Below are 57671 nucleotides of genomic sequence, written 5' to 3' on the forward strand. Positions count from 1 at the left end.
GGCTCCGCGGATGCGGAGGCGGCGGAGGAGCAGACCTGGCCGAGATGAAGGGGACCCCGATGGCAGCACGGGTCGTCGGAGTCGATCTCCCCATGGACAAGCGTGCGGAGATCGCTCTTACGTACATCTTCGGGATCGGTCGCACCCGGTCCCGCGAGATCCTGAACGCGACGGGCATCGCGCTCGACGTCCGCGCGCGGGATCTCGACGACGAGCAGCTCGCCAAGTTGCGCGAGCACATCGAGAACAACTACCGGGTCGAGGGTGACCTCCGCCGCGAGGTCCAGGCCGACATCCGCCGGAAGATCGAGATCGGCAGCTACCAGGGGCAGCGGCACCGTCGTCACCTGCCGCTGCGCGGGCAGCGGACCAAGACCAACGCCCGCACCCGGAAGGGGCCGAAGAAGACGGTCGCCGGCAAGAAGAAGGCCGGGAAGAAGTAAGCCTCGCTAGGAGATCACGACACTTATGCCACCCAAGGGGCGCGCCGGCACCGTCAAGAAGGTGCGGCGCAAGGAGAAGAAGAACGTAGCGGCTGGGCAAGCCCACATCAAGAGCACGTTCAACAACACGATCGTGTCGATCACCGACCCGACCGGTGCGGTGATCAGCTGGGCCTCCGCCGGCCACGTCGGGTTCAAGGGCTCGAAGAAGTCCACCCCGTTCGCCGCGCAGATGGCCGCGGAGAACGCCGCCCGCAAGGCCGCCGAGCACGGCATGAAGAAGGTCGACGTCTTCGTCAAGGGACCGGGTTCCGGGCGTGAGACGGCGATCCGCTCCCTGCAGGGCGCCGGGCTCGAGGTCGGCACCATTCAGGACGTGACCCCGCAGCCGCACAACGGCTGCCGCCCGCCGAAGCGTCGCCGGGTCTGACGCGGGAAGGGAGAGTAGAGAACCATGGCTCGTTACACCGGTCCCGTGACCCGCAAGTCCCGCCGGTTGAAGGTCGACCTCGTCGGCGGTGATCAGTCGTTCGAGCGTCGTCCGTACCCGCCGGGGCAGCACGGGCGCGGTCGGATCAAGGAAACCGAGTACCTGCAGCAGCTGCAGGAGAAGCAGAAGGCGCGTTTCACCTACGGCGTGCTGGAGAAGCAGCTCCTCGCCTACTACAAGGAGGCGCACCGGCTTCAGGGCAAGACCGGTGAGAACCTGCTGCAGCTGCTCGAGACGCGGCTGGACAACGTGGTCTACCGGGCTGGCCTGGCGCGCACGCGCCGCATGGCCCGCCAGCTGGTCAGCCACGGCCACTTCCTGGTCAACGGCCAGAAGGTGGACGTCCCCAGCTACCGGGTCACCAAGTGGGACATCATCGACGTGCGGCCGAAGTCGCTGAGCATGACGCCGTTCGTCATCGCCAAGGAGACCCTCGGCGAGCGTCCCGCCCCGGCCTGGCTGCAGGTCGTTCCGTCGAACCTGCGGATCCTGGTGCACCAGGCACCGGAGCGCGCGCAGATCGACACGCCGGTCACCGAGCAGCTCATCGTCGAGTTCTACTCGAAGAAGTGACGCGCGGCGCCGGCGGTCCGCGGACCGCCGGCGGGCGCCTCGGTGGTGGAGAAGGAGGCCACCACCGGCCCGCTGCGGCGGGCGTGCCATCCCATCGGCGTCAAATGGCGGGCGCCGTGAGGAAAGGAAAAGACCAGTGCTCATCTCCCAGCGACCCGCGCTGTCCGAAGAGACAGTGTCGGAGACCCGGTCGCGGTTCTCCATCGAACCGCTCGAGCCGGGCTTCGGATACACCCTCGGCAACTCGCTGCGCCGCACCCTGCTCTCGTCGATTCCGGGGGCGGCCGTCACCAGCCTGCGCATCGATGGTGTGCTGCACGAGTTCACCACGATCCCGGGCGTGAAGGAGGACGTCACCGACGTCATCCTGAACATCAAGGAGCTGGTGGTCAGTTCCGAAGAGGACGAGCCGGTGACGATGTACCTGCGCAAGCAGGGGCCCGGGGAGGTCACCGCGGCGGACATCGTGCCGCCGGCGGGTGTCACCGTGCACAACCCGGATCTGCACATCGCCACGCTCAACCAGAAGGGCAAGCTGGAGATCGAGCTCGTAGTCGAGCGTGGTCGTGGCTATGTCCCCGCGATGCAGAACAAGCAGGCGGGTGCGGAGATCGGCCGGATCCCGGTCGACTCGATCTACTCGCCGGTGCTGAAGGTGAGCTACAAGGTCGAGGCCACCCGTGTGGAGCAGCGCACGGACTTCGACAAGCTGATCCTCGACGTCGAGACGAAGCCGTCGATCACCCCGCGGGACGCGGTGGCGTCGGCCGGCCGGACCCTCGTCGAGCTGTTCGGGCTCGCCCGGGAGCTCAACGTGGACGCCGAGGGCGTCGAGATCGGCCCCTCGCCGGCGGAGGCGGACACGATCGCCGCCTACGCGATGCCGATCGAGGACCTCGACCTGACGGTGCGCTCCTACAACTGCTTGAAGCGGGAGGGCATTCACACCGTCGGCGAGCTGGTCTCGCGCAGCGAGGCCGACCTGCTGGACATCCGCAACTTCGGTGCGAAGTCCATCGACGAGGTCAAGATGAAGCTCGCCGGTCTGAGCCTGTCGCTGAAGGACAGCCCGCCCGGATTCGACCCCTCGGCCGCTGCCGCGGAGTACCCGGCGGAGGGCTTCTCCGACGAGGGCGAGCAGCTGGGTCCGGTCGGTGGTGTCGGGGCCGAGGCCGCCGACTACATGCCGAGCTACGAGGCGTCGTACGAGACGGGCTACGACACCGGTTTCGAGAGCTACGACGACGGCCAGGACTACGCGGAGACTGAGCAGCTGTAGCTGTGCGTGCCCGGTTTCCGGGCCGCAGTGAGAGGAGCAAGCGATGCCCACCCCGACGAAGGGACCGCGTCTCGGCGCGTCCCCGTCGCACGAGCGGCTGATCCTGGCCAACCTGGCCACCTCGCTGTTCGAGCACGGGAAGATCACCACCACCGAGGCGAAGGCCAAGCGGCTGCGCCCGCTGGCCGAGCGGCTGATCACCAAGGCCACGAAGGGCGACCTGCACAACCGTCGCCAGGTCATGAAGACCATCCGCGACAAGGACGTGGTGGCCAAGCTCTTCGAGGAGATCGGTCCGTTCTACGCCGACCGCCCCGGTGGTTACACGCGGATCATCAAGACCGCGCCGCGCAAGGGCGACAACGCCCAGATGGCGATCATCGCCCTGGTGCAGGAGAAGACCGCGACGTCCGAGGCGGAGGCCGCCCGCGGCACCAAGTTCGCCAAGGACCAGCAGGCCGAGGCCGCGCCGGACACGGCGGAGTCCGCCGAGGCTCAGGTCGAGGGGACTGCGGAGGCCGCGGAGGCCGCCGAGTCCACTGACGAGTCCGCGAGCGAGAAGAAGGATGAGTCCTGACATCGCGCGTGACAACGGTGCGAACGAGCCCGCTGCCCCGACCGGGGGTGGCGGGCTCGTTCGTCTGCGCCTGACCGTCGCCTACGACGGGACGGACTTCGCCGGCTGGGCCCGGCAGCCGGGGCTGCGCACGGTGCAGGGGCTGCTGGAGGACGCGCTGGCGAAGCAGCCGCCGGGCCGCGAGGTGCCGCGGTCGGTGGTGGTGGCCGGGCGGACCGACTCCGGGGTGCACGCCACCGAGCAGGTGGTGCACCTCGACGCGGTGCCGCTGACCCAGGAGGAGACCCGGTTGCCGGTGGACGAGCGCGGGCTGCCGGATCTGGACCGGATGCGGCACCGGTGGAACCGCATCCTGCCGGCCGATGTGCGCGTGCTGTCCGCCGAACCCGCACCTCCCGGGTTCGACGCCCGGTTCTCGGCGTTGCGGCGCCACTACCGCTACCGCGTGTCGGACGCCCCGTGGGGCGCGGATCCGCTGCGCCGCCGGGACACGTTGGCGTGGCAGCACCCCCTGGACGTGGACGCGCTCAACGCCGCATCGGCCGGTCTGGTGGGGTTGCACGACTTCGCGGCCTACTGCAAGGCGCGGGAGGGCGCGACGACGGTGCGCGAACTGCTCGAGTTCACCTGGGAGCGGGTGGAGCAGCACCTGCTGGTGGCGAAGCTCTCCGCGGACGCGTTCTGCCACTCGATGGTGCGCGGTCTGGTCGGCACGGTGCTGTTCGCGGGGGACGGGCGCCGCGGTGCGGACTGGCCGGCGCAGCTGCTCGAGTCCGAGCAGCGCACCAGCGCTGTGGCCCCGGCCCGCGGGCTCGTGCTCGTCGGTGTCGACTACCCGCCGGCCGCGGAGCTCGCCGCGCGCGCGGAGCACACCCGCGCCCGCCGCAGCCTGGGCTGAACCGGCCGCTGGCAGGCGTGACCGCTGGCAGGCGTGAGCGATGGGAGGCGGGGCCGCTGGAAGCGGCACCACTGCTGGAAGCGACCCGAGCTTTCGGGCCTGCAGCGGGCTCGGGGTGGGAACATTTTTCGAGGAATGCTCCCACCCCGAGCGTGTCGGCCCCCGCGTGTCGGGTGCGGGCGTCGCGTGCTGTGCCGAGCACGAGGGGGCGCCGAGCACGACGAGGCGCCGAGCACGACGGGGGCCGAGCCGGAGGTTCCCCTACCCGGTCCGCTACGCCAGCCCATCCGCGGAGTCCCTTGGTCGCCGTGTCGCCCGGACCGCGCCACCCGGACCGCGCCACCCGGGCGGCGCGCCGGCGCGCCTCAGTCGCCGCGGCGGATCGGACCGAGGATTTCCTGCTCCTTCGTGTTCGTCACCAGGCGGATCGGCGACCACATCATGTTGCCCAGGGCGATGACGCCGTCGTCCTGCAGCTGGGTCAACTGCTGCACCTGCTGCGGGTGCAGGCTCCAGATGCGCTGGGCCAGCTGCGCCTGGTTCAGCGGCAGCCGCTGCATCAGCACCAGGTCCGCGGTGTTCGCGACGGCACCGCTGCTGATCTGCGGGTGCAGGTACGGCAGCACGTACATCGTCGTCTGCCACGGCGCGCGCGGCGGGAACAGCTCCTGCGGAACCGCACCGCCGTCGTGGATCAGCAGCAGCGGCGTGTCCTCCGAGGCGCCGGGCAGGTCGAACGGCGTGAGCCGCCGGATCTGCATCAGCGGGACCGGTTTGCCCTCGGGGGTCTGGCCGGCGGCGCGTTCCAGCACCTTCCACGCGGCGGGGCGCCCGGTGGCGATGATGACCCAAGCGCCCGTGGCGATGGCGCGCAGCGCCAGCTGCCGCGCGAAGTACAGCCCGCCCACGGTGACCATCCGCGTGGGGTGCGGCCGGAGGATGGAAGCGGCGATCGCCTCGCCCTGCGGGCCGGAGCCGATGAGCATGCCGCCCCGGTCACCGGAGGGGCTCACCGCCTCCAGGGTTTCCGGCGGCACGAGGAACTCCGGCGCACTGCCCTGGTTGCCGGGGACGTCGATCGTCCTGCTGCGACTCATACGGCACCTCCCAGCGGCAACGTCGCCGCATATCCGGACAGCTGGTTGCCGCGCAGCGGTGTCAGCGTCATCCCCAGCCTGTTGCTGATGGTGCGCAGCCTGTCGTCGGCGGCGTCGAGCTCCTCGGGCGTGCGGGCGCTGACCCGGACGACGCCCCGCAGGGCCACCTCGTCCTCCTCGCCGGACGGCGCGATGGACAGCGTGATGGATGTGGACAGCGCCCGGATCCCGGTGAGCGCGTTGAGGCTGTGGGTGGTCTGCGCGGGCCAGCCGGTGATCGCGTAGCTGGAGTGTCCGACGCCACCCGCGGTGACGCCGCTCCAGCGCTCCTTGAGCCCGACGGAACGCTGCGAGCCGAGGACGCTGTGCAGCTCCGCCGAGGAGATCCCCGCCTGCAGCAGCTCGTCCGGGGAGAGCGGGCGCGCGGGCACGCCCTCGCCCTCGAGCGCGTTGCGCACGCGGGAGAGCGCACCGATGAGCGCGCGGTGCGCGCCGACGACGCCGCCGCCGCGTTCGCCCACGGCCTTGGCGCAGCGCTGCGGGTCGAGCCGCAGCGCCACCCACGTGGTGCGGCGCGCGGCGGCCGGCAGCGGGCCGAGCAGTTCCAGGTACGAGTCCAGCGCGGGGGAGTTCGACGGCAGCGCGGCGCTCCCCGGGTAGCAGTGCCAGATGACCTGGATCGCGTCGAGCACCACGCCGCGGTCCTCCAGGCACGGCGAGAGCACGCCGAGCGGCAGGTTGGGCGCGTTGTTCACCGAGTTCAGCAGCGACGGCGTCGGCTCCACCATGAGCACCGCGGTCCACTTGCCGTTGTGGAAGGCCATTCCCACGGGGTTGCGGTCGTGGTCCTGGCTGCGCGCGACGACGAGGTCGGGCAGCGCGAGCCGCAGCAGCGCGACGCGGTGGTTCTCGTCCGGGCCGATGATGCCGTCGCCGTCGAGGTCCTCGGCGGGCTCCGCGGCGTCGACGTTCGGCGGTTCGGCCACCCTGGTGTGGTCGCGCCCGCGGTAGTCGAGCAGGAGCGCGAACCACTGGGTGAACCAGCGGCCGCGGCGGCGCAGCACCGCCAGGATCAGGGCGAGCGCTGCCACCCCGATCGACACCGGCCACAGCACCGGGTCGATGAGCACGAGGACCAGGCCGATGGCGAGGCCGACCTCGATGAGCACGATGTTGGCCGCCGGCATGCCCCCCAGGGTCACGCCGTTCAACCGGCGCCGGCGCGCGCGGATGCGCGCACGCGGCGGGTTCGCGGACCCCTGCGCACTCGGTTGGGGCGCATTCGGTTGGGCCGGATGTTGTGTCGTCACGGACATCCGTTCGGTCTTCCCCCTCGCTGTTACGCGGCGCACGGCACGCGAGTAGGTGGTCGGATCGTTGGCGCGTGCAGAGAATACTGACGGACTTGGTCGAACCGCACCCATTCGGCATCCCCTGAGGACTATCCTGCGGAACCGTACCTCGGACGGGAGAGCTGTAGGCGAAGAATGGCAACAACACCCACGACGAAGTCGCAAGTTCAGGCGTACCGGTTCGTGCTGCGCCGCATGGAGTCCGCGCTGGTGCGCAAGGACGCGGTGATGCTGCACGATCCGATGGGCTCGCACAAGCGGGCCACGGTGGTCGGCGCGATCGTCGCCTGCGTCGGCATGATCGGGTTCCTCGTGTGGGGCCTGTTCGGCGGGAAGGGCAACGTGCCGGAACCGGGCAACGTCGTCATCGCGAAGGAGAGCGGCAGCGTTTTCGTCGTCACCTCCGATGACCGGGCGGACAAGCGGCTGATCCCGATGCTCAACATGACCTCGGCGAAGCTGCTGGTGATGGCCCAGGGCGGTGCGCAGGGCAGCGGGCCGGTCGAACCGACGACCGTCAAGGAGGCCGCGCTGTCGGAGATCCCGCGCGGTTCGCTGACGGGCATGGTCAACGCGCCCCAGTACCTGCCGGAAGGCGGCAACCAGGCCGCGCCGACCTGGGCCATCTGCGACGAGGGGCAGGTCCGCGACACCTTCAACGACGCGCGGGTGGAGTCCGCCACCGACGTGCGCACCACCGTCGTCGGCGGTCAGCGCGACCACGGCGCGGAACTGCGCCCGGACCAGGCGCTGTACGTGCAGGACCAGTCCTCCGGGGACCGCTACCTCGTGTACCGCGTCGGGGACGGGATCGCGGGCCACCCGCACGCGCGGACGGTCAAGGCGCTGGTCGACGAGGACGACAGCGCGGTGATGGACATGTACGGCCTCAACGGCACCACGCCGCGCACGATCAGCACGAACATGCTCAACGCGATCCCCAGGGTCTCCGAGCTGTCGGTCCCGCAGCTGCCGACCGGCCAGGTCGACTACATGACCGGGCAGTACGCGGCGGGCGACGTGGTGCGCCGCAGCGTCGCAGGCAACCCGGACGAGTTCTTCCTGCTGCTGCCGAGCGGCAAGCAGGAGATCTCCCAGGGTGCGGCCGCTGCGGTGCACGCGGCGAAGTACAGCAACGAGGAGCTGCCGAACGCGACCGGGGAGATCACCGAGGCGCCGGAGGCCGACGAGGCCGCCAAGCTGACCGCGCTGGACTCCTTCCCGGACGCGGTGCCCTCCCCGGTGAACTTCCAGCAGTCCGACACCTCGTGCTTGAGCTGGAAGAACGACCGCGGTGACCACGACATCACGGTGACGCTGAACAAGGGGTCGATCAGCCGGAGCCCGGTCAAGCTGGCGCAAGCCGACGGTTCCGGGCCCAATGTGGACAGGTTCCACCTGCCGGCGGGCCAGGCGGCGGTCGTGCGGGGCACGTCGAACGAGTCGGGCTCCGATTCCGGCCCGATCTTCCTCGTCACCGATCAGGGCGTGCAGTACGGCATCAAGGACGTCGCCACGGCGCGCGGACTGGGTGTGATCAACAGCGCGGCCGACATCAAGTCCGGCCCGTCCTGGTTGATGCGCAGCCTGCCGCAGGGCGACTTCCTCGACCCGGCGCAGGCGAGCTTCACCTACGACGCGGTGGAACCGGGTGAAGGCGTGAACCGCCCGCCGGAGAAGGAGGGCCAGGGACAGGGCTCGCAGCAGCAGGCCGGCTGAGCGGAGGGCCCTCCGACCGGGTTTCCGCCGCTGTGCGCGGCGGGAACCCGGCCGGTCGGGTGCGGAACGTTCTCGAGCACGTCCGAGGAACGCGGTCCCGCCGTCCCGAGTGGACGGCGGGACCGCGTGCTGTCCGCGGTACCGCCGGCGGAGCGGCGGGCGTCCGGGCCCTGCGGGTGCGGTGCACCGCAGCGCAGGTGAAGCACTGCCGGGGTGCGCCCCGGGATCGGGCCGGTGCGGGGCGCGGTCCGGTCGCACCGAGCTGGGGCGGAGGTCGCGGACGCGGTCGCCGCGCCCCGCCCCCGGACGAAGAGGGCACCGGGCGAAGACGGCCCCGCACAGCTGGCCCAGCACGACAGCAGCCCCGGGGACGACGGCGGTGCCCGGGACGACAGGTGCCCCGCACGACAGCGGGTCCCGGACCGAGCCGGTCCGGGACCCGCAGTGCTCCTCGCGGTCCGCAGCGGGCGGTGCCGCTCCTGCCCGCGCTGCTCCGCCCGCGCTACTCCTGCGCGTTGGTGCGCTGCGCGTTCAGCCGCGAGCGGAGGTTGCGGCGCGCGTTGATGAGGAACGCGGTGAACAGGATGGCGGCGATGCCCGCCCCCGTTCCGCCGAGCGCGGTCAGCAGCGCCGGCCAGTCGCGCGGCGGCAGCACGTCGGCGTCCAGCCGCGCCGGCTGGCTGGTGTTCGTGGACACCCCGTGCTCGGCGGGCACGACGTCGTTGAGCGCCGCCATCGGGTCGATGACGCCGGCACCGACGATGTCGTTGCGTCCGTCCGTGCCGCCCGGGTGCAGCGCGGTCTTCTCGATGCGCTCCATGATCTGGCCGGGACCGAGCTCCGGGTGCTCCTGCTTGATCAGCGCGACCAGCCCGGACACGTACGGCGCGGCGAAGCTCGTGCCCATGATGGGTTCGGGCTGGCCCTGGCTGCTCTGCAGCTGGTTGGCCAGTCCGACGCCTCCCACTCCCGGGTCGAGGGTGGTGAGGTTCTCCCCGGGTGCGGCGACGTCGACCCACGGCCCGGGCACGGTGAACTCCGAGGGCGCGCCCTGCTGGTTCACCGAGCCGACGGTGAGCACGTAGTCGTCGAACCAGGCGGGCAGCACCGCGGTGGTGGGCGCGCCCGAGGGGTTCTTCTGGCACTGGTCGGTCGTGTTGCCCGCGGCGGCCACGACGACCGCGCCCCTGTCGTGGGCGTTCTTGACCGCCTGGTGCAGCTGGTTGTTGAAGCCGTACTGCGCCGAGGAGGGGTCGGTGGCCTCGGCGATGGCCTGGCAGGACGACTGCGAGATGTTGATGACGCTGGCACCGGCCTCGGCGGCGTGCTGCACGGCCTGCGCCATCGTCGCCGTGTTGCCGACCGTCTGGTCGTTGCCCTGGTTGACGAACTTCTGCGAGGACTGCCGGATGGACAGGATCGTGCTGTCCGGGGCCACGCCGACGAACCCGGTCTGCGGGTCGGGGTGCGCGGCGATGATGCCGGCCACGGCGGTGCCGTGGCCGTCGCAGTCGTCGTTCGCGCCCCCGCGGGGCACGGCGCTGCCGCCGCTGCCGTCCACGGCCAGGCGCGGGTGCGGGTTCACACCGGTGTCGATGACCGCGATCGTCTGGCCCCGCCCGGTCAGTCCCTGCTCGTGCGCCTGCTCGAAGCCGAGGAACCGCTGGCTCCAGGGCTTCTCCTCGATGGTCTGTCCACCCCGGGTGCCCTGCAGGCAGCCCTCCTGCTGCTGGAAGTCGCCGGGCTGCGGGGTGAGCGGACCGCCGGGGACCGTGGTCGGCGTCAGCTCCGGCGGTTCGTAGGAGGAGTCGGCGACCGCGGGTGCCGTCGGACCGCCGAGCAGGAGCACGCCCAGGGCGGTGGACAGCGCGAGGGTCCGCCGGGGACCGCGGGCGCGGAGGAGTCGTTCGCGCATCGGCTGCCCCTTTAGAACAGGTTCAGGTTCAGGTCGCGGATCATCATGTACACGTCCATCACGGCCAGTGCCAACGGCAGCACCGCCGCGATGAGCACGGCTTCCAGGATGTCCACGGTGCGCCGCTGCACCGGCGAGAACCGGCGGTCGGGGAAGACCACGCCGAAGACGAGCGCGAGCACGGCCAGCACCAGCAGCGGCGGGAAGGACCACGCCACGGCCGTCGGCCAGAGCGCCACCTGCACCAGCAGGCCCGCGGTCACACCGGCGGCGGCGAGCAGCCCGTTGAGCAGCAGCGCCATCGCCTGGCTGCCGTTGGCGTAGTTGCGCCCGCGCAGCAGCAGCACCGCGGCGACCACGACCGCGTAGACGGTGCCCCAGACACCGCCGAACCCGGCCGAGATGACCGCGCCGAGCGCGGCGGTGAGACCGCAGCCGATGATGAGACCGGTCATGTACTGGTGCGCGACACCGGTCTGCCGCTCGATCGCCCGGTAGTCGGGGAAGGTGGTGTCCTCCTTGAGGTCCTCGGCGGTGCCGGGGACCTGCGGCAGCGGCAGGCGCGCCAGCTGGATGGTCAGTCGGGGCAGCAGCGAGATGCCCGCGAGGCCGACGGCGGCGGCACCGGCGGCGATCCCGGGTGCCGGGGCCTGGCCGATGAGGGTGGCCACGAGGAACGACGCGGTGGCGAACGTGCCCACGACGGCCGCCGCGATGAACGTGATGATCCCGGTTCCGAGCAGCATCAGCGCCACCGCGGCGAAGATGAGCACCAGCGCGCTGGCCAGCAGCAGCCGGGGTTCGAGGGTGTTGCCGGGCACGATGTTGAACCCGGCGACGAAGGCCATGGACAACCCGCCTGCTGCGGCGATCACCGTGCCCGTGGTCGACGCCCCGTAGGCCTTGGTGACGATCGTTCCGACGCCGGTGGCGAAGATCGCCACGACGGTGGCGACCACGGCGGCCACGATCTGGAACACCAGCGGCTGCACACCGCCGACACCGGGGTGCAGCAGCACCACGGGCCCCGCCAGTCCGAGCGCGACGGCCGCGGCGAGGAACGCGAGCGCGCCCGCGACCTGGCCGATCAGCGCCGCCGTTTCCTTCGTCCACGGCCGGTAGCTACCGGGTTCGGCGTCCGCGAGCGCGTCCACCACGTCGTCGTACAGCGGTGGCGGCGGGTTGTCGGAACGTTTGCGCAGCTGCAACATGTCGCCGTCGACGATCCCCTGGGACGCCAGCGTCTGACTGGGGTCGAGCGGCTGGCTGTCGCCGAGTTTTGCCAGGCACCATCCGCCGTGTCGCGAGCCGCCGTCCTGGGTGACCTCGCGGGCCATCTCCAGAACCATCGGCAGCAGGTCCGCCACCGACACGTCCGCGGGCAGCGCCAGGTCGATGCGCGTGCTCGGCGCCACCACCGTCACGCGACTGAACACCGTGGTTCCGGTCGCCACTTGGGCCCCCTACTCCCTTGGTCGCCTTGCTGTCTGCTTGCGCGCGCCCGTGCCCCCGTGTCCGGACGCGGCGGCGCGCACTCTGTCCGTTCGATCCAACCAAGCGCGGTCTTTTCTTGCGAAACCGACCCACCCGGTCGGACAGCGCCCCTAGTATGGGCACACCAACCGCCATCGGGTGACGGGTTTGGTGCAACTCGTGGCAATCGGTTCGCACGCGGTCGAGCACGGCACGACGTGAGCGCGGTGCGCACGCGGTCGCAGGGGCCTGTTCGGCGATGGCGCGAGGACGGGACAGAATGCCGCGAGCCAAGCGTGCAGGCTCGTAGAGGACGGAAAGGTTGCTGCGTCGGTGAGTACGCTGCAGTTCAAACGCATGGCGCGCCTGGCGCCGCCGCGTCCGCCGGGTGGTGAGGTGCATCTCGAACCACCGCCGGAGATCCCCCGCGCGGTCCCCGGGAACATCGTGCAGAAGATCCTTCCGGCGGTCATGATCGTCGCCTCGCTGGGAATGATGGTCTTCATGCTCCAGCGGGCCAAGGACAACCCGATGATGATGATGATGCCGATGATGATGCTGGTCAGCACCGTCGGCATGATGGCCGGAGGGGGCCAGGGCGGCGGGCAGAAGAAGTCCGAGATGAACGAGGACCGCAAGGACTACCTGCGGTACCTCGGCCAGATGCGCGACCGCGCGCGCGAGGCCGCCGATGAGCAGCGGCAGGCCCGCGAGTGGGTGCACCCGGATCCGCAGACGCTGTGGTCGGTGGCGGGAACGCGCCGCATGTGGGAGCGCCGCCCCGGCGACAACGACTTCTGCCAGTTGCGCGTGGGCCGCGGTTCCCAGCGGTTGGAGACCCGGCTCGTGCCACCGCAGACCGGGCCGGTCGACGAGCTGGAGCCGATCACCACGCTCGCGCTGCGCCGTTTCGTGCGCGCGCACTCGCTGGTGCCGGACCTGCCGATCGCGATGTCGCTGCGCGGGTTCGCCGCGATCGGCCTGCAGGGCGAGCGGGAGCTCACGCGGTCCGTCGCCCGCGCGATGGTGGCCCAGCTGGCCACCTTCCACGCTCCGGAGGACGTGCGCATCGCCGTGGCCAGCGCCGGACGCGCGCGCGGCGAGTGGGACTGGGTGAAGTGGCTGCCGCACGCCCAGCACCCGACGGAGACCGACGGGATCGGTCCGCGCCGCCTGATGTCCGGTTCGCTGGGCTCGATCGAGGAGATGCTGTCCGAGCAGCTGGCCGACCGGCAGCGCTTCCAGCGCAACGCGGCGGCGCCGGAGGGCGAGCCGCACATCGTCATCGTCATCGACGACGCGGAGATCAGCCGCGAGGAGCACCTCGTGCTGGAGGGCGGCCTGGCGGGCGTGACGATGCTCGACCTGTCCGAGTCGCTCGGCCGCGTCACCCAGCGCCGCGGCATGCGCATGGTCGTCGATCCCGACCGGATCGGTGCGCGCGGGGCCAGCGGCGTGGAGTGGTTCGGGGCGCCGGACACGCTCACCATGTCCGAGGCCTCCGCGATGTCGCGCCGCCTCTCGCCGTACCGGTTGGCCGGCGGTCCCCAGGCGGCCGAATCGGACAGCGGCGGGTACGAGCCGCTGACGACGCCGCTGAACTACGTCGAGCAGCTCGGCCTGGCCGGCGACGTGGTGACGTTCGACCTCAACGAGGCGTGGCGGCCGCGTTCGGTGCAGGACCTCTACCGCGTGGCGATGGGGCCGGGCGAGACCGGCGAGATCGTCCACCTGGACATCAAGGAGACCGCTTCCGGCGGCATGGGCCCGCACGGCCTGTGCATCGGCGCGACCGGCTCCGGCAAGTCCGAGTTCCTGCGCACGATCGTGCTGGGCATGATGGCCACGCACTCCTCGGACATGCTCAACTTCGTCCTCGTCGACTTCAAGGGCGGTGCGACGTTCAACGGTTTCGAGCCGGCGCCGCACGTCTCGGCGAGCATCTCCAACCTGGAGGACAACTCCACCCTGATCGACCGGATGTACGACGCGCTGTCCGGTGAGATGAACCGCCGCCAGGAGGTGCTCAACAAGGCGGGCGCGAAGAACGTCTGGGACTACCGGAAGATGCGCGAGGCCGGCGACGAGTACGCGCAGGAGCCGCTGCCCGCGCTGTTCGTCGTCATCGACGAGTTCTCCGAGCTGCTGGCCCAGCAGCCGGAGTTCGCCGAGCTGTTCGTGATGATCGGCCGCCTGGGGCGTTCGCTGCAGGTGCACCTGCTGCTGGCCTCGCAGCGGTTGGAGGAGGGCAAGCTGCGCGGCCTGGACGCGCACCTGTCCTACCGGATCGGGTTGAAGACGTTCAACGCCGCTGAGTCCCGCGCCGCGATCGGCGTTCCGGACGCGGCCGACCTGCCGGCGACGGGTGGTCACGGTTACCTGAAGCACCCCAACGGGGTCGAGCGGTTCCGCGCCGCCTACGTCTCCGGGCACCTGCACCAGACCAGCGGGCGCAAACCGTCCACGCAGGCCGCTTCGCCGGTGACCGGCGACAAGATGCCGCGCGTGTTCATCCCGGACTACGTCGAGAAGCCGCCGGAACCGGAGCAGCCCGAGGTCGTCGAGGAGGAGCCGGAGCAGGAGGAGCCCGACGCGCTGGCCCCGACCGACTTCCAGATCGTCATCGACAAGATCTGGCGCTCCGGCGGACCGCAGGCGCACCAGGTGTGGCTGCCGCCGCTGGACACGCCGCCCACTTTGGACACCCTGCTGCCGCCGCTGCAGCAGACCGACGACCGCGGTTACACCGCCGCCGGGTACGCGGGCAGCGGGCGCCTGCAGGTGCCGGTGGGGCTCATCGACGTGCCCTACCACCAGCGGCAGGACCTGCTCATGCTGGACCTGAGCGGTGCTTCCGGGCACGGCGCGATCGCCGGTGCGCCGCAGGCGGGCAAGTCCAACGCGATGCGGACGATGATCACCTCCACGGCGCTGACGCACACGCCGCAGGAGGTGCAGTTCTACTGCGTCGACCTGGGCGGCGGTTCGCTGGTGGCGCTGCGGGACCTGCCGCACGTCGGCAGTTTCGGCGGCCGCCGGGACCAGGACACGGTGCGCCGCACGATCGCCGAGATCAAGAGCCTCGTGGCGGAGCGGGAGGCGCGGTTCCAGCAGTTGGGCATCGACTCGATGGCCGACTTCCGCACCCGCAAGCGCCGGGGCGAGATCGAGGACGACCCCTACGGCGACGTGTTCCTGATGATCGACGGCTGGCGCACGTTCCGCGAGGACTACGAGTCGCTCGAGCAGGACGTCATGAACATCACCGCGCAGGGGTTGACGTTCGGCGTGCACGTGTTCATCACCGTCAACCGCTGGGGCGAGATCCGCCCGGCGATGAAGGACCTGCTCGGCACCCGGCTGGAACTGCGCCTCGGTGACACCTCCGAGTCGGAGATGGGCCGCAAGGTCGCGGACAACGTGCCGCAGGGGCGACCCGGGCGCGGTCTGCACTCCTCGCAGCTGCACTTCCTGACCGCGCTGCCGCGCGTGGACAGCGAGAACATCGGTGACCGCGAAGGTGCCGAGCGGGAGCGCGCCGAGCAGGAGCGGGACGCGCAGCGGCCGACGTGGGAGCTGTACAACGACGACCTGGCCGACGGCGTGTCCGATCTGGTCAACCGGGTCCGCAGCTCCTGGAAGGGCGCACCCGCCCCCCAGGTCAAGCTGCTGCCGGACGAGCTGCCGTACGACCAGCTGCCGCGGCCGGAGCAGCAGCCGAAGAAGCGGCTGGTGCCGATCGGTGTCAACGAGGACGGGCTGAATCCGGTCTACCTGGACTTCGACGCCGACCCGCACTTCTACGCCTTCGGCGAGCGGGAGTCGGGCAAGACCTCGCTGCTGCGCGGGATCGTGCGCGGGATCACCGAGCGGTACACGCCGCAGGAGGCGCTGATCCTGCTGGTGGACTACCGGCGCACGATGCTCGGCTTCCTCAACACCGGGCACCTGCTGGAGTACTCGGTCTCGGCCGACCAGCTCAAGAACAACGTGGGCGACGTGACCAACGCGTTGAAGAAGCGGTTGCCGGGGCCGGACGTGACCCAGGAGCAGTTGAAGAACCGGTCCTGGTGGAGCGGTCCGGAGCTGTTCGTCGTCGCCGACGACTACGAGCTGGTGGCGCCGCAGGGCAGCAACCCGTTGGCTCCGCTGGCCGAGTTCGTCGCCCAGGCCCAGGACGTGGGGCTGCACATGGTGCTGGTGCGCAACTCCGGTGGTGCCAGCAGGGCGCTGTTCGAGCCGATCATCGGCAAGATGCGCGAGGTCTCGGCGCCGGGGCTGGCGATGTCGGCGAACAAGGACGACGGCCAGCTGATCGGCAACATCCGTTCGCAGACCCTGCCCGCCGGGCGGGGGACGCTGGCCAGCCGCTCCCTGCGCGGGGGTCCGCAGCTGATCCAGACGGCTCACCTGCCGCAGGAGTAGTCGCCCGCGCGTCGGGTGTGCGCAGGGGCCTTCCCCGCTCCGCCGGGAGCGGGGGAGGCCCCTTTCCGTCTACCGGGGCACCTCGCGGGAACTCGCCGGTCCGCTCGGCGCGGCGCGAGCTGTCAAGGACCCCGATCTCGGACCACTCGATCAGGTGTCATCTGTTCGGAGCGGGGAAGCGGGGCCTCTAAGGTGCTCCGGGGGACCGGCGCGGCGCGCCGGAAGCGGCGCCGGAAGACCGCTCCGGCGACGGTGAAGGAGTTTGCTGCGTGTCGCTGCACGTGTCCATCGACTTCGGGACCTCGAGCACCTGCACGGTGGCTTCCGTCGACGGCGGGGAACCGCAGGTCGTGATGATCGACGGGCAGCCGCTGGTTCCCTCGGCCGTGTTCTGCGCGCCGGAAGGCACCCTGTTCGTCGGCCCCGAGGCGGAACGGCAGGCGGCCGTCGACCCGGCGCGCTTCGAACCGCACCCGAAGCGGCGCATCGACGAGGGCGAACTGCTGCTGGGGGACAGCGTGGTCGGCGTGCCCGACGTGGTGCGCGCGGTGCTCGGCCGCGTCGTCGCCGAAGCGCGCCGCAACGCGGGCGGAGCGGCCGTCGACCTGCTCGTGGTGACGCACCCCGCGGACTGGGGGGCGGTGCGCACCGGCGCCCTCCGGCAGGCCGCGGACGGACTCGCGCGCGAGGTCGTGCTCGTCCCCGAGCCCGTCGCGGCCGCGGTGTTCCACTCGGCCGGGCACGGCATGCCCGACTGCGCGGCGCTGGCCGTGCTCGACCTCGGCGGCGGCACCATCGACGCCAGCGTGGTGCACAAGCAGAGCGGCGCCTTCCGGGTGCTGGCCACGCGCGGCGATCCGAACTTCGGCGGGTCCGACATCGACCAGCTGCTGCTCGAGCACGTCGGCGGGCTCGTCGGCGGCGCCGATGCCGCGGGCTGGCGCAAGCTCGTGTCCGGCCGCGACATGGCCGACCGGCGCCGCCGCCGCGTGCTGCGCCAGGACGTCCGCGGTGCCAAGGAAACCCTCTCCCGGCACGCCTACACCGACGTGCCGCTGCCGCCGCCGTTCACCGACGCCCACGTCACGCGCGGCGACCTGGAAGGGCTCATCCACGACCCGCTGGCGGCCGCGGCGCGGTTGCTGACCGACACGCTGCGCGCCGGGGGCGTGCCGCACGACCGGCTCGCCGGGGTGTTCCTCGTCGGCGGTTCGAGCCGGATCCCGCTGGTGTCGCGGCTGGTGCACGAGCGCACCGGCACCGTTCCGACCACTTTGGACCAACCGGAGACGGTGGTGGCGCGCGGTGCGCTGCGCGCCGTGCGGCTGGATCCGGCCCGCGGCGCCGGGCTCGCGCCCACCGGCGACTGGTCCGGGCAGCGGGCCGCACCCGTCCAGCACGCCCCGGGCGCGCAGGGCCGCGCCGCGCAGCAGCCGCAGCCGTGGGCGGCGCGCCCCCGGCGGGCCGCGCCCCAGCACCCCGCCCCGCAGCGATCCGCCCCGCAGCACGCCGCTCCCGGAGGAGCGGCGCCGCGGCGCACCGCTGGGCCGGAGCCGCCGCCGGAGCGCCTCAGCGATGTGCGCACGATCGTCATCGGCGGTTCGGACCGCACGCGTCCGGTGGCGCCGACCGGGCGCTCGCGCGGGGGCGCCCGGAAGGTCCGGCGCGGGCGGGCGCTCGCGGTCGGCGCGGCGTGCGCCGTGCTCGTCGCCGTGTTCGCCGCCGTGTTCGCCGGAGTGCTGCTCACCGGCGGCGCAGCCGAGACCGGGCGGTACGGCTACGGCTTCCGGCAACCGGACCGGTGGGTGGTGGCCGACGAGGTGCCGGACGCGCGGCGGACGGTGCTCACCCCGGCCGTCCGGGAGGACGGGGTCGATCGGCTCTTCGTCGAGGCGGAACAGCTCACCTACGACAGCACCGCCGCGCGCGACCGGGCGGTGCGCGGCGTGCGCGCGCAGTACGACAGGCGCCGCGCCGCGGGGGAGGACCTCTCCGGCTTCAGCGCGCCGGCCAGTTTCGCCGGGCGGGACGTGGTGTACTTCCGCGAGCGGCGCGGCGGTCCGGTCGTCGAGTGGTACCAGCTGCACGAGGGCGGCACGCGGCTGCGCGTGGGCTGCCAGTACACCGCATCCGGCCGGGACGCGGTGCAGGCAGCCTGCGAGCGGGTCGTCGGATCCCTGCACGTGCGGTAGTTCCGCCACCTCTTCCCATTCGCGAATTGCCGGTGAGCGGCTGTTACCGCGATCTTCGTTCACAAGCGCAATCACTTTCGGCGAAACGCGGGACAAGCGGGAACCGGGCATGGCAATGTCTGCGTCGCAGGAAGCGCGATCACGACCGAGATAGGAGGTCGACCCGCGATGGGTGGCGGATTCGGTACCGATACCGAGGTGATGGAGAAGGCCGTCAGCGAGGTGCAGCAGGTGCGCCAGGCCGTGGACTCGGCCGTGCAGACGCTGAACGGCGAGGTCGAGCCGGCGCTGGGGGGCTGGCAGGGCCAGGCCGCGCAGGTCTTCCGCAAGTTGATGGACCAGTTCAACCAGGAAGCCAAGACCATCACGCAGAAGCTGGACGAGATCGGCGAGAACATCCAGGGCTCCAGCCGCGACTACGCCCAGCAGCAGGAGGAGAGCGCCCAGGAGATCTCCAAGATCGAGGGCATGCTCAACGGCTGACGCGCGGGCGACCGCGGTGCGGACGGCCATTGGGGTCCGGAAGGCCACTGGGGGTCCGGGCGAGAACTGGCGAGTATTGAGGGGAGTACCACATGAGTGAGATCAAGGTCGATTTCGCGCAGCTTCAGCAGGCCGCGGACAGCCTGAGCCAGGCGTCGAACAAGATCGACCAGGAGCTGAACCAGCTCGAGTCGGCGCTGAAGCCGCTGATCAGTTCCTGGGAAGGTGCCGCGCAGGAGTCCTACTACGCCGCGCAGCGCGAGTGGGACCAGGCCGCGCAGAACATGAAGGAGATCGCGGCCAAGATGGGGATGGCCGTCAACGCCGCCAACGAGTCCTTCCAGTCCGGTGAGAAGCGCAACGCCGGTCGGTTCGGCGGCTGAGAGCGCCTGCCCGGCCGGTGCGGTGCGGGTCACTCCGCGCCGGTGGTCCCGGTGCTCGGGGTACCGCGCACCAGCGCTCGAACGGCCCCGGTGCCCGCGCGGGCACCGGGGCCGTTGTGCTGGGGCGGGTGCGGGTCGGCGATCGCGCCGGGTTCCGCATCGCGGCCCCGCGCGGCGCCCCTGGCTGGGCCGCTGCCGCGCTGCGTCCGTGCGCAGCGGAGGAGCGAGCGGACTCGGAAAGGCACCGCCCTGAGGGGAAGCTGCTGCCGGGGAAACTGCTGTGACCTCGGGAAGGTGCCGCCCTGCCGGGAAAGGCGCCGCGATCACGGGGAAAACGCCCCCGCGGGGCCAACCCCGGGTGCGGGCCGCCGAGCACCCCCGGGTACGCTGGTCGAGTCGATGACATGGTGAAGACGGGTCTCGGCGCTCGAGGGCGCTCCTTCCCGGTGCTTCTTCCGGGGTGCTGCCTTCCACGGCACCGCCTCGGGGCGTCCCGCTGCTGACGGGCCCCGTTTTGACCCTGTTATCGGCCACCGAGTACCCTCATTTTTTGTTGTGCGGTGCGCGCCGTGCGCAGCCGCGGCTGGGACGGACACGCCGAGGGCGTGCGCCCGGCCCGGCGCCACGTCTGCGGCGTACCGGTCTCGGGGGACGATCAGTCCCGAGCGGCCGGTCAGCTCCAGCGGGCCCCGCACTCCGGATTCCGACGCGAACGACGACGAGGTAGACCCGTGCGCACGTACAGCCCGAAGCCCGGCGACGTGACCCGTGCCTGGCATGTGATCGATGCCGAGGACGTCGTCCTCGGCCGGTTGGCAACCGAGGCCGCGAGGCTGCTGCGCGGCAAGCACAAGCCGATCTATGCTCCGCACATGGACACCGGCGACTTCGTCGTCGTCATCAACGCCGACAAGGTTCGCCTGACCGGCAACAAGCGTCAGCAAGCGCTCCAGTACCGGCACACCGGTTACCCCGGTGGTCTGCGCAAGCAGTCCTTCGGCGAGGTGCTGAACTCGCAGCACCCCGAGCGGCTGCTGGAGAAGACGATCAAGGGCATGCTGCCGAAGAACAAGCTCGGCCGGGCCATGGCGAAGAAGCTCAAGGTCTACGCCGGGCCGAACCACCCGCACCAGGCCCAGGACCCGCAGCCGTTCGAGATCAACGCGAAGGGCAAGAAGTGACCGACGAACTTCACGAAGAGCAGGTGGGCGTCATCGCCCCTGAGGAGTCCGAGCCTCAGGACATCGCGCCCGTCCCCGCCGGACGTCCGGTGCAGACCGTGGGACGCCGGAAGGAGGCCGTGGCCCGGGTTCGCCTGGTTCCCGGTTCCGGCAACTTCGTCCTCAACGGCAAGTCGCTGGAGCAGTACTTCCCGAACAAGGTGCACCAGCAGGTCGTGCAGGAGCCGTTCCAGGCGACCGACCGTGTCGGCAGCTTCGACATCAAGGTCACCCTGAACGGCGGCGGCCCGTCCGGGCAGGCCGGTGCGCTGCGCATGGCGATCGCCCGCGCGCTCTCGACCTACGAGCCGGAGGACCGTCCCACGCTGAAGAAGGCCGGCATGCTCACCCGCGACTCGCGGGAGAAGGAGCGCAAGAAGTACGGCCTCAAGAAGGCGCGGAAGTCGCCGCAGTACAGCAAGCGCTGACGAGTCCCGACGATTCGCGGGAGCAGCCGTCCTACGGCACGGCTGCTCCCGCTGTCGTATGTGCGGCCCCTTCTCGCGGGGGCGTGGTGTTGACGGACTGGGGGATCGGCTTTCGCCGGGCGGAACGGGATCGATCAGACCACCGGGTGACCCGGCGTCGTGTGCGGCGGACGCCGTGCGGTCATGCTGTCCGCGGGTCCGCCGGTGGCGGAGCCGTGCGGCGAAGGAGGATCTACGGTCGATGTCCCGGTTGTTCGGCACCGATGGCGTGCGGGGGTTGGCCAACGCCGACCTGACTCCGGAACTGGCCCTGGCCGTGTCGGCCACCGCGGCCCGCGTGCTGTACGAGCACGACGACTCGCACCGCCGCGTGGCCCTGGTCGGGCGTGATCCGCGGGCCAGCGGGGAGATGCTGGAAGCGGCGGTGACGGCCGGGTTGACCGCGGCCGGGGCCGACGTGGTCCGCATCGGCGTCCTGCCCACACCCGCTGTGGCGCAGCTGGTGGCGGCGACGGGGGCCGATCTCGGCGTGATGATCTCCGCCTCGCACAACCCGATGCCGGACAACGGCATCAAGCTGTTCGCCGCGGGCGGGCACAAGCTGCCGGACGCGGTCGAGGACGAGATCGCCGCCCGCCTGGGCGAGGACGTGCAGCGGCCGACGGGCGAGCACATCGGCCGCGTCCGGGACGACGCGGACGCGCTGCACCGGTACGTGGACCTGCTGCTGCAGGCCGCGCCGCAACCGCTGCACGGGTTGACGGTCGTCGTCGACTGCGCGCACGGCGCCGCCTCCTGGGCGGCTCCCGAGGCGTACCGCCGCGCGGGAGCTGAGGTGATCCCGCTGCACGCGGCGCCGGACGGGCTCAACATCAACGAGGCCGTCGGCTCGACGCACATCGACGGCCTCTGCTCCGCGGTGGTGGAGCACGGCGCGGACCTGGGCATCGCCCACGACGGCGATGCCGACCGGTGCCTGGCCGTGGACGCCGCGGGACGGGTCGTCGACGGCGACCAGATCATGGCGGTGCTCGCGCTCGCCATGCGCGAGGCGGGCGAGCTGACCGAGGACACCGTGGTCGCCACGGTGATGAGCAACCTCGGGCTGCGGCTGGCGCTCGGCGAGTGCGGTGTCGACATGCGCACCACGAAGGTGGGTGACCGCTACGTCCTGGAGGAGCTGCACTCCGGTGGTTGGTCGCTCGGCGGTGAGCAGTCCGGGCACATCGTGCTGCCGGACCACGCCACCACGGGTGACGGGCTGCTGACCGCGCTGCGGCTGATGGGGCGGGTCGCGCAGACCGGCAAACCGCTGGCCGAGCTCGCCGCGGTGATGCGGCGGCTGCCGCAGGTGCTGGTGAACGTGCGGGTGGCGGACAAGGCGACCGCCGTGTCCGCACCCGAGGTCACCGAGGCCGTGGCCGCGGCCGAGACCGAGCTGGGCGGGCACGGGCGCGTGCTGCTGCGCCCCTCCGGGACGGAGGAGCTGGTCCGGGTGATGGTCGAGGCGCCGAGCGAGGACGGAGCGCAGCGCGTCGCCGACCACCTGGCCGGCATCGTTGCCGCGATCCAGTGATCGTGTGATCTAGATCTCGTGATCGGCGGGGTTGTGTGCGACCCTCGTCACATGAGTGCCATAGTCACCGCTCTCGCCGTGGGCGCGATCGCGCTCGGCCTCGTGGCGAGCATCGTCGTGTTCGCGGTGCTCGCGCTGGCCGGGTTGAAGGCGGTCAACGCGGCGCACGAGGGACGCACCTGGTTCGTCGATCACATCAGGCACCGCGGGGCCTCCTAGGAGGAGTTTCCACCTGGGCGCGACGTGGTAACCGGTGCCCGCGGCCGCCCGGCGCACCGGCGGGCGGCGCAGGCCCGAGCAGCCGGTCTCCGCGGGGCGGGGTCGTCGGTGTGGCCGCAGCCGGTTCGCGGGAAGTTCCGGGCAGGCCGCGGACTGCTGCGCGTTCGACGGAGGAGGGTTCATGCGGGATCTCGGCGATCTGCTCTGGGGTCTTGTGCTCCCCCTGGTGCTGCTGTTCGTCACCGCGGTCCTCGCGGTCGTGCTGTCGCAGGGCTGGGGCCTGCCCGTTGTGCTGGGGTGAGCTCTGCCGGTTCGGGTGCCGGTGCGGCTGCGCGCGGCCGCCGGCGCGGGGGTGAGCCGCGGGAGCGTGCGCTGGGGCGGTGCGACTGGGGGTGTGCGCCGGAGCGACCGGGCTCGCGGGCGGGGGGACGCGCCGCGGAGCCCCGCTGCCAGCAGTCTGGCAGGACTCCGCCCGGCCGGTAGGGCTTTGTGCGAGTGACGGGGATCGGCAACCGGATCCGAGTCTTGTCCGCGGCCTGGCGCTGATCTGTGGAAACGCGTGCGGCGCCCGACGCGCGGCGGCGTGTCGGGCCGGTGCGCACCGGTACCGTCGCGCCGTGGTGATTCTCCTCAACGTTCTGCTGGCCGTGCTCCTCGGCGCTCTTGGCGGCGTCCTCGGAGCGTTCATCACCGCCAAGCTGCTGGTGAAGCGCTTCGAGCGGCGGCTGGAGCAGACGCTGCAGCCCTCCGCGACGTGGTCCCCCTCGTGGGGTGCGGTTCAGCAGTCCGCGCAGCCGGGCAGCCAGCCCGTCGTCGGCGGATACGGTTCGGCCCAGCCGGGGCAGCCCGGGCGCCCGCAGCAGGCGTGCCCCAGCAGCCGTGCGGACCGCGGAGCTGACCACCGGATCTTTCGCTTTTGCAAGCGGATCGCCCGGATCGCCCCGCGATGTCGATCAGAGCTGCCAAGATGGAGCAGTTGATCGCACGCACGTCCGCGTCGCGCCCGCGGGTGCGAACCTCGTGATGGTGGCGCGGCGGACTGAGCGGAGAGGAGGGCGCGTTGTCGGGATTCGGGGCGAATGCCGGTGAGTTGAGTGCCACCGCGGGCAGCGTTCGCAGTGCGGCTGACCCCCTGCGCGACAAGCACAGCAAGGACGTCGCCGACATCGAGGTCGCCAAGGCCGACTTCGGGGAAGCGCACCAGGACCACTTCCAGGGCTTCGAGGAAGGCGTGCAGAAGCTTTCCAAGAGTCTCCGGAGCATGGCCGATGCGATGGATGATTTCGCGACGAACTTGGAACAGGCCAGTTCCGACTACGAGACCACGGACGAGAGTGCGTCCGAGGACGTCGGCCAGTCCGGGGAGAAGTGATGAGTGGGGACGAAAAGCCGAGTTGGGAGGAAGTCGAGAAGCTACTCAACAACCCGGATGTCTCGGACGAGAAGAAGTATGAACTCGTCCGGGGGTACGAGCACCACGGCGAGGGTGGCGATACGAAGGAGTTGGTGGCGTACCGCGATCGTTACCGGGACGAGGACGAGTACACCACCTACGCCGGTGCCCCGCACAATCAGCACTACCAGGCGCACCGTTACGACCTGGACGAGGCGTACAAGGACGCGAAGGAGCAGGCGGACTCGGCGGCAGAGGAAAGGGAAAGGGAGGTCGAGAACGCCCGCGGGGCTCTGGAGGACAGCGAGAGGGCCGCGCAGAGCGGCGAAAACGGCGGTGCGGGGGTGAAGACCGCCGACGAATTGCTGGAATCCGGGAAGCCTGGTTTGAAGTTTTTCGAGAACTGGGTTCCGCTGTATCACGATATCAAGAACGCCGTCAACGACAAGGAAAAAGTTAAGAAGCTTGAGAAGATAAAAGAGGAGTACCAGCAGCAGAGCGGTCTGGACTTTGCCAAGTTCGCTGGCTGCGCCGATGACCTGGAGGCTGCCGACAAGGGCGCCAGGGAGGCGCACCAGAAGATGGCCGGGAAGCTCGGCCAGTTGTGGGGGGCGTGGAGCGGACAGGCGGCTCAGGCTTCGGAGGGTTTCTTTCAGGAAAAGTTCACTCCCACGGCGCAGGAGAGGGTGGCAGCGCGGGCGAAGGACGGTGCTGAGTCGATCCGCGAGGCGAACAAGAGCGTCGCCGAGTTCGTGCGGAACAAGGTGAAAACCGTTCTTGGGTTCGCCGAACATGCGAGTCAGATCGACGGGAAAGGGAAGTCCGACTGGAAGATCACCATCGAGGTCGCCAACAACAGCCAGGACGACGACACGCTCAAAAGGGCGTGCGCGATCTGGAATGTCCAGATTGATAACGAGTGCTGGGGCAATGATCTGACGGACGAGCAGAGACGGAAGATTCAGACGGACTGCCAGAGCGTGGTCCGCGATACCTTTGCTTCGATCGTCGAGAGCTCCTGCGCCGAGTTGCACGAGGCCTGCAAGGACGCCAAGGAGAAGATCGACGAGACCTTCGGCGAGCTGAACAAGGTGCTCGGTGAGGCGGAGGAGGATCCGTTCAAGAATCCGGGACCGGCGCCGGACTCCGAGGGCGACGAGAGTGGTGGCCCGCAGAAACCCGACCGGGCTCCCGGCGGCGGTGGCGCACCTAGTGGTGGTGCACCCGGCGGTGGTCCGCCTGGGGGTGGTGCGCCTGGCGGGCAGGACGTGCCGAAGCCGTCGGACCCGCAGGAGGCGATGCCCGGAACGCCCGCCGGCCCCGGTGGGCCGGGGATGCCCGGAACTCCGGAGGGGCCGGGAAGTTCCACCGGTCCCGGTGCACCCGGCGGGACCAGGGAGGAGGTGACGCTCGGCCAGGGCGAACAGGCCGTGAGCCTGAGCGAGCCGGCACCGGACGGAACGGTGGAGGTCGAGGTCACCGGCGCGGACGGGGAGCCCAAGACCTACGCCCTCGCGCTCGGCCAGGAAGGGGACGCCCCGGCCGGGCCGGGGCAGATGCCGGGCCAGCAAACCGCAGGACAGCCCCTCCCGGGCCAGCAGGCTCCGGGCGAGCAGATGTCCGTACCCGGAGACCCCGGCCAGTCGGACGCTCCTGGCGGCCCCGGCAGCGTGTCCGGCCCCGGCGCCCCGGGAGGACCTGGTGCTCCGAGTGACGGCCCGATCCCGGTCCAGCCCGGCGAGGACGGCAAGGCCGTGATCGAAGAGGGCGACCGCACGATCACCGTCGAGCGGACACCGGAAGGCCGCCTCGCCGTCAGCGTGGACAACGGCGGGGGTCAGCCGCCGCTGCACCAGACCGTCGGTTTCGGTGGCGACGACGGGGTCCCGGCGCCCGGCATGCCGGACGGCCCTGCGCAGTCCGCGGATCCGGGTACCGGCCCGGGTGGCCAGACGCCTCCCGCCCCTCCAGAGCCCGAGGCGCCCTCGCCGGAACCCCCGGGCGCGAGCAGCCAGGTGCCGACCGCGCCGCAGACCGCGGAGGCTCCCGCGGCAGCGCAGCAGGGACCTGTCGGCGACCCCGCCGCGACTCCCGGCGGGCCCGAGGCCGCTCCCGGTCCGGCCGCGGCGACCGGTGCCCCCGAGGGGCAGTCCGGTGCTGCTCCGCAGAACGCACCGGCCTCGACGACGCCGCAGTCCACGCTCGGCTCGGTGTTCAGCGCGAGCGTCGGGGGCTCGGTCGGCAGCATCGCCGGTGATCTGTTCGGCGGCTCCGGACCTGACAGCGCGGCCGGACCGGCGGAGCCGGGCTTCGGCGGCGATTCCAACCGCGGGGCCTCCGCGGTGAACGAGGGCGCCTCCGGGCCGCCGGGGGGTGCCCAGTCCGGCGGACCGGGCGGTGGTTCCTCCGGCAGCGCCCAGGGCTCCGGGGCTGCCGGAGGCGGCATGATGGGCGGCGGCATGGGAATGATGGGCGGCGGCATGGGCCAGCAGGGCGGTGACCAGGAACGCTCCAATGACAGCCCGTGGCGCACTGAGGGGCAGCTGTTCGACGACGGCATTCCGCAGTCGAACGTGCGGTACCGGTCCGTGATCGGTGAGGACGAGAAGCAATCCGATCAACGCAAGAACACGTGACGGTGCAGCGGGAGGCGAACGTGAGCGGGGACAGCGAACGGGTGAAAGCGTTCCGCGAGCGGATGCGGACGCTGGTCGCCGAGAGCACGAGCAACCGGGAAGCCGCTGGTCAGCGGTGGCAGGAAACGCTCGACCAGGCCGGGAGGAAGGCCGACGAGCAGGTCGAGAAGGCGCAGAAGCTCGTCGAGCGCGTACGCGAGCGCGCCGCGTACCTCCGCCGCCAGGAGGAGTCGAACGAGATCTCCGTCGGCGAGGGGATCGACGAGGAGGACCGGGACCCGGAGGTCGAGCACTTCGCCCAGTCGCTGCGGGAGCAGCAGCGTGCGCAGGAGCAGGCTGCTGCTCCCGCAGCTGCGACCTCCGCTGCTGCGGAGTCCCCGGCTCCGGGTGCCGCGTTACCGGCGGGAGGTTCCGCTCCCTCCGGCCCCGGGGCCGGAGGGAGCGCGCCGCAGGACACCTGGCAGGTGCAGGCGGGCCGGTTCGGTCGCCAGCGCACCGAGGACTCCGAGCAGTCCGCGTCGAAGCAGAAGCCGGCGTCACCGGCGAACCGCCCCGGGCAGCAACCCGCGCCGGAACCGCCGCGCAAACCGGCACCTCGTCGGGAGCCGGTGTTCGACGAGGACGACGACGACTTCAGCAATCAGACCTGGCTGCGCTGAAGGTCGCCGCGGGCTCAGGGGCGGTGCGGCGGTCCGTGGTCCCGGCCTGCCGCCCGCGGTGGTCCGCTCGGCCACGTCGGGCCGGGCGCGGGCGGCTGGTCCTGCATCGCCCCGTGCTGTTGCGCCCCGCCGTGTACCGGTGGGGCCGCGGCAGGACCAGCCGCTCCGCGCGGCATGTGCGGTGCAGGCCCGCCGAACTGACCGTCCTGCGGCCGGGCCGGGCGCGTGAGCGTGCGGCGCACGATCGGGAGGAACACCAGCCCCGCGAGGAGGATCGGGGTGAAGGCCAGGAACAGCCAGATCGGGCTCCGCAGCCACGCCGTCCAGAACGACGCTCCCACGCGGAGGAACTCCAGGACGGCCTGGTGCACGACGCTTTCGACCTGGACGAGCCCGTAGACGAGGTAGGCCCACAGCGCGAGGCGTTGACGGCGCAGCAGCAGGACCACGCCGGCGACGGCGGACGCCACGGACACCGCGAGTTCTAGGTAGGCGAGGGCCAGCTGCACGTTCGGTTCGGGCGGGCCGTAGAGGGCGAGGAGCCGCACGTTGATGATGACGGAGTAGGCCGGGAACAACAGCGCGAGCGCGCCCAGCACGATCGCGACGACGCGTCCGGCGTCCGGACCGCCCGGTGCGTTCGGGGGAGGAGCTGACGCCCCGGGTGGCAGCTGCGCGCCCGGGGCCGGCTGCGCCCCGGGTGGCAGCTGGGCCCCGGCCTGCTGAGGTCCGGCTTGCGGAGGGCCGGGTTGCGTGCCGGGTGGGGGTGGTGGTCCTGGTGGGCCGAACGGTTGCGCGGGGCTCGGTTGTGCGGGCTGGCCCTGGCCCGGGTGGCCGTGCGGGCCCGGTTGGCCGTGCGGAGCAGGCTGCCCCGGTGACATCCCGGGGTAGCCGGGCTGTCCCGGTTGGCCCTGCTGACCCTGCGGTGGTTGCGGCGTGTTCATCGCCGGGGAGTATGACCGAGATGATCGCTCCTGTGGGCGAGAACCGGGCACGTGCCCGCTGCAGTCGCTGCCGCGGCCCCGGCTGACGCCCCTGAACACCGGCGGACGCCCCTGCGCACCCGACGCCCCTGCGCACCCGGCGCCGCGGGGGAGCCGGCGCCGTCCCGCCTACGCCGCCGCGAGCTCCCCGCGGGTGTGCTCGGAGTCGAGCTCGGTGCCCTTGAGCTTCTCCGCCAGCAGCACCGCCCCGCGCTTGTCCCCGGCCAGCGTGCGCAGGAAGAACGCGGTGAACAGCGCTTTGGTGATCCGCTGCGTGCGGTGCTCTGGGCGGCCGTGCAGCAGCAGTTCCGACCAGTGCCGCCCCTCGGCGTAGCCGAGGTGGCTGGCCTTCGGCAGCGTGCGCAGCTGCACCGACCCTCCCCAGGCGCGCGCCAGCGGCATCGCGTGCGCGTTCGCGGGGGCGAGCAGGTCGTTTCCCCCGGCCAGGAACAGGCCGGGCGCGCTGACGTGCGGTGCTACGTCGAGCATCGACGGCAGCGTCTGCGCCGGAGCTGCTGCGGCGACCGCGCGCACCCGGCTGTCCGAGCCCGCGGCGAGCACGGAGCAGCCGCCGCCCATGGCGTGCCCGGAGAGCCCGAGCCGGCGCTCGTCGACGCTGATGCCGCCGTCGCCGAGCCGCACGTGCACGCAGATGTCCAGCGCGGTGCGCAGGTCGCCGGCGAACGACCGGTGCGAGGCGAACACGCCCCCCTGGGTGGCCGGTGCGGCGACGACGAAGCCCCACGAGGCCAGGTGCCGCAGCAGTTCGAGGTAGCGCCGCGGCGGCTGCAGCCAACCGTGCCCGAAGGCGATCGCCGGCAGCCCGAGTCCGCTGCGCGGCGTGCACAGCACCCCGGGCAGGCCCACCAGCGACAGGTCGCCGTGCAGCACCTCGTGCGGCCCGCGGCGGGAGAGTTCGTCGAACGCGTTCGTCACACTGCGCCCCATGGGTCGCAACCGTAGCCCACTGCGCCGCGTGCGTGCGGGAGCCACGCCTCCGCGGAGGTGCGGCGCGCGAGCGGTAGCTACGCTGGGGCGAGTGTGCGGCATCGTTGGTTACGCAGGACATCGCCAGGCCCTGGACGTGGTGCTCGGAGGTTTGCGCCGCCTCGAGTACCGGGGTTACGACTCGGCGGGAGTGGCGCTGCTGGACGGGGGTGGTGAGCTCGCCGTGGAGCGCGCCGCCGGAGCGCTGTCGAACTTGGAAGAGCGGCTGGCCGGGTCGGACGGCTCGCGCTTCGCCGGCAGCAGCGGGATGGGGCACACCCGCTGGGCGACGCACGGCGCACCGACCGACCGGAACGCCCACCCGCACTGCGACAGCAGCGGCAAGGTCGGGGTGGTGCACAACGGCATCATCGAGAACTTCTCCGCGCTGCGGGCCGAGCTGGAGGCCGCGGGTGTGGAGATGGCCAGCGAGACGGATACCGAGACCGCTGCCCACCTCATCGCCGCCGCGTTCGACCGCGGTCCCACCGCCGGTGATCTCACGGCGAGCGTGAACTCCGTGGCCCGCCGGCTGGGGGGCGCGTTCACGCTGGTGGTCACGCACGCCGACGTGCCCGACACGATCGTGGCGGCGCGGCGCTCCTCGCCGCTGGTCGTCGGCGTGGGCGAGGGCGAGCACTTCGTGGCCTCGGACGTGGCGGCGTTCATCGAGCACACCCGCGACGCCGTCGAGCTGGGCCAGGACCAGGCGGTGACGATCACCGCGGACGGCTACCGGGTGACCGACTTCGACGGGGCGGAGGTCGCGGCGAAGCCGTTCACCGTGGACTGGGACCTGTCGGCCGCCGAGAAGGGCGGGCACGACTACTTCATGCTCAAGGAGATCGAGGAGCAGCCGGAGGCCCTGCGCAACACGCTGCGCGGGCACTTCCGGAACGGTTCGGTCGTCCTCGACGAGCAGCGCATGAGCGACCAGGACCTGCGGGACGTGGACAAGGTCTTCGTCGTGGCCTGCGGCACGGCCTACCACTCGGGGCTGCTGGCCAAGCACGCCATCGAGCACTGGTGCCGCATCCCCGTCGAGGTGGAGCTGGCCAGCGAGTTCCGCTACCGGGACCCGGTGCTGGGGCGCGACACGCTGGTGGTGGCGATCTCCCAGTCCGGCGAGACGATGGACACGCTGGAGGCGGTGCGGCACGCGCGCACCCAGCGGGCCCGCGTGCTGGCGATCTGCAACACGAACGGGGCGCAGATCCCGCGCGAGTCGGACGCGGTGCTCTACACGCACGCCGGTCCGGAGATCGGGGTGGCGGCGACGAAGACGTTCCTGGCGCAGATCGCCGCGAACTACCTCGTGGGTCTCGCGCTGGCGCAGGCCCGCGGCACGAAGTACCCGGACGAGGTGGCCCGCGAGTTCGCCGACCTGGCGGGCACGCCGGAGGCGGTGCAGCAGGCGCTGACCACGGTCGAGCAGACCCGGCAGCTGGCGCAGGACCTGGTCGGGTCGAAGGCGGTGCTGTTCCTCGGCCGGCACGTGGGCTACCCGATCGCCCTGGAGGGCGCGCTCAAGCTCAAGGAGCTCGCCTACATGCACGCGGAGGGCTTCGCGGCGGGCGAGCTCAAGCACGGCCCGATCGCGCTGATCGAGGAGGGCCTGCCGGTGGTGGTCGTGATGCCTTCGGCGAAGGGCCGGGCCCAGCTGCACGCCAAGATGGTGTCGAACATCCGGGAGATCCAGGCCCGCGGCGCGCGGACCGTCGTCATCACTGAGGAGGGCGATGACGCGGTGCGCCCGTTCGCCGACGAGCTGGTCGAGGTGCCCGCGGTGTCGACGCTGCTGCAGCCGCTGGTCTCCAGCGTGCCGCTGCAGGTGCTGGCCGCGGAGATCGCGCGCGGCCGCGGCTTCGACGTGGACAAGCCGCGCAACCTCGCCAAGTCGGTCACGGTCGAGTGACACCGCGGGGGCGGCCGTGATCATCGGCGTGGGCACGGACCTGGTCGGGGTGCGGCGGTTCGCCGAGTCGCTGCGCCGCACCCCGGAGCTGGTCGACCGCCTGTTCACCGCGGAGGAGCGGGTCACGTGGGAGGGGCGGACGCGTTCGGTGCGCTCGCTGGCCTCCCGGTTCGCCGCGAAGGAGGCGGCGGCGAAGGCGCTCGGGGTGCCCGGGGGCACCGAGTTCACCGACTGCGCCGTGCACAGCGCCTCCGACGGGCGGCCGGTGCTGCACGTCACCGGCGGGTTGGCGGCGGCCGCCGCGCACCGGTCGGTGAACCGGTGGCACGTGTCGCTGACGCACGACGCCGAGCTGGCCTCCGCCGTGGTCATCGCCGAGCACGTCACCGAGGACACCGCCGAGCGCGGCTCCGGGGACGCGGGCCGGCCGCCGTGAGCGGCGCGCGGCGGCCGCGGCGACAGCTCAGCCGCGGTCCCGGGGCCGCCCCGGGCGGAGGACGCTGCGCACCCGGGGACGCTGCGCACCCGGGGACGCTGCGCACTCGGGAACGCTGTGCACCCTGGGGCGCCCGACGCGCCGCGGGCGCGTCGTGGTGATCGGTCGCTGCGGGCGGGTACGTATCGTGTCCGCCGACGGATTCGTGTCCGCCAACGAACGCCGGCGACGAGGAGGCCCCATGCGGGGAGCGTGGACACCGGAGCAGATTCGCGCTGCTGAGCAGAGCCTGTTCACCACCGTTCCGGAGCCCGCCGTGATGCGCCGCGCCGCCCACGCGGTGGCGGTGGCCGTCACGCGGGTCCTGACCGAGCGGACCGGGGGCGTCGCGGGCCGTCACGTGACGTTGCTGGTCGGCGCCGGGAACAACGGCGGCGACGCGCTGTGGGCCGGGGCCGAGCTGCGCCGCCGCGGCGCCGGGGTGACGGCGGTGCTGCTCGCGCCGGACCGGACGCACGCGGAGGGCCTGGCCGGGCTGCGGGCGCGCGGCGGCCGGGCCGTGCCGGCCGCGGGCGCGCACCCGGACACGGAGGGCATCGGCGCGTCCGCGGTCGATGCGGTGGGGCGTGCCGACGCGGTCGTCGACGGGATCGTCGGCCTGTCCGCGCGTGGCGGGCTGCGGCCGAGCGCGGCGCGGTTGGTGGAGCGCGTCACCGCCCCGATCGTCGCGGTGGACCTGCCCAGCGGTGTGGACCCGGTCACCGGTGAGGCCGCGGACGACGCGGTGCGCGCGGAGCGCACTGTGACCTTCGGCGGGAGCAAGCCCGGGCTGGTCGTCGGTCCCGGCGCGGTGCACGCCGGGACGGTCGAGGTCGCCCCGATCGGGGTGGACGAGCACCTGCCCGAGCCGGAGCTGTTCATGCTCGACGGCGTCGACGTCGGTGCGCACTGGCCGGTTCCGGGGCCGGAGGACGACAAGTACACGCAGGGCGTGGTGGGCATCGCCGCCGGTTCGGCCACCTTCCCCGGTGCGGCGGTGCTCGCCGCGGGCGCGGCGGTGCAGGCCACCTCGGGCATGGTCCGCTACGCCGGTCCCGCCGCGGACACGGTGCGCAACCACTGGCCCGAGGTCGTCACCACTGGAGCGGTGGCCGATGCGGGCCGGGTGCAGTCCTGGGCGATGGGCCCGGGCATCGGCACCGGTTCCAGCGGGCGGGACGTGGTGCGGCACGTGCTCGAGTCGGGCCGCCCGGTCTGCGGGGACGCGGACACGATCACGCTGCTGGCCGAGGACGCGTCGCTGTGGGACGCGCGGGACCCGGACGTGCCCGTGGTGCTCACCCCGCACGCGGGCGAGTTCGCCCGCCTGGCGGGCGGGGAGCTCGGGGCGGACCGCGTCGGCGCGGCCCGCGAGGTCGCCGCGCGGTTCGACGTGGTGCTGCTGCTCAAGGGCAACACCACGGTGATCGCCGCCCCGGACGGGCGCGTGATCGTCAACGACGCCCGCCACGCGTGGCCGGCCACCGCCGGTTCCGGGGACGTGCTCACTGGGTTGATCGGCGCGCTGCTGGCCAGCGGAATGGATCCGCTGTGGGCGTGCGGCTGCGCCGCGCGGGTGCACGCCATGGCGGCCGCGGGGGCAGCGCTCGGGCGGGGGACGGGCGGGGACGTCCCGGTGGGGGCGCCGATCGGCGCGTCAGCGTTGCTGGCGGCGGTGCCGGAGGCCGTGCGCGAGGTGCGCGCCCGGGCGCTGCGCAGCCGGTGCGCGCTGCTTGGTGCAGCTCGATGACCGGCGGTGATGCTGCGGCGCCGGACGCCCGGCGGCCGGTCTCGTGTGCGAGGATGATGCTGCGATGAGCGAGTTGACCGCCCTCCGCGCCGATCTCCGCGTGGACCTCGACGCCGTGCGGGGCAACGTGCGCCTCCTGACGGGGGCGGCGCGCGGGTCCGGTGCGGCGACGATGGTCGTGGTCAAGGCCGACGGGTACGGCCACGGGGCGATGCCGGTGGCGCGGGCGGCGCTGGACGCGGGGGCCGAGTGGATCGGGACCGCCGCGCCGGGCGAGGCGCTGCAGCTGCGCGCGGCGGGCATCGCGGCACCGGTGCTGTGCTGGCTCTACACCGAGGGCGAGGAGTTCGCGCCCGCGCTGCGCGCCGGGGTGGACCTGTCGGTGTCCTCGTTGGACGAGCTGCGCGCGATCGTCGCTGCGGCCCGCGAGGTGGGTGTCACCGGCAGGGTGCACCTGAAGATCGACACCGGGCTGAGCCGCAACGGCTGCACGGAGGAGGAGTGGCCCGCGCTGGTGGACGCGGCGGCGAAGGCCGAGGTCGACGGGGACCTCGCGGTGCACGCGGTGTGGTCGCACCTGGCCTGCGCCGACGATCCCGGTGATCCGTCGGTGGACGCCCAGGCGGAGCGGTTCCACCGGGCGTGGACGCGGGCGCGGGAGGCGGGGCTGCGGCCGATCCGGCACCTGGCGAACTCGGCGGCGGCGCTGACCCGGCCGGATCTGCGGTTCGAGCTGGTGCGCCCGGGCATCGCCGTGTACGGACTGGACCCGGTGTCGGGGGGTTGCGAGCGCGGTCTGCGCCCGGCGATGACGTTCCGCTCCTCCGTGGCGCGGACCAAGCGGGTCGCCGCGGGGGAGAGCGTGTCCTACGGGTGGACGTGGACGGCGCAGCGCCCGACGACGCTGGCGCTCGTCCCGGTCGGCTACGCCGACGGGGTGCCGCGCGGGCTGTCCGGGAACCTCTCGGTGTGGCTGGCGGGTCGGCGGCGCCCGGTGGTGGGGACCGTGTGCATGGACCAGGTGGTCGTCGACTGCGGTGACGCGGAGGTTCCCGCCGGTTCCGAGGTCGTGCTGTTCGGCCCCGGTGACCGGGGCGAGCCCACTGCCGCGGAGTGGGCCGAGGGGCTCGGCACGATCCACTACGAGGTCGTCACGGGCATGTACCGGCCGCGGGTGACGCGGACGGTGGTGGGCGGATGAGGCCGCTGTGGCAGACGCTGGCGTGGGCCGGCGGCCTCGCCGGCGCGGCGGGCGTGGTGCTCGGCGTGGTCGGTTCGCGCCGTCGCGGCGGCGAGGCCGCCGAATCCGAGGACCTCGACCAGCAGGAGCTCGGGGAGGAGGAGCTGCCGGGGAGGTCGCAGGCCTCGCGCAGCTCCACGGTCTCCACCGATGACGGCATCCCGCTGTGGACCTGGGAGTACGAACCGCCCGGTGGGGGAGCGGACGTGACCGCGGTGTTCGTCCACGGGTTCGCCCTGGACAGCCGGTCGTGGACGTTCCAGCTGCGCACGTTGGCCTCCGCGGAGGAGCCGCGGGTGCGGGCGGTGGCCTACGACCACCGCGGGCACGGCGAGTCCGGTTACGCGGGTGCCACCGGCAGCACGATCGACCAGCTCGCCGCGGACCTGGACGCGGTGCTGCGCGCGGTCGTGCCGCGCGGGCCGATCGCGCTCGTGGGGCACTCGATGGGCGGCATGGTGGTCATGGCGCTGGCCGAGCGGCGTCCGGAGCTGTTCCGCGAGCGGGTGCGCGCGGTCGCGTTCATGGGCACCGCCGCGGGCGCGCTCGAGGAGACGCGGGTGGTGCGTCCGTGGTTGTCCCGCTACAACCCGGTCTCGCGCGGTCTGACGGTGCTCGCCGACGTGCAGCCGGACCTGGTGGAATGGGTGCGTCACCGGGGTGATGCGGTGGCGCGGCGGATCACCCGCTCGCTGGCGTTCGGCGGGCGGGAGGTCGCCGCGGCCGTGGTCGACCTGGCGGCGGAGATGATCGGTTCGACCCGGGTGGAGGTCGTCACCGACTTCCTGCCGACGTTCGCCGCGCACGAGCGCACCGCCGCGCTGGCCGCGCTGGAGAGCTGCGAGGTGCTGGTGCTCAGCGGTGACGCGGACCGGCTCACGCCGTTCTCCTCCGCCGAGGCGATCGCCGGGGCCGTGCCGCACGCTCGGTTGGTGGCTGCGGAGGGCGCCGGGCACTTGGTGATGCTGGAGAGGCCCGAGCTGGTCAACGAGGAGTTGCGCCGCTTGCTGCGGCTCGCGCCCCCGCTCCGCGGGAGCGGCGCGGCGAGCGGAGCGGTCCGAGCTGAGAAGGTGACGTGCACGATGGAATCCGAGGCGAACGCGGCCGTTGCGGCGCTGGAACTGTCTACTGAGGACGCCACGTGGGAGTTCGGCCGGGAGCTCGGCGCGCGGCTGCGCGCCGGTGACCTCGTGCTGCTGGAGGGTCCGCTCGGCGCGGGCAAGACCGTGCTCACCCGCGGCATCGCGGCGGGCATGGAGGTGCGGGGGCCGATCACCTCGCCGACGTTCGTCATCGCCCGGGTGCACGATCCGGAGTCCGGTGCGGGCCCGTCGCTGGTGCACGTGGACGCCTATCGTCTGTCCTCGTTGGACGAGGTCGACGATCTTGACCTGGACACGGACCTGACCGAGGCCGCCGTGGTCGTCGAGTGGGGCGAGGGCGTGGCCGAGCGGCTCGCGGACTCGCACCTGCTGGTGCGGATCCGGCGCCGCCCGGACGACGTCCGCGAGGTGGGCCTGCACCCGCGGGGCCCCGGCTGGCAGGGCCGCGAGCTGCCCACCGCGGTGGAGGGGTGATCCCCGCCGCTCGGCGCCCCGCCGGGCGCACCGCCGCAGGGGTTCCCGCTCGCCGCGGCCGCTGTCACTCCTCGGCCTCCTCCGCCCCGATCTCCTCGGCCAGGTCCCGCGCCAGCCGCTGCATCAGCGGGATCACCTCGTCGGTGGAGATGCGGGCGATGCGTCCCTCCGGACCGCTGATGGAGATGGCCGCGCGCGCCGGGGTGTTCGGCAGCGCCACCGCGTAGCAGCGCACGCCCACTTCCTGCTCACCGTCGTCGACGGCGTAGCCCTGTTGCTGGATGCGCTCGATCTCGCTCCACATGCCGTCGACGGTGGTGACGGTGCGTTCGGTGTGCGGGCGCATGTGCGTGCGCGTGAGCAGCTGGTGCACCGGGTCGGTGGGGAGCGTGGCGAGCACGGCCTTGCCGACGGCGGTGGCGTGCGCGTCGACGCGGCGTCCGACCTCGGTGAACATGCGCATGGAGTGCTGCGAGGGCACCTGCGCGACGTAGACGATCTGGTCGCCGTCGAGCACCGCCATGTTCGAGGTCTCGCCGGTGGCCTCGGTGAGCTCGGCGAGGTAGGGGCGCGCCCACGTGCCGAGGGCGCGACTGGCGGTTTCCCCCAGTCTGATGAGCCCCGGTCCGAGGACGTAGTGGCGGGAGGGCTGCTGCCGGACGTAACCGCGGGCGACGAGCGTGCGCATGATCCGGTGGATCGTCGGCAGCGGCAGCCCGGACTTGTCGGCCAGCTCGGAGAGCGTGACCTCCCCGCCCGCGTCGGCCATGAGCTCCAGCAGTTCGAAGGTGCGCTCGACCGACTGCACTCCTCCGCCCTGCTGTGCGCGGCGCGGGTCGGTGGTCATGAGCGTCGTCCTTTCGACCGGGGGTTCGTGCTGAAGTCTATCCCGTGTTCTTCGCGACCTCGTCTGTTGCTTCGAACGCGATGTGGAAACTAACATCCACGATGCAGAAAACAAGACAGCCGTACCGCTAGAAAGTGACGGCCGCCGGCGAGGGCCGCCGGCCCGCGTGGATGCGCACGAGCGCTCCGCGCGGCACTGTGAACGCTCACCACCATCTGGCGACCCGGCAGCGAAGAGAGGTGGACATCTCATGTCTCAAGGACAGGGCGTGCGCGTGCTCGGCGCACCTGTCGAACGCGGTGACGAGATCCTGACGGCCGAGGCCCTGGAGTTCGTCGCCGGATTGCAACGGGCCTTCGGCCGGCGCCGCGCGGAGCTGCTCGAGCGGCGGACCGAGCGGCGCGCCCAGGCCGTGCGCGACGGCCGCCTGGACTTCCTCGAGGAGACCAGGCACATCCGCGAAGGTGACTGGCAGGTCGCCGAACCGCCGGCGGACATCCGCGACCGCCGCGTGGAGATCACCGGCCCCACCGACCGCAAGATGGGCGTCAACGCGCTCAACTCCGGTGCGCGCGTGTGGTTGGCCGACCTCGAGGACGCCAACACCCCGCACTGGGACAACGTCGTCTCCGGCCAGGTCACCCTCCACGACGTGGTCCGCAAGCAGATCGAGCTGACCACGCCGGAGGGCAAGCACTACGCGCTGCGGGACGACGTGCAGCACGCGGTCCCGCTGGTGCGGCCCCGCGGCTGGCACCTGGACGAGAAGCACGTGCTCGTCGACGGCGAACCCGTCGTCGGCGCGCTGCTCGACTTCGGGCTGTACTTCTTCCACAACGTCCACGAGCTGATCAGGCGGGGCAGCGGGCCGTACTTCTACCTGCCCAAGATGGAGAGCCACCTGGAAGCGCGGCTGTGGAACGACGTGTTCACGCACGCGCAGTCCGAGCTGGGCATCCCCCACGGCACGATCCGCGGGACCGTGCTCATCGAGACCTACCCGGCGGCGTTCGAGATGGAGGAGATCCTCTACGAGCTGCGCGACCACTCGGCCGGGCTGAACGCGGGGCGCTGGGACTACCTGTTCAGCGTCATCAAGACGTTCCGCGAGACCGGGCAGTACATCCTGCCGGACCGCAACAGCGTCACGATGACCGCGCCGTTCATGCGCGCCTACACCGAACTGCTCGTGCGCACCTGCCACAAGCGCGGTGCGTTCGCCATCGGCGGCATGGCCGCGTTCATCCCCACCAAGGACCCGGCGACCAACGAGAAGGCACTGGGCAAGGTGCACGATGACAAGAAGCGCGAGGCGGGCGACGGCTTCGACGGCTCCTGGGTGGCCCACCCGGGTCTGATCGGGCCGTGCTACGAGGAGTTCGACGCGGTGCTGGGCGACAAACCCAACCAGATCGACCGCAAGCGCGAGGACGTGGCGATCACCGCCGAGGACCTGCTCAACGTCGCCGCCACGCCGGGCGGCAGGACCCGCGAGGGGCTGCGCGGCGCGGTCGACGTCGGCGTCCGCTACCTCACCTCGTGGCTCGGCGGCAACGGCGCCGCGGCGATCCACAACCTCATGGAGGACGCCGCGACCGCCGAGATCTCCCGCTCCCAGGTGTGGCAGTGGCTGCACAACGGTCTCGAACTCGACAGCGGCGAGGAAGTCACCAAGGAGCTCGTCCGCGAGATCCTCGGTGAGGTGCACGAGGAGCTGCGGCAGGAGTTCGGCGAGGACGAGAACCTCGCCCAGGCCGTGGAGCTGTTCGAGCAGGTCGCCGTGGCCGACGAGTTCGCCGACTTCCTGACCCTGCCCGCCTACGAGCGCATCGACTGACGGTTTCCGGTGCGTCCCCTCCCGGTGCCGCCTCGAGCGCGGTCGGCAGCCGGGAGGGGCGCACACCCCGATGAGAAAGAGGAGAGTGCTCCCGTGGTCCGGACCTCGTTGGACCCCGCCGCCGTGGACGACCGACTCCGGCTCCTGTCTCCCGTGGACGAATCGCTCGCCCAGGCCTACCCCGGTTCCGGTGCGGCGCGGCAACCCGTGCACACCTGCTACGTGCCGGCGGAGCAGGTGGACGGCGACACCGTGCGCTCGTGGGGACGACGGGCCCTCGAGGCGATGGACGGGCACGCCCCGCGACCGGCGGAGCTGGCCGAGGTCCTCGGCATGCCGGCCGAGCTCGCCGAAGCGGTGCACCCGCGGGTGCGGCAGCGCCTGGTGGACGCGCCGCTGGAGGACCTGCGCATCGACTTCGAGGACGGCTACGGGCAGCCGGGCGACGACGCGGAGGACGCCGACGCCGCCCGCACCGCAGGAGTGGTCGCCGACTGGCTGGCCGCCGGCGCGGCACCGGCGACGTTCGGCCTGCGGGTGAAGTCCTTCGACACACCGGAGCTGCGGGCGCGTTCGCTGCGCACGCTCGACGTGTTCCTCACCGAACTGCTGGACGGGCACGGGCGGCTGCCGGACGGGTTCGTGCTCACGTTCCCGAAGATCATGGACATCTCCCAGGTGGAGGTGTTCGTCGACCTGCTGGCGCTGACCGAGCGCACCCTCGGGCTCGAGGAGGGCGCGCTGCGGTTCGAGCTGCAGGTGGAAACACCGCAGTCCATCGTGGACTCCGAAGGCCGGTTCGCGCTGCCGCGGCTGATCCGCGCCGGTGCCGGACGGGTCAGCGGGCTGCACTTCGGCACCTACGACTACACCGCCGCCTGCGGTCTGACCGCGGAGAACCAGCACATGGCGCACCGCGCCTGCGACTTCGCGCGGCACGCGATGCAGGTCTCCGCCGCGGGTACCGGGGTGTTCCTCTCCGACGGCTCCACCAACGTGCTGCCGGTCGGCGAACAGGTGCGGCACGGCTGGCGCACCCACTACGACCTGGTCCGCCGGTCCCTGCGGCACGGTTTCTACCAGAGCTGGGACCTGCACCCGGCGCAGCTGGTCACCCGCTACGCCGCGGTGTTCGCCGCGTTCCGGGAGATCGCCCCGCAGCAGGCGCAGCGGCTGGCCGACTACGTCTCCGCCGCCGACTCGGCCGTGCTCGACGAACCGGCGACCGCCCGGGCGCTCGCGGTGTCGTTCGCGCGCGCCCTGGACAACGGGGCCATCGACGCCGCCGAGGCCGAGCGGATGACCACGCTGCCCGAGCAGCGCCTCCGCGCGTTCGCTCGGTGACCCGTGTCCCCGGTGCTCCACGGAGGCTGCGAGAGCAGAGGAGGAGCACCGATGGAGCGGCGACCCGGTAGCGGTGGTCGTCGCCCGGCGGCGGTGCTCCAGCGCTTTCTGGAACGCTTCCAGGAAACGCAATTTTCATGAAAATTGTAAGTTATCCCCACGCGGATAGAGCACAATCTGTCCCCAAGGGGGCGAGTTGTCCACAGGGTGCCGGCGCGTCGGGTGGGTCCGTTGTCGGGAGGACCCGGCGTGTCGGGCGGGGTCCGCGCCCCCTCCCCGCGCACCGCGAGTGGTGCGGGGCGGACCCGGCACCCGGGCGGACCCGGTAGCCGGGTGGACCCGGCACCCGGGCGGACCCGGCACCAGGGCGGCTCAGGATCGGGCGAGCCCAGGGCCCGGCGGGATCAGGACTCGACGGTGGCCGGGTCCACGCCGCACCACTCGGTCAGCATCGCCGAGACCTCGAGCACGTCCGGCCGCTGCTCCGCGTCGGCTTCCAGGCACGCGTCCACGACGCGGGCCAGCGGCCGCGGCCACGCCCGTTGCCCGGTCAGCGGTTCCGGCGACTCGTGCAGCTGGGGGTAGTAGCGATCGCCGCTGGCGGTGCGCTCGCGGTGCGGCACGTGCGCCCACGGCGGTGCGCCGGACAGCGCCTCGTACAGCGTGACGCCGAGCCCCCACGTGTCCGCGGTGGCCGCCATCTGGTCGCCGCGGGCCTGCTCCGGCGAGAGGTAGTCGAACGTCCCCGCCGAGCTGTGCTCGCCGATGCGGCAGGCCAGGCTCAGGTCGAGCAGCACAGCGCGGCCGCCGCTGGCGACGATGTTGGACGGCTTCACGTCGAGGTGCACCCAACCGCGCTGGTGCAGGTAGGCCAGCACCGAGCACAGCTGGATGCCCAGCACGGCCACGTCCAGCGGGGCGATGTGCTCCTCGTTCGCGATGAGGTACCCCAGCGTGTTGCCGCCGAGCGTTTCGGTGATCACCACCGGCCGAGCCGGGGCGGCGTGCGTCGCGGTGATCTCGTAGCCGCGCACCAGGTGCGGGTGGGTGAGCTGGGTGAGCATGACGCCCTCGTTGCGCAGGCACCCCGCCGCCTGGTGGTCACCGGCGCGTTCCGGGCGGAGCGTCTTGCCGACGCAGCGGCAGGCGCGCTCCGCGCTCCACAGGTCGTAGACGTCGAGCCGCGTGCCGCGGCGCAGGTGCGCGACCACGCGGTAGTTCGGCGCGAGTTCCGCGCCGGGTTCGACGACGGCGCCGGCCGGTTCGGCCGGCGCGTCCTGGTCGCGCGCGTGGGAGCTGAACGAGTCGAGGAGCACCACTGGTCACCGGGAGAGCACGTCAGCGGGTGTTCTGCGGCGTGTCGTGCGGGGCCCGCTTCTCCGGGGTTTCGAGCGCGCGGTGCGGAGCGCTGCTGGAGCGGCGGCGGCGCGCGTCATCGGCCGGCCGGTGCCCGTGCCTGGCCGGGAACAGCGGTGTGAACAGCCTCGTCATGCGCGTTCACTCCTCGCCCGTCGCCGATGTTTCCCCGGTGGTTCCGCTACGATCATTGTCCGCACGAGAGGCGCCGAGGTCGAGGCCGGTGGGCATTTCCGGTGGAATCTCCGCATTCCGGAGGTCGGGTTTTCCGGAGGTTCGTCCCCGGCGTGGTGAGCAGTATCACGAGCTCGAGTCCGCGGCGAGCCGCGCGGGTGTTGCGAACCGGAATGGTCCCGATCGCCGTGACGGGGGCTGTGGTGGCGCACCGAAGTGTTGACGTTTTCAGCGCGAATCCGGCGTTGCGCCGTCAGTGATCGGTTCGCGAGCAAGCGGCACCGGTCGATGGTGCCGATGCGGAAGAAAATGTTCCGGAATCCGCGAGCCTTTTCCGCCGCCGTTCTTGGAGTTCGAGGGTGCGGGTGGCGGTGCCGCAGTTGACGCCCTGGTAGCTCTTGTCGCCGAGCTCGAGTTCCGGTGGTCCGCCCCGCAGCGGAGCCGGTCTCTTCGGGCGGGTCGGCGCAGCGTTCGCGGGGGAACGCGGCCAGGCCTTCGAGCGCGGCGGCAGCAGCCGCCCGCTGCCGACGGAGTGGGCGGCGTCGACGAGCATCCACTCGCCTCGGCGCATGAGCACGGCCAGCGCGCGCTCGTCCACTGCGGACGACTCCGGGTCAAGCACCTCATCCCACCGGTGGCTTTGTGCATTTCGCGGGAAATGTGCAAAACCACCGCCCCGACGGGACAGCAGCCGAATCCGCCCGGACGGCAACCGCGCCCGGAAGGCCGCGCAGCCGGGTCCGGCGGGAGCACCGGACCCGAGAAGCGCGAGGGCCTTGCTGCGCCGGGTGTTCCTCGTGCGCGTCCGCGTGCGGAACACCCGGCGAGCGGAGGAGCTCAGCGGAGGCCGTCGGTGGACGTCGCTCCCGTGGCGCCCTCCTGCACCTGCTGCGGGACCGCGGTCGTGGTCGTCGCTCCTTCCGCCGGTGCCTGCGGTGAGCCGGCGTCCCCGGCAGCGGGGTTCCCGGCAGCGGCCCCCTCGGCAGCGGCGCGCGGGGACGGGGCTTCCACCTCCGCGCCCGGGGAGTCGTCACCGGAGGCAGCCGCAGTGGCCGGGCCCTCGGGGGAGGTTCCACCGTCCTGCCCGGTTCCGGAGCGACCGCGGAAGCTGTTGAACAGCAGGTTCAGCAGGATCGCGACGAGGCATCCGGTGCTGATGCCCGAGTCGAGGATGGTGCGCATCCCCGACGGGAAGTTCTCGTAGAACTCGGGCGCCGCCACGGGGATCATGCCGATTCCGATCGAGCCGGAGACCACCAGCGCGTTGAACGGATCGCCGACGTCCGCCTTGCTCAGGGTCTTGATACCGCTGGCCGCCACCGAGCCGAACAGCACCAGCGCCGCACCGCCCAGCACCGGCTGCGGCACCAGCGAGATGACCGCGCCGACGACGGGGAACAGCCCCAGCAGGATGAGCACCCCACCGGCTGTTGCGACGACGAAACGGCTGCGCACGCGGGTCAACGCGACCAGTCCGATGTTCTGCGCGAACGCGCTGCAGGTGAACCCGCCGAACACCGCGCTCAGCGCGCTGCCCGCACCGTCGGCGCGCAGCCCGGCGGCGATGGTCTTCTCGTCGGCGGGTTTGTCGACGATCTCGCCCAGCGCGATCATGTCCGCGGTGCTCTCGGTCATCGCCACGAGCATGACGATGCAGATGGACAGCGTCGCGGTGAAGCTGAACGCGGGCGTGGCCAGCTCGAACGGCACCGGTAGGTTGAACACGGGGGAGTTGTCGAACGTGGTGCTGTCCACCGCGCCGAGCGGCCAGGCCACGAGCGTGCCGGCGACGAGGCCGATGAGCAGCGAGATGCGGTTCCAGAACCCCTTGAGCACGCGGTTGAGGACGACGACGAGGGTGAACGTGGCCGCGCCGAGCGCGATCTTCTGGCCCGTGGCGTAGTTCGGGGCCTCCGGGTCGTCGCCGGCGATCCAGTTGATCGCCACCGGCATCAGCGACAACCCGATCAGCGTGATCACCGTGCCGTTGACCAGCGGCGGGAAGAACCGCAGCAACCGCGAGAAGTAGGGCGCGGCGAAGAACGCGAGCACACCGGCGATGAGCACCGAGCCGTAGAGCACGGGCAGCGGGTTCCCGGACTGCTGGTCCACGATCGCCAGCATCGGTGCGACGGAGGCGAACGTGACGCCGTTGACGAACGGCAGCCGCGCTCCGATCCGCCACACGCCGATGGACTGGAGCACGGTGGCGAGACCAGCGGTGAACAGGCTCGCGGCGATGAGCAGGGCCATCTGCAGCGGCGGCAGCCCGATCGCTTCACCGACGATGAGCGGGGGTGCGACCACGCCCGCGTACATCGCCGTGATGTGCTGCACGCCGAGCGCGGTCATCCGCCACCAGGGCAGGGTCTGGTCTACCGGGTGCAGGTCGGATCTTCCGTTGCGCGAACCGCGGTTCCGCCGTGTGGTGAACAGGGCCATGGTGCCCTCCTAGACGGGTGAGGAGCAGGTGAACCGAACCGTCGACGAGTCCCGGGCCGTGGAGGGGATTCTCGCGGAATCGTCGGCAGTGCTCGTGCGAATGCGCGCGGGGCCACCGGGAAATCCCGATGGCCCCGTGGCGTGCCGCGTGCGCGCACCGATTCCCGTTCGGGAAACACCGCGGTGAGCATCCGAACCACTCCCGACAGGACCAGTGAGGAATGTGCGGATCGCAGGAGACGAGCAGGTGTTCGTCAGAAATGGTGCGCGGGGGAAGCAGCACGCTGGCCCCGAACATCCCGGCATTCCGGTGCGTTCGCCCGGGGTGCGGAGTTCGGGACGGAAATCGCGGAAAACGGTGCGCGAGGAATGTTCTCGCGCCGAATCAGAACTCGGGCAGGCTGAACCAGGCTTCCGGGGATTCCGGAACGTCGTCGCGGGTCACAGTGCCCTCGATCAACCCGTACGGGCGGTCGGCGGCGAAGAAGACCTCGTTGTCGTTCTCCAGGTCGCAGTAGGACAGATCCACGAGGAAGTGGTGCTTGTTCGGCAGCGACAGGCGCACTTCGGCGAGCTCGGAGTGCGCCTCCAGCGCCGACCGGCCCATCTCGTAGAGCGTCTGCTGCAGCGCGAGGCTGTGCGTGGTGGCGAAGGCCTCCAGCATCGTCGCGCGGATCGAGGAGAAGCTCTTGTCCCAGTCCACGTCGTTGTGCCGGTAGCGCCACCGCGCGGTGACCGCCGTGGCCAGCACGCGGTCGCTCGTCTCGGCCAGCGTGGTGTAGCGGTCCTTGGGGTAGCCCCAGAACTCGGAACCGGTGGACTTGAGCACGACGAGGTCGGACAGGCCGGAGATCACGTGCGCCTGCCCCTGGTGCAGGGTGACCGCCGTGGTGCGCTTCTCCTCGGCGCTGCGCAGGAACGAGTGGTCGTGCCCCGTGCCGCCGACGGAGATCCGCTCCCAGGGGTGCTCCTCGGCGAGGATGCGCGCGCCGGTGACGGGTTCCTGCGTGTCCACGAAGTGGTGGCCGAGGCGCAGCGCGAAGTCCTCGAGCGCACCGACCGGCTGTTCCTTGGCGAAGGCGTAGACGGTGTTCTTCTGCGTGTCGGTGGGCAGCACGTTCGTGTTGTCACCGTCGGTGTGGGCGCTGGTGAAATCGCCGCGCAGCGATGTGCTCACGGTGAGGTCGCGCATGCGGTGGCGCGGTGTGGAGCGGTCCACCGCCACCATGCGCACCTCGGCCTTGCCGTATTGGTTGTGCCCGAGTACGACACCCATCGTCGGTCAGCTCCCTCGGTAGGTGGAAAATGCGAACGGACTGAGCAGCAGGGGAACGTGGTAGTGCTGTTCGGGGTCGGTGATCCGGAAGGTGATCTGCGCCTGGGGGTAGAAGGTCGCTGTTCCCTGCCGGTCGAAGTAGTCGCCGGTGGCGAAGGTGAGCCGGTAGTCGCCGGCGTCGAGGCGGTCCGGTCCGAGGTTCCGGATCCGACCGTCGGCATCGGTTTCCCCTTCGGCGAGGAGTTTCCACTCCGAGTCCACGAGGGATTCGAGGTGGATCGCGACGCCGGCTGCGGGTTGTCCGCGCGCGGCGTCGAGGACGTGCGTGGTCACGGCGCTCATTGTTCGATCACCTTGGCCAATCGGAGTCGTGCGATCTTGCGCAGTTCTGCGGCGACCACGTCGATTTCGGTCTCCGGGTCGTTGTCCAGCCGGGAGCGCAGGATCTCGAGCAGTTCCCGCCCGCCGCGCCCGCTGGCGCACACCAGGTAGACGTGGCCGAAGCGGCGCTCGTACTCCTCGTTGCCCTCGCGCAGCGCCCGCGTCAGCTCGTCGTCGGATGTGTCCACACCGGACTGCTCGGAGCTGGAGAAGGAGCCCGCGCCCTCGGTGCGCTCCCCGATGCGGGGGTGGGACGCGAGAGCGCCGTGGACTTCCTCGTTCGACAGAGGATCTGCCGCCTCGTCGGCGGCGGCGTAGAGCTCCCTCGTGCTGCTGAACGGTCGCTGGTCGGCGATGTCGGTCGCCCAGCGGGGGACGTCCAGGCAGGCTTGCAATTGCTTGACGAGTTCCGGCCGGGGCAGACCGTTGAGTTTGGTCAGCCCCGATCCGGTGTCGGTGACAGGTGTCGACATCGCGCTCTCTCCGTTGTGCGCGGCTGAGCCGGGCGTTGTTCTCCTGTTCGAGAATTGCGCCGAGTGGCCGCGTGAAGGTTCTCCGTGCCGGTGCGGGTCAAGCTACGACCGGATTCATCCGGGTGTCAACACTTTGTTGAATCTCGTGGGCACGATGTTGTGCGCGGAGCACATCGCGTGTTGCCGCGGCGTTGCCCGCTCGTTGCCGGAAGTTGCGCGAGGCGGTGCGACGAGCCGGGAGATCCGGCGAACGTGGCCGGCGCGCCGTGCGCGGGCCCCGCGGAGCGCCTCGCGCGGGCGAGCGCTCACGCGGAGGGGGCGGGGCGCGGTTCAGTCCGCCCGGTTGAGGTAGTTGTAGACGGTGAAGCGGCTGACGCCGAGCGACCGGGCCACGGTCTCGACCGACTTGCGCAGCGTGAACGCACCGCGCTCTTCGAGCAGCCGCACGGCCCGCTGCTTGTCGGCGCGCGGCAGGTCGGGGAGCGCACCGCCGAGTTCGCGTTCGACCTGGCGGATGAGCCGGTCCAGCGCGGTGGTGATCTCCTCGCTGGGCAGCCGCACGGCGACGGCCGGAGCGCCGTCCCAGTAGAGCACGACGTCATCGGGTTCGCGCTGCTCGACGGGTACCGAGACGGCGCCGATCCGGTCGAGCAGCGGGGCGATCGCGGCGGCCAGGGGGTGCACGGCCCTCAGCTTACTGAGTCGGCTCACCGGTGTGTCCCGCGTGTCGAACACGTCGGGTGGTGACCCGGCTGTGCTGCGCGAGCATCCGCTGCGGCGGGCATCGGTGACGTGCCGACGTGCTACTGGGGGGTGCCGGATGCGGGGTCGCCGGTCGCCGGCTCCGCCTCGTCCACGGTGATCTGCAGGGTCACCCGGTTCGCGCCGGAGGTGAGCGCCGCGTGCAGCACCTCGGCCAGCGCGGGCAGCACAGTCGAGTGGTCGCCGTGGACGGCCGTGCCCAGCGGGCCGAAATCCGGGTCGAGACCCGCCGCGAGCAGGACGTCGCGGGTGTTGACGGCGTGCGCGGGCGGTTCGCCCTCGCCCTGGAAGGGCTCGGTGGTGAACTCGGCGTTCAGGATCATCGACGACCTCCTGCGGCAACCGTAACCGGCGGTTCGCGGGCGCGCCGAGGCAGGCCGCACCGCGACCGGGCCGCCGCGGTGCGGACGAATCTCCGCGATTCGGCGGAACGGGCGAAGCGCGCGGCGTTGACCGCTCCGCGCCCGCTCGCTTATTCTATCGCTGTACAAAATTTAGTTTCCGTAATACGAAAAGAGGCGTTGTCGGTGGACCCCACCCGTTTCGACGTCAACCTCTCGGTGCTCTTCACCGAGCTCGACCTGCTCGATCGTCCCGCCGCGGCCAAGGCCGCCGGTTTCGACGCGATCGAGTTCTGGTGGCCCTTCCCGGACCCGGTCCCCTCCGACCGGGAGGTGGACCGCTTCGTCCGCGCCGTCGAGGATGCCGGGGTTTCCCTGGTCGGGTTGAACTTCTTCGCCGGGGACATGCCGGGAGGCGACCGCGGCGTGCTCTCGCAGCCCGCCCGCGCGCAGGAGTTCCGCGACAACATCGACGTCACCGTCGACATCGGCAAGCGGCTGGGCTGCCGCGCGTTCAACGCGCTGTACGGCAACCGCGTGGAGGGCGTCGACCCGGCCGAGCAGGACGCGGTGGCGACCGAGAGCCTCGTGCGCGCAGCCGAGTCCGTGGGCGAGATCGACGGGACCGTGCTCGTCGAGCCCGTGAGCGGGACCCCGTCCTACCCGCTGCACACCGCGGGCGACGCCGTGGCCGCCATCGAGCGCGCGCGTGCCCGGGGCGTGCACAACGTGCGCCTGCTGCTGGACATCTACCACCTGGTGGTCAACGGCGACGACCCGTCGCGCGCGGTGCGCGACCACGGCCGCCACATCGGCCACGTGCAGATCGCCGACGCGCCCGGGCGCAACGAACCGGGCACCGGGTCGATCGATTTCGCCCGGCACTTCCGGGAGCTCGACGACCTCGGCTACACCGGCCACATCGGACTCGAGTACAAGCCGAGCGGGGCCAGCACCGACAGCTTCACCTGGATCAAGTGAGCGACCGCAGGGTAGCTGTTGCGCAGGGCCAGGCTTTGCCGGACCAGCGGTCGTGAACCGCTCCGTTCGCCACCACTGCGGAAGCAGCATCCGCAGCAACGGCACATCCCGCGCGCACAACAGCGCTGAGGAACATCAGGAGGGACCGAATTGAGCCGCATCGGATTCATCGGGCTGGGCATCATGGGTGGCCCCATGGCGGCGAACCTCGTCGCCGCCGGCCACGAGGTCGTCGGCCACAACCGCAGCCGGGCCAAGGTCGACCGGTTGGTGGAGCAGGGCGGCACGGCCGCCTCCAGCATCGCGGAGGCGGTGCGCGGGGCCGACGTCGTGATCACCATGCTGCCCGACTCGCCGGACGTGGAAGAGGCGGTGACCGGTGAGGACGGCGTGCTCGCGCACGCCCGGCCGGGCACGCTGCTCGTCGACTGCAGCACCATCCGGCCCGACGTGGCGCGCCGGGTCGACGAGGCCGCCGCTGACAAGGGCGTGCGCGTTCTCGACGCGCCCGTCAGCGGCGGAGAGCCGAAGGCCATCGACGGAACCCTGTCCATCATGGCCGGTGGCAGCGAGGAGGCCTTCGCCGCCGCGCGGGAGCTGCTCGACGTGGTCGGCTCGACCATCGTGCACGTCGGCCCCGCCGGTGCCGGGCAGACCGTGAAGGCCGCCAACCAGCTCATCGTCGCGGGCAACATCGGCCTGCTCGCCGAGGCGCTGGTCTTCCTCGAGTCCTACGGGGTCGACACCAAGGCGGGCCTGGAGGTCCTCGGCGGCGGCCTGGCCGGCAGCACGGTGCTCGACGCCAAGGGCACCAAGATGCGCGATCGCGAGTTCGGACCGGGATTCCGGCTGGAGCTGCACCACAAGGACATGGGCATCGTGCAGGCCGCGGCCCGCGAGGCCGGGTTGACGATCCCGCTGGGTTCGCTGGTCAGCCAGCTCGTCGCGGCGGCGAACGCGCAGGGCGACGGGGCGCTGGACCACTCCGGCCTGCTGCGGCAGGTCACCCGCCTGAACGGCCGGGAGTGACCGCCCCGCGCACGCCTCCGGCCGGACCGCGGCCGGCGAGACCAACCGCAAGGTCGCGGGTGGCGGCCGAGTAGCCGCCAAGCGTTCCACCGCCACCCGCTCCCACTGGTGCGGGCCGAAGCGCCGCACCCGAGAGGAAGTCTCACATGATCCCAACAGTCCCCGCCATGCGGGCCGTCGTGGACGTGCTGGAGTCCGAGGGCGCGAGCACGGTGTTCGGCTGCCCGGGAGCGGCGATCCTGCCCCTGTACGCGGAGCTGGAGCACAGCCCGATCCGCCACCTCGTGGTGCGGCACGAGGAGGGCGCCACGCACATGGCCGACGGGTGGTCGCGCACCACCGGTGGAGTGGGCGTGGCGATCGGGACCTCCGGCCCGGCCGGGACGAACATGATCACGGGTCTGTACACGGCGCAGGCCGACTCGATCCCGATCGTGTGCATCACCGGGCAGGCGGTCTCCTCGAAACTGCACCAGGAGGCCTTCCAGGCCGTGGACATCGTCGAGGTCGCCCGCCCCGTCACGAAGTGGGCGGTGCGGGTCAACGAGGCCGCGCAGGCGCCGTGGGCCTTCCGCGAGGCCTTCCGCATCGCGCGGTCCGGCAGGCCCGGCCCGGTGCTGATCGACCTGCCGCTGGACGTGCAGAAGCAGCACATCCCGTGGGACTCCGGTGTGGACGCTCCGCTGCCGGTCCCCGCGGTGCCCCCGCACCCGCCGCGGGTGGGCAGGGCGCTGGACATGCTGCTCGAGTCGGAACGCCCGCTGCTGCTGGCCGGCGGCGGCGTCGTCGGTGCGGAAGCGTGGGGGGAACTGCGCGAACTCGCCGAACTGCTCGGCATCCCGGTGCAGGTGACGCTCATGGGCAAGGGATCCTTCCCCGAGGACCACGAGCTGTTCGCCGGCATGGCCGGGATCCAGACGGCGCACCGCTACGGCAACGAATCGATGCTGGAGTCCGACCTCGTGCTGGCGCTCGGCGCGCGGTTCGGCGACCGGCACACAGGTGATGTCGACGTCTACCGCGGTGAGCGGCGGTTCATCCACGTCGACATCGAACCCACCCAGCTCGGCAAGGTCTTCGGGCCGGACCTGGGCGTCGTGTCGGACACCCGGTTGTTCCTGCAGGAGATGCTGCGGCAGGCGCGGGAGCGCGCGGCAGCGCCCGACTTCCGCGGGTGGACCGCCCGCGTCGGCGAGCTCAAGCAGGCGCTGATCCGACCGGACGACTACGACGAAGTGCCGATCAAGGCCCCGCGCGTGTTCCGCGAGCTCAACGACCTGTTCGGTCCGGAGACGTACTTCGTGACCGCGATCGGGCTGTACCAGATCTGGTCCGGGCAGTTCCAGCGCACGCAGCTGCCGCGGCGCTACCAGGTGTGCGGGCAGGCGGGTCCGCTGGGCTGGGAGGTGCCCGCGGCGATCGGGGTGAAGTCGGCCGAGCCGGACGCCGAGGTGGTGGCCGTGGTGGGCGACTACTCCTTCCAGTTCCTCGTGGAGGAGCTGGCGGTCAGCGCCCAGTACGACGTCCCGTTCGTCATCGTCATGCTCAACAACGAGTACCTGGGCCTCATCCGGCAGGCCGAGGGCGACGGCTACGCGATGAACACCGAGGTCGACCTGCACTACGACGAGTACGGCACCGACAACGTGGCGATCATGGAGGCCTACGGCTGCACCGGCCGCCGCGTGCGCGACCCCGGTGAGCTGACCGAGTCGATCGAGTGGGCCCGCAAGGCGGCCCGCGAGACGAGCCGTCCGGTGCTCGTCGAGGTGATGATCGAGCGGGAGGCCGACACGGCCCGCGGTGGCCGCATCGACGGGCTCATCGAGCCGGAGCCCGTCCCGTTCCCCGAGGGGGTCCCCGAGTCCGGTGGTACCGGCCGGGCTGGGCAGGAGGTCGGCGCGTAACGCGCGGCACCTGCAGCCACCCCTTCCGCAGGCCGGGGGTATCGGGTGGAATGGGCCCGGAACCCCCAGTGTTGCCCGTCGAGCGAGCCGGGCGTCTCGGCGGGCAACACACCCCATCGTCGTGATGACGGGAGCTGCTCCGTGGCAGTGCTGATCGCACCGGACAAGTTCAAGGGCTCGCTGCCCGCGCCGGAGGTGGCCGAAGCGGTCGCGGCGGGCCTGCGCCGGGTGCGCCCGGAACTGGGGGTGCGCATCGCACCGGTCGCCGACGGCGGTGACGGCACGGTGCGCGCGGCGGTCGCCGCCGGGTACCGGCCCGTTCCGGTGCGGGTCACCGGCCCGGTCGGCGAGCCGGTGGACACCGAGATCGCCGTGCACGGGTCGACCGCCGTGGTGGAGATGGCCACGGCCTCCGGACTGGCCATGCTCGACCCGGCCGAGCTGGCGCCGATGGCCGCGCACAGCACCGGCACGGGCGAGGCGGTCCGAGCGGCGCTGGACGCGGGCGCGCGCACCGTGGTGCTCGGCGTGGGCGGTTCGGCCAGCACCGACGGGGGAGCCGGCGTGCTCGCCGCGCTCGGCGCGCGGATCACCGATGCCGAGGGGAGGGACGTGCCGCCCGGCGGGGCGGGGCTGCGTGAGGTCGCGGCGGTTGATCTGTCCACGCTGGATTCCCGTCTGCCCGGGACGGACATCGTGCTGGCCTCCGACGTGAACAACCCGCTGCTCGGCGAACGCGGCGCGGCGCACGTCTACGGCCCGCAGAAGGGCGCCGACGACGAGCAGGTCGACCGGTTGGACGCGGCGCTCGGCCGCTGGGCGAGCGCGCTGCGGCGGGCGGGCGGACGCGACGTGGCCGCCGAGCCCGGGGCGGGCGCGGCCGGTGGCGTCGGCTTCGCGGCGCTGTCGGCGCTCGGTGCGCGCATGCGCCCGGGAGTGGACGTGGTCCTGGAACTGGTCGACTTCGCCGGGGGCCTGCGGGACGCCCGGCTCGTCATCACCGGTGAGGGCTCGCTGGACGAGCAGACGCTGCACGGCAAGGGGCCCGCCGGCGTGGCGCAGCAGGCGCGCGCCGCCGGTGTCCCGGTCGTCGCTGTCGCGGGCGTGTGCTCGCTGCCGCCCGAGCGGTTGCGCGCGGCCGGGTTCGCCGGTGCGTACGCGTTGGCCGACATCGAACCCGAGGAGCAGCGGTGCCTGGAGCACGCGGCGGAGCTGCTGACCGAGCTCGGGGAGAAGCTGGCCCGCGACCACGGCCTGTGAGGGCCCGCTGCGCCGGGGTTTGCCGTCCGCCGCGAGGGCGGAGCTTGACCGGCGCGCGAACAAGCATCAACATTCTGTTGAAACCGAGGAAGGAGTTCCAGTGGCGACGTCGACCCCCGGCACCCCGGACACCGTGTTCCGCGCCCCGCGGATGATCACCCCGGACGGCGAAGCAGCGGGCAGCGTGGCGGTGCGCGACGGCACCATCACCGCTGTCGACGCGCTCGACGCCCGGTGGGGCGGCGGGCACGAGATCGCCCTCGGGGCGGACGAGGTGCTGCTGCCCGGGCTCGTCGACGCCCACGTGCACGTCAACGACCCCGGCCGCGCCGAGTGGGAGGGGTTCCCCACCGCCACCCGCGCCGCCGCGGCCGGTGGCATCACGACCATCCTCGACATGCCGCTGAACAGCATCCCGCCGACCACGAGCGGCGAGGGGCTCGCCACCAAGCAGCGGTCGGCCACCGGCGCGGTGCACGTCGACGTCGGCTTCTGGGGCGGTGTCGTGCCCGGCAACGTCGCCGAACTGCGCGGTCTGCACGAGGCGGGCGTGTTCGGCTTCAAGGGCTTCCTGCTGCACTCCGGCGTGGACGAGTTCCCCGGGCTGACCGAGGACGACCTGGAGAAGGCCATGCAGGAGCTGGCCCGGCACGACGCCCTGCTGATCGTGCACGCCGAGGACGCCCACACCGTCGAGCACGCACCGCGGGCCTCCGGCAGGGGCTACCGGTCGTTCCTCGACTCGCGCCCGGAATCCGCGGAAGTCACCGCGATCTCCCGCGTCCTCGAGCTCTCCCGGCGCACCGGGTGCCGCGTGCACATCGTCCACCTCGCCGCGGCCGGCGCGCTCGACGAGCTGGCGCGGGCGCGGGCCGAGGGCGTGCCGGTCACCGTGGAGACCTGCCCGCACTACCTGTCGTTCTGCGCCGAGGAGATCCCCGACGGCGCCACCGCGTTCAAGTGCTGCCCGCCGATCCGCGACGCGGCCAACCGCGAACGGCTCTGGCAGGGGCTGCACGAGGGGGTCGTCGACTACGTCGTCACCGACCACTCGCCCTGCGTGCCCGAGCTGAAACTGCTGGACACCGGCGACTTTGGCGGCGCGTGGGGCGGGATCGCCAGCCTGCAGGTGAGCCTGCCGGCCGTGTGGACCCAGGCCCGCGCCCGCGGGCACGACCTCTCGCGGGTGGTGCGCTGGATGGCCACCGAGCCCGCCCGGGTGCTCGGCGTGCCGCGCAAGGGCGCGATCGCACCGGGCAACGACGCCGACCTGTGCGTGTTCGCCCCCGAGGAGGCCTTCGTCGTCGACGCGCGGGAGTTGAACCACCGCAACCCGGTCACCGCCTACGACGGGCGTCCGCTGGCCGGGAGGGTGCACCAGACGTGGCTGCGCGGCCGGCGCGTCCACGGCGACCGCGAGCGCACCGCCCCCGAACCGAGCGGGCGGCTGCTGCGCCGCGACGGGTGAGCCGCGCCGAGCGGTCCGACCTCCCCTCGGCTGGGCCGCACCGGGGACCGCTCGCGCACCGGGTGAGCGGAGCGGGTGGCGGGCCGAGGACCTCATCGCGCGGTGGCCGCTGGCCGGCACCGCGGAGCTCACCCGGAGCCGGGCGGGTGAGCAGGCGGGTCGCCCGGGGCGGAGAGCCGTCCCGGGCGACCCGTGTACCCGTGGTGACCAGCACTGAAGTACGCTGAGTAGCCGTGCTCGTCATCGCGTTGGACACAGCGACCCCCGCGGTCACCGCCGGGCTCGTCGAGCTCGGTGACACCCCGCGCCGCCTCGCCGCGCGGATCACGGCGAACCCCCGTGCGCACGGCGAACTGCTCGTGCCGCACCTGGTCGACGCCGCCGCCGAGGCCGGCTGCGAGCTGTCCGCGGCCGACGCGGTGGTCGTCGGCTCCGGGCCGGGCCCGTTCACCGGGCTGCGCGTGGGCATGGCCACCGCCGCCTCCCTCGGCGAAGCGCTGGGCGTGCCCGTGCACCCGGTGTGCAGCCTCGACGCGATCGCCCGCAGCTCCTCCGGCGCGTGCCTGGTCGCGACGGACGCGCGGCGCAAGGAGGTGTACTGGGCGGCCTACGACACCGCGCAAGCCCGGGTCGACGGCCCGCACGTGCAGCGGCCCGCGGACGTCCCCGTCGCCGCCCGCGCGGCCGAGCACGCCGTCGGCGAGCTCCTCGGGGAGAAGGCCGCCGAGCTGGAGGCCCCCGCGGGGGTCCGCCTCCTCGAGAGCTCCGGCCCCACCCCGGAGGGGCTGGTGGCGGCCGCGACGAGCCTGCGCAGCGGTGCCGAACCGGATCCGCTGGTGCCGCTGTACCTGCGGCGCCCGGACGCGGCCGAACCCGGGGCGCGCAAGCGCGTCGCGCCCGGGAGGGCCGCCCGGTGACCGGCGCGGACGTGACGGTGCTGCGGCTGCGGCGCAGCGATCTGCGCCGCTGCGCCGTGCTGGAGCAGGAGCTGTTCCCCGGGGACGACCCCTGGGCGAAGGAGATGTTCGAGTCCGAGCTCAACCAGGGGCACTACTACCTCGGCGCCTACGACGCCGACGACCGGCTCCTCGGCTACGCCGGCCTCGCCCTGCTCGGCTCCGGTGACGGCGCGGAGGCCGAGGTGCACACCATCGGTGTCGACCCGCACGAGCAGGGGCGCGGGGTGGGGACGGCCCTGCTGCGGGCCCTGCTGGAGCGGGCGGACGAGCGGGGCGCCGCCACGTTCCTGGAAGTCCGCACCGACAACGAGGCGGCGATCGGCATGTACCGGGCGCACGGCTTCGAGATCGTCGGCACGCGGCGGCACTACTACCAGCCGTCCGGTGCGCACGCCTACACCATGCGGCGCGAGCGGGTCGCCGGTGCGCAGGACGCGAGGGAGGAAGCGGGATGACGGATCGGATCGTGCTCGGGATCGAGACCTCGTGCGACGAGACCGGCGCGGGGCTCGTCCGCCTCGGCGCGGACGGTTCGGTGGAGCTGCTCGCCGACGCGGTCGCGTCCAGTGTGGACGAACATGCCCGTTACGGCGGTGTCGTCCCGGAGATCGCCAGCCGCGCCCACCTGCAGGCGATGACGCCGATGGTGCGCCGCTGCCTGGAACAGTCCGGGCAGCGGCTCTCCGATGTGGACGCGATCGCGGTGACCTCCGGGCCGGGGCTGGCCGGGGCGCTGATGGTCGGCGTGGCCTCGGCGAAGGCCTACGCCGCGGCGCTCGGCGTCCCGCTGTACGGGGTGAACCACCTCGCCGGGCACGTGGCCGTCGACGCGCTCGAGCACGGCGCCCTGCCGGAGCGGTGCCTGGCCCTGCTCGTCTCCGGCGGGCACACGCAGCTGCTGCTCGTGGAGGGCATCGCGCACAAGATCACCGAGATCGGCTCCACGATCGACGACGCCGCCGGCGAGGCCTACGACAAGGTGGCCCGGGTGCTGGACCTGCCGTACCCGGGCGGGCCGCCGATCGACCGGTGCGCCCGGGAGGGCGATCCGCGCGCGATCGACTTCCCGCGCGGGCTGACCGGCCCGCGCGACGCGCGGTTCGACTTCTCGTTCTCCGGTGTGAAGACCTCCGTGGCCCGCTGGGTGGAGGGCGAGCAGGCCGCGGGCCGCGAGGTCCCGCTGGCCGACGTCTGCGCCTCGTTCCAGGAGGCGGTGGCCGACGTGCTCACGAGCAAGGCGGTGCGCGCCGCCGCGGAGCACGACGTGGACACGCTGGTGATCTCCGGTGGTGTCGCGGCGAACTCGCGCATCGCCGGGCTCGCCCGGGAGCGCTGCGAGCGGGCCGGACTGCGGCTGCGCGTGCCCCGGCCGCGGCTGTGCACCGACAACGGCGCGATGATCGCGGCGCTGGGCGCGCACGTGCTCGCCGCGGACGCCGAGCCGTCCCCGCGGGGGCTGTCGGCCGATCCGGGCCTGCCCGTGGAGACCATCGTCGCGCGCTGAGGGAAGGATTTCTCCAGTGATGTGCTGGAGCCGCCCGTCGGCGTGGCCTGCGGTGGACCGCCGCTGCATGTGGAACGTACGTGCAGACTGCCGCCCTCGCCTCCGGTGGTCCGGCGCGGCCTGCACACTGAGCGCGTGCGAACGATCAGCGTGGTGCTCGCCGGCCTCGTGCTGGCCGCGGCGGTCGTGTGCCTCCTCCCGTGCGCCTGGGTGCTGCTGCGGGTCCGCGGGCGGCTGCGCAGCCCCGGCGACGTCCCGCCCACGACGCACGCCCTCGTGCTCGGCGCGGGAGTGCGCAGCGACGGCCGGCCCAGCCTCATCCTGCGCGGGAGGCTGGAGACCGCGCTGGACCTGTGGAACCGGGGCGCGGTGCGCCGCGTCGTGGTCAGCGGAAGCCCGGTCTCGCGCGGGCACAGCGAACCCCTCGTGATGCGCGATCACCTCGTCGCGCGCGGTGTGCCGCCCGCGGCGATCATCCCCGACGAGTCCGGTGTGGACACGTGGCGCTCGTGCCTGCACGCGGCGCGGGAGCTGGGGCTGGAGTCGGTGACCGTCGTCACCACGGGGTTCCACCTGCCGCGCTCGGTGGCGCTGTGCCGCCGAGCGGGCATCGAGGCCTGGGGGGTGGGGCACGACGCCGCGGCCGCGGGGCTGCGGCGCGTCGCGGCCCGCGGTGCCCGCCGGGAGGTGTTCGCCCTGATCAAGGCCTTCTGGTGGCGGCGCCGAGCGCGGTGAGCGCCGGAGCCGGTGGCCGCGCGGATCGGTGGCCGCTGCCCGGCCGCACCGGTCCGTCATGGTCAGCGGCGAAACCGCTTCCTCGCCATGTGCGCAGGCCGGCCGCGGTGCGAGCCCGTCCGCGGCCCCCTCAGTAGCGCGGCCGGGGACCGGAGCGGGTTGGGGGTCCGGTCGGCCCCGGCGGGCGGGACGGACGGGGGCGGCGTTCCCACGGGCGACTCGCGGGTTTGGTGCGGGC

General features: G+C 72.2%; 51 protein-coding genes and 1 pseudogene. 36 read left to right on the forward strand and 16 right to left on the reverse strand.

Annotation, left to right across the window (positions count from 1 at the left end):
• Positions 1 to 59: 59 nt before the first annotated feature.
• The 6 genes from rpsM to truA all read left to right on the forward strand — a co-directional run bounded on the left by rpsM (position 60) and on the right by truA (position 4260).
• Positions 60 to 443, forward strand: coding sequence for a 30S ribosomal protein S13 (gene rpsM, locus ACYVJE_RS10345; RefSeq protein ID WP_459157359.1), 384 nt, complete (start codon positions 60 to 62; stop codon positions 441 to 443).
• 25 nt (positions 444 to 468) lie between these two features.
• Positions 469 to 873, forward strand: a complete 405-nt coding sequence (rpsK, locus tag ACYVJE_RS10350) for a 30S ribosomal protein S11 (RefSeq protein WP_459157358.1) — start codon at positions 469 to 471, stop codon at positions 871 to 873.
• 24 nt (positions 874 to 897) lie between these two features.
• The gene (gene rpsD, locus ACYVJE_RS10355) at positions 898 to 1506 is read left to right on the forward strand and encodes a 30S ribosomal protein S4 (protein ID WP_459157357.1); all 609 of its coding nucleotides are present in this window, start codon (positions 898 to 900) and stop codon (positions 1504 to 1506) included.
• Between the two features lie 136 nt (positions 1507 to 1642).
• Positions 1643 to 2785 carry a DNA-directed RNA polymerase subunit alpha gene (locus ACYVJE_RS10360; protein WP_459157356.1) on the forward strand — a complete coding sequence of 381 codons (1143 nt, stop codon included), beginning with the start codon at positions 1643 to 1645 and terminating at the stop codon, positions 2783 to 2785.
• A 43-nt stretch (positions 2786 to 2828) separates the two neighbouring features.
• Positions 2829 to 3362 (forward strand): 50S ribosomal protein L17, encoded by a 534-nt coding sequence (gene rplQ / locus ACYVJE_RS10365; RefSeq protein WP_461144284.1) that lies wholly within the window; start codon positions 2829 to 2831, stop codon positions 3360 to 3362.
• On the forward strand, positions 3352 to 4260 hold the full coding sequence (gene truA, locus ACYVJE_RS10370; RefSeq protein WP_459157354.1) for a tRNA pseudouridine(38-40) synthase TruA: 909 nt from the start codon (positions 3352 to 3354) through the stop codon (positions 4258 to 4260). The genes rplQ and truA overlap by 11 nt, the downstream gene beginning before the upstream one ends.
• A 365-nt stretch (positions 4261 to 4625) precedes the next feature.
• Here truA and ACYVJE_RS10375 read toward each other — a convergent pair whose 3' ends face one another.
• Both ACYVJE_RS10375 and eccE read right to left on the reverse strand, forming a co-directional pair.
• Complete coding sequence (locus ACYVJE_RS10375; protein ID WP_461144285.1) at positions 4626 to 5357, reverse strand: hypothetical protein; 732 nt, start codon at positions 5355 to 5357, stop codon at positions 4626 to 4628.
• Positions 5354 to 6544, reverse strand: coding sequence for a type VII secretion protein EccE (gene eccE, locus ACYVJE_RS10380; RefSeq protein ID WP_461144286.1), 1191 nt, complete (start codon positions 6542 to 6544; stop codon positions 5354 to 5356). The genes ACYVJE_RS10375 and eccE overlap by 4 nt, the downstream gene beginning before the upstream one ends.
• A 300-nt stretch (positions 6545 to 6844) precedes the next feature.
• Between eccE and eccB the strand changes: the two genes are divergently transcribed.
• Positions 6845 to 8428, forward strand: coding sequence for a type VII secretion protein EccB (eccB, locus tag ACYVJE_RS10385; RefSeq protein ID WP_459157351.1), 1584 nt, complete (start codon positions 6845 to 6847; stop codon positions 8426 to 8428).
• A 502-nt stretch (positions 8429 to 8930) separates the two neighbouring features.
• Here the strand turns inward: eccB and mycP are convergent.
• Both mycP and eccD read right to left on the reverse strand, forming a co-directional pair.
• Positions 8931 to 10343 carry a type VII secretion-associated serine protease mycosin gene (gene mycP, locus ACYVJE_RS10390; protein ID WP_461144287.1) on the reverse strand — a complete coding sequence of 471 codons (1413 nt, stop codon included), beginning with the start codon at positions 10341 to 10343 and terminating at the stop codon, positions 8931 to 8933.
• A gap of 11 nt (positions 10344 to 10354) precedes the next feature.
• Positions 10355 to 11797 (reverse strand): type VII secretion integral membrane protein EccD, encoded by a 1443-nt coding sequence (gene eccD, locus ACYVJE_RS10395; protein WP_459157349.1) that lies wholly within the window; start codon positions 11795 to 11797, stop codon positions 10355 to 10357.
• Between the two features lie 352 nt (positions 11798 to 12149).
• Between eccD and eccCa the strand changes: the two genes are divergently transcribed.
• The 12 genes from eccCa (at position 12150) to ACYVJE_RS10455 (ending at position 27430) form a co-directional block, all read left to right on the forward strand.
• Positions 12150 to 16241 (forward strand): type VII secretion protein EccCa, encoded by a 4092-nt coding sequence (gene eccCa / locus ACYVJE_RS10400; RefSeq protein ID WP_461144288.1) that lies wholly within the window; start codon positions 12150 to 12152, stop codon positions 16239 to 16241.
• Positions 16242 to 16510: 269 nt separating this feature from the next.
• Positions 16511 to 18433, forward strand: coding sequence for a type VII secretion-associated protein (locus ACYVJE_RS10405; protein WP_461144289.1), 1923 nt, complete (start codon positions 16511 to 16513; stop codon positions 18431 to 18433).
• 168 nt (positions 18434 to 18601) lie between these two features.
• Complete coding sequence (locus ACYVJE_RS10410) at positions 18602 to 18916, forward strand: WXG100 family type VII secretion target (protein WP_459157346.1); 315 nt, start codon at positions 18602 to 18604, stop codon at positions 18914 to 18916.
• Between the two features lie 92 nt (positions 18917 to 19008).
• Positions 19009 to 19299, forward strand: coding sequence for a WXG100 family type VII secretion target (locus ACYVJE_RS10415; protein ID WP_459157345.1), 291 nt, complete (start codon positions 19009 to 19011; stop codon positions 19297 to 19299).
• Between the two features lie 731 nt (positions 19300 to 20030).
• Complete coding sequence (gene rplM / locus ACYVJE_RS10420; RefSeq protein WP_459157344.1) at positions 20031 to 20480, forward strand: 50S ribosomal protein L13; 450 nt, start codon at positions 20031 to 20033, stop codon at positions 20478 to 20480.
• Positions 20477 to 20947, forward strand: coding sequence for a 30S ribosomal protein S9 (gene rpsI / locus ACYVJE_RS10425; protein ID WP_459157343.1), 471 nt, complete (start codon positions 20477 to 20479; stop codon positions 20945 to 20947). The genes rplM and rpsI overlap by 4 nt, the downstream gene beginning before the upstream one ends.
• A 241-nt stretch (positions 20948 to 21188) precedes the next feature.
• Positions 21189 to 22523, forward strand: a complete 1335-nt coding sequence (gene glmM, locus ACYVJE_RS10430; protein ID WP_461144290.1) for a phosphoglucosamine mutase — start codon at positions 21189 to 21191, stop codon at positions 22521 to 22523.
• Positions 22524 to 22574: 51 nt separating this feature from the next.
• On the forward strand, positions 22575 to 22742 hold the full coding sequence (locus tag ACYVJE_RS10435) for a hypothetical protein (protein ID WP_461144291.1): 168 nt from the start codon (positions 22575 to 22577) through the stop codon (positions 22740 to 22742).
• A gap of 617 nt (positions 22743 to 23359) precedes the next feature.
• A complete protein-coding gene (locus ACYVJE_RS10440) occupies positions 23360 to 23722 on the forward strand; it encodes a hypothetical protein (RefSeq protein ID WP_461144292.1) in 363 nt (120 codons plus the stop codon).
• An 80-nt stretch (positions 23723 to 23802) separates the two neighbouring features.
• A complete protein-coding gene (locus ACYVJE_RS10445; RefSeq protein ID WP_461144293.1) occupies positions 23803 to 24114 on the forward strand; it encodes a type VII secretion target in 312 nt (103 codons plus the stop codon).
• Positions 24114 to 26771: a WXG100 family type VII secretion target gene (locus tag ACYVJE_RS10450; RefSeq protein ID WP_461144294.1), complete on the forward strand. Its 2658-nt coding sequence runs from the start codon at positions 24114 to 24116 to the stop codon at positions 26769 to 26771. The genes ACYVJE_RS10445 and ACYVJE_RS10450 overlap by 1 nt, the downstream gene beginning before the upstream one ends.
• A gap of 20 nt (positions 26772 to 26791) precedes the next feature.
• Entirely contained in the window at positions 26792 to 27430 is a 639-nt protein-coding gene (locus tag ACYVJE_RS10455; RefSeq protein WP_461144295.1) for a hypothetical protein, read from the forward strand.
• A gap of 14 nt (positions 27431 to 27444) precedes the next feature.
• Here ACYVJE_RS10455 and ACYVJE_RS10460 read toward each other — a convergent pair whose 3' ends face one another.
• Together ACYVJE_RS10460 and ACYVJE_RS10465 are read right to left on the reverse strand one after the other, a co-directional pair.
• Positions 27445 to 28374 carry a hypothetical protein gene (locus tag ACYVJE_RS10460; RefSeq protein WP_461144296.1) on the reverse strand — a complete coding sequence of 310 codons (930 nt, stop codon included), beginning with the start codon at positions 28372 to 28374 and terminating at the stop codon, positions 27445 to 27447.
• Positions 28375 to 28542: 168 nt separating this feature from the next.
• Complete coding sequence (locus ACYVJE_RS10465) at positions 28543 to 29361, reverse strand: dienelactone hydrolase family protein (protein ID WP_461144297.1); 819 nt, start codon at positions 29359 to 29361, stop codon at positions 28543 to 28545.
• A gap of 91 nt (positions 29362 to 29452) precedes the next feature.
• On the opposite strand from ACYVJE_RS10465, the gene glmS reads away from it, so the two are divergent.
• The 6 genes and pseudogenes from glmS to tsaE all read left to right on the forward strand — a co-directional run bounded on the left by glmS (position 29453) and on the right by tsaE (position 36357).
• Complete coding sequence (glmS, locus tag ACYVJE_RS10470; protein WP_461144298.1) at positions 29453 to 31315, forward strand: glutamine--fructose-6-phosphate transaminase (isomerizing); 1863 nt, start codon at positions 29453 to 29455, stop codon at positions 31313 to 31315.
• Between the two features lie 16 nt (positions 31316 to 31331).
• Positions 31332 to 31751: a holo-ACP synthase gene (locus ACYVJE_RS10475; RefSeq protein WP_461144299.1), complete on the forward strand. Its 420-nt coding sequence runs from the start codon at positions 31332 to 31334 to the stop codon at positions 31749 to 31751.
• 241 nt (positions 31752 to 31992) lie between these two features.
• Complete coding sequence (locus ACYVJE_RS10480) at positions 31993 to 33540, forward strand: NAD(P)H-hydrate dehydratase (protein WP_461144300.1); 1548 nt, start codon at positions 31993 to 31995, stop codon at positions 33538 to 33540.
• A 64-nt stretch (positions 33541 to 33604) separates the two neighbouring features.
• The gene (alr, locus tag ACYVJE_RS10485) at positions 33605 to 34741 is read left to right on the forward strand and encodes an alanine racemase (protein WP_461144301.1); all 1137 of its coding nucleotides are present in this window, start codon (positions 33605 to 33607) and stop codon (positions 34739 to 34741) included.
• A pseudogene (locus ACYVJE_RS10490) lies at positions 34738 to 35733 on the forward strand (alpha/beta fold hydrolase); the annotation flags it as partial. The gene alr and the pseudogene ACYVJE_RS10490, both read left to right, overlap by 4 nt.
• 129 nt (positions 35734 to 35862) lie before the next feature.
• On the forward strand, positions 35863 to 36357 hold the full coding sequence (gene tsaE, locus ACYVJE_RS10495; RefSeq protein ID WP_461144355.1) for a tRNA (adenosine(37)-N6)-threonylcarbamoyltransferase complex ATPase subunit type 1 TsaE: 495 nt from the start codon (positions 35863 to 35865) through the stop codon (positions 36355 to 36357).
• A gap of 64 nt (positions 36358 to 36421) precedes the next feature.
• Here the strand turns inward: tsaE and ACYVJE_RS10500 are convergent, their stop codons facing one another.
• Positions 36422 to 37204: an IclR family transcriptional regulator gene (locus ACYVJE_RS10500; RefSeq protein WP_461144302.1), complete on the reverse strand. Its 783-nt coding sequence runs from the start codon at positions 37202 to 37204 to the stop codon at positions 36422 to 36424.
• 250 nt (positions 37205 to 37454) lie between these two features.
• Between ACYVJE_RS10500 and aceB the strand changes: the two genes are divergently transcribed.
• Together aceB and ACYVJE_RS10510 are read left to right on the forward strand one after the other, a co-directional pair.
• Positions 37455 to 39041 (forward strand): malate synthase A, encoded by a 1587-nt coding sequence (aceB, locus tag ACYVJE_RS10505; protein WP_461144303.1) that lies wholly within the window; start codon positions 37455 to 37457, stop codon positions 39039 to 39041.
• A 153-nt stretch (positions 39042 to 39194) separates the two neighbouring features.
• A complete protein-coding gene (locus tag ACYVJE_RS10510; RefSeq protein ID WP_461144304.1) occupies positions 39195 to 40385 on the forward strand; it encodes a DUF6986 family protein in 1191 nt (396 codons plus the stop codon).
• Positions 40386 to 40789: 404 nt separating this feature from the next.
• Here the strand turns inward: ACYVJE_RS10510 and ACYVJE_RS10515 are convergent, their stop codons facing one another.
• The 9 genes from ACYVJE_RS10515 to ACYVJE_RS10555 form a co-directional block, all read right to left on the reverse strand.
• On the reverse strand, positions 40790 to 41701 hold the full coding sequence (locus tag ACYVJE_RS10515; RefSeq protein WP_459157326.1) for a serine/threonine-protein kinase: 912 nt from the start codon (positions 41699 to 41701) through the stop codon (positions 40790 to 40792).
• A 22-nt stretch (positions 41702 to 41723) separates the two neighbouring features.
• On the reverse strand, positions 41724 to 41876 hold the full coding sequence (locus ACYVJE_RS10520; protein ID WP_461144305.1) for a hypothetical protein: 153 nt from the start codon (positions 41874 to 41876) through the stop codon (positions 41724 to 41726).
• A gap of 292 nt (positions 41877 to 42168) precedes the next feature.
• Entirely contained in the window at positions 42169 to 42513 is a 345-nt protein-coding gene (locus tag ACYVJE_RS10525) for a hypothetical protein (RefSeq protein WP_461144306.1), read from the reverse strand.
• A gap of 239 nt (positions 42514 to 42752) precedes the next feature.
• Positions 42753 to 44357, reverse strand: a complete 1605-nt coding sequence (locus ACYVJE_RS10530) for a nucleobase:cation symporter-2 family protein (RefSeq protein ID WP_461144307.1) — start codon at positions 44355 to 44357, stop codon at positions 42753 to 42755.
• A gap of 385 nt (positions 44358 to 44742) precedes the next feature.
• Positions 44743 to 45633: a factor-independent urate hydroxylase gene (gene pucL / locus ACYVJE_RS10535; RefSeq protein WP_461144308.1), complete on the reverse strand. Its 891-nt coding sequence runs from the start codon at positions 45631 to 45633 to the stop codon at positions 44743 to 44745.
• 6 nt (positions 45634 to 45639) lie between these two features.
• Entirely contained in the window at positions 45640 to 45975 is a 336-nt protein-coding gene (uraH, locus tag ACYVJE_RS10540) for a hydroxyisourate hydrolase (protein WP_459157322.1), read from the reverse strand.
• Positions 45972 to 46487 carry a 2-oxo-4-hydroxy-4-carboxy-5-ureidoimidazoline decarboxylase gene (gene uraD, locus ACYVJE_RS10545; RefSeq protein ID WP_461144309.1) on the reverse strand — a complete coding sequence of 172 codons (516 nt, stop codon included), beginning with the start codon at positions 46485 to 46487 and terminating at the stop codon, positions 45972 to 45974. The genes uraH and uraD overlap by 4 nt, the downstream gene beginning before the upstream one ends.
• A 330-nt stretch (positions 46488 to 46817) precedes the next feature.
• A complete protein-coding gene (locus ACYVJE_RS10550) occupies positions 46818 to 47171 on the reverse strand; it encodes a helix-turn-helix domain-containing protein (RefSeq protein ID WP_459157320.1) in 354 nt (117 codons plus the stop codon).
• A gap of 119 nt (positions 47172 to 47290) precedes the next feature.
• On the reverse strand, positions 47291 to 47572 hold the full coding sequence (locus ACYVJE_RS10555) for a thiamine-binding protein (protein WP_461144310.1): 282 nt from the start codon (positions 47570 to 47572) through the stop codon (positions 47291 to 47293).
• A gap of 198 nt (positions 47573 to 47770) precedes the next feature.
• Between ACYVJE_RS10555 and ACYVJE_RS10560 the strand changes: the two genes are divergently transcribed.
• From ACYVJE_RS10560 to ACYVJE_RS10600, 9 genes are all read left to right on the forward strand, one after another.
• A complete protein-coding gene (locus tag ACYVJE_RS10560) occupies positions 47771 to 48571 on the forward strand; it encodes a hydroxypyruvate isomerase family protein (RefSeq protein WP_459157318.1) in 801 nt (266 codons plus the stop codon).
• A 150-nt stretch (positions 48572 to 48721) separates the two neighbouring features.
• Positions 48722 to 49600, forward strand: a complete 879-nt coding sequence (locus ACYVJE_RS10565) for a 2-hydroxy-3-oxopropionate reductase (RefSeq protein WP_461144311.1) — start codon at positions 48722 to 48724, stop codon at positions 49598 to 49600.
• 167 nt (positions 49601 to 49767) lie between these two features.
• Positions 49768 to 51507, forward strand: a complete 1740-nt coding sequence (gene gcl, locus ACYVJE_RS10570; protein ID WP_461144356.1) for a glyoxylate carboligase — start codon at positions 49768 to 49770, stop codon at positions 51505 to 51507.
• A 141-nt stretch (positions 51508 to 51648) separates the two neighbouring features.
• Complete coding sequence (locus tag ACYVJE_RS10575) at positions 51649 to 52767, forward strand: glycerate kinase (RefSeq protein WP_461144312.1); 1119 nt, start codon at positions 51649 to 51651, stop codon at positions 52765 to 52767.
• A 100-nt stretch (positions 52768 to 52867) separates the two neighbouring features.
• Positions 52868 to 54235: an allantoinase AllB gene (gene allB / locus ACYVJE_RS10580; protein ID WP_461144313.1), complete on the forward strand. Its 1368-nt coding sequence runs from the start codon at positions 52868 to 52870 to the stop codon at positions 54233 to 54235.
• A gap of 233 nt (positions 54236 to 54468) precedes the next feature.
• On the forward strand, positions 54469 to 55152 hold the full coding sequence (tsaB, locus tag ACYVJE_RS10585; RefSeq protein WP_461144314.1) for a tRNA (adenosine(37)-N6)-threonylcarbamoyltransferase complex dimerization subunit type 1 TsaB: 684 nt from the start codon (positions 54469 to 54471) through the stop codon (positions 55150 to 55152).
• Positions 55149 to 55649 (forward strand): ribosomal protein S18-alanine N-acetyltransferase, encoded by a 501-nt coding sequence (gene rimI / locus ACYVJE_RS10590; RefSeq protein ID WP_461144315.1) that lies wholly within the window; start codon positions 55149 to 55151, stop codon positions 55647 to 55649. Before tsaB ends, rimI begins: the two co-directional genes overlap by 4 nt.
• Positions 55646 to 56698, forward strand: coding sequence for a tRNA (adenosine(37)-N6)-threonylcarbamoyltransferase complex transferase subunit TsaD (tsaD, locus tag ACYVJE_RS10595; protein WP_461144316.1), 1053 nt, complete (start codon positions 55646 to 55648; stop codon positions 56696 to 56698). The genes rimI and tsaD overlap by 4 nt, the downstream gene beginning before the upstream one ends.
• Before the next feature lie 135 nt (positions 56699 to 56833).
• Positions 56834 to 57433 (forward strand): SanA/YdcF family protein, encoded by a 600-nt coding sequence (locus ACYVJE_RS10600; RefSeq protein WP_461144317.1) that lies wholly within the window; start codon positions 56834 to 56836, stop codon positions 57431 to 57433.
• Positions 57434 to 57671: the final 238 nt, after the last annotated feature.

This window comes from Salinifilum aidingensis, from assembly GCF_054782015.1.

What these genes read in the sequence shown, in the direction of transcription:
- rpsM (WP_459157359.1), top strand. Translation starts at nt 60, where the DNA reads ATGGCAGCACGGGTCGTCGGAGTCGATCTCCCCATGGACAAGCGTGCG.
- rpsK (WP_459157358.1), top strand. Translation starts at nt 469, where the DNA reads ATGCCACCCAAGGGGCGCGCCGGCACCGTCAAGAAGGTGCGGCGCAAG.
- rpsD (WP_459157357.1), top strand. Translation starts at nt 898, where the DNA reads ATGGCTCGTTACACCGGTCCCGTGACCCGCAAGTCCCGCCGGTTGAAG.
- rplQ (WP_461144284.1), top strand. Translation starts at nt 2,829, where the DNA reads ATGCCCACCCCGACGAAGGGACCGCGTCTCGGCGCGTCCCCGTCGCAC.
- truA (WP_459157354.1), top strand. Translation starts at nt 3,352, where the DNA reads ATGAGTCCTGACATCGCGCGTGACAACGGTGCGAACGAGCCCGCTGCC.
- ACYVJE_RS10375 (WP_461144285.1), bottom strand. Translation starts at nt 5,357, where the DNA reads ATGAGTCGCAGCAGGACGATCGACGTCCCCGGCAACCAGGGCAGTGCG.
- eccE (WP_461144286.1), bottom strand. Translation starts at nt 6,544, where the DNA reads ATGCCGGCGGCCAACATCGTGCTCATCGAGGTCGGCCTCGCCATCGGC.
- eccB (WP_459157351.1), top strand. Translation starts at nt 6,845, where the DNA reads ATGGCAACAACACCCACGACGAAGTCGCAAGTTCAGGCGTACCGGTTC.
- mycP (WP_461144287.1), bottom strand. Translation starts at nt 10,343, where the DNA reads ATGCGCGAACGACTCCTCCGCGCCCGCGGTCCCCGGCGGACCCTCGCG.
- ACYVJE_RS10410 (WP_459157346.1), top strand. Translation starts at nt 18,602, where the DNA reads ATGGGTGGCGGATTCGGTACCGATACCGAGGTGATGGAGAAGGCCGTC.
- ACYVJE_RS10415 (WP_459157345.1), top strand. Translation starts at nt 19,009, where the DNA reads ATGAGTGAGATCAAGGTCGATTTCGCGCAGCTTCAGCAGGCCGCGGAC.
- glmM (WP_461144290.1), top strand. Translation starts at nt 21,189, where the DNA reads ATGTCCCGGTTGTTCGGCACCGATGGCGTGCGGGGGTTGGCCAACGCC.
- ACYVJE_RS10435 (WP_461144291.1), top strand. Translation starts at nt 22,575, where the DNA reads ATGAGTGCCATAGTCACCGCTCTCGCCGTGGGCGCGATCGCGCTCGGC.
- ACYVJE_RS10450 (WP_461144294.1), top strand. Translation starts at nt 24,114, where the DNA reads ATGAGTGGGGACGAAAAGCCGAGTTGGGAGGAAGTCGAGAAGCTACTC.
- ACYVJE_RS10460 (WP_461144296.1), bottom strand. Translation starts at nt 28,374, where the DNA reads ATGAACACGCCGCAACCACCGCAGGGTCAGCAGGGCCAACCGGGACAG.
- ACYVJE_RS10465 (WP_461144297.1), bottom strand. Translation starts at nt 29,361, where the DNA reads ATGGGGCGCAGTGTGACGAACGCGTTCGACGAACTCTCCCGCCGCGGG.
- ACYVJE_RS10480 (WP_461144300.1), top strand. Translation starts at nt 31,993, where the DNA reads ATGCGGGGAGCGTGGACACCGGAGCAGATTCGCGCTGCTGAGCAGAGC.
- alr (WP_461144301.1), top strand. Translation starts at nt 33,605, where the DNA reads ATGAGCGAGTTGACCGCCCTCCGCGCCGATCTCCGCGTGGACCTCGAC.
- tsaE (WP_461144355.1), top strand. Translation starts at nt 35,863, where the DNA reads ATGGAATCCGAGGCGAACGCGGCCGTTGCGGCGCTGGAACTGTCTACT.
- ACYVJE_RS10500 (WP_461144302.1), bottom strand. Translation starts at nt 37,204, where the DNA reads ATGACCACCGACCCGCGCCGCGCACAGCAGGGCGGAGGAGTGCAGTCG.
- aceB (WP_461144303.1), top strand. Translation starts at nt 37,455, where the DNA reads ATGTCTCAAGGACAGGGCGTGCGCGTGCTCGGCGCACCTGTCGAACGC.
- ACYVJE_RS10520 (WP_461144305.1), bottom strand. Translation starts at nt 41,876, where the DNA reads ATGACGAGGCTGTTCACACCGCTGTTCCCGGCCAGGCACGGGCACCGG.
- ACYVJE_RS10530 (WP_461144307.1), bottom strand. Translation starts at nt 44,357, where the DNA reads ATGGCCCTGTTCACCACACGGCGGAACCGCGGTTCGCGCAACGGAAGA.
- pucL (WP_461144308.1), bottom strand. Translation starts at nt 45,633, where the DNA reads ATGGGTGTCGTACTCGGGCACAACCAATACGGCAAGGCCGAGGTGCGC.
- uraH (WP_459157322.1), bottom strand. Translation starts at nt 45,975, where the DNA reads ATGAGCGCCGTGACCACGCACGTCCTCGACGCCGCGCGCGGACAACCC.
- uraD (WP_461144309.1), bottom strand. Translation starts at nt 46,487, where the DNA reads ATGTCGACACCTGTCACCGACACCGGATCGGGGCTGACCAAACTCAAC.
- ACYVJE_RS10555 (WP_461144310.1), bottom strand. Translation starts at nt 47,572, where the DNA reads ATGATCCTGAACGCCGAGTTCACCACCGAGCCCTTCCAGGGCGAGGGC.
- gcl (WP_461144356.1), top strand. Translation starts at nt 49,768, where the DNA reads ATGCGGGCCGTCGTGGACGTGCTGGAGTCCGAGGGCGCGAGCACGGTG.
- tsaD (WP_461144316.1), top strand. Translation starts at nt 55,646, where the DNA reads ATGACGGATCGGATCGTGCTCGGGATCGAGACCTCGTGCGACGAGACC.